This is a genomic window from Planctomycetota bacterium (assembly GCA_021414025.1).
Classification (GTDB): domain Bacteria; phylum Planctomycetota; class Phycisphaerae; order Phycisphaerales; family SM1A02; genus SYAC01.
The window spans coordinates 687,755-744,526 of sequence record JAIOPG010000002.1 but is presented as its reverse complement, the minus strand read 5'-3'; the positions used below and the strand labels follow the sequence as shown (position 1 = coordinate 744,526).

Below are 56,772 nucleotides of genomic sequence, written 5' to 3'. Positions count from 1 at the left end.
AGCGCGCCTCCCGCAGCTCCCACGACTCCGCCGCCGACTCCGCCCGATGCGCCGGCGATTCCAAGCGACATGCCTCCGCCCGCGGGCGCCCCGATGGACATTCCGCCGGAGTTCAAGTCGCCTGCGCCTTCGACCACCTGGACCGCGGAGGAGAAATCCCCAGAGTCCATGAAGAAGGCCGTTGAAACGGTGCACGGGCTGACGGCGAAGTACGGCGCGCTGCCGGCGGTCGAAGAGACCATGACCATCCGCTCGCCGCAGTTCCAGGGGCAGGATCAAAAGGTGCAGCTCATGGCCAGCAAGGGCGGCGACGCCAAAGTGGTCATGCCCGGCATCACCATCACCCGCCTGAAGGACCAGGTCTATGTGGAAATGGATGGACGGCCGAAGTACGCGCAGATCAAGGCGGAGGGCACCGCGGTCAAGGCGATCGGCGATGTGATGGGTGGCAAGCTGCCGCTGCCGTCGCTGATTTTGATCGGCGGCGATCAATCCGAATCCGCTTCGGCGCTGACGCTGGGCCAGTGCCCGGACATCGTGCCGACGGGTTTCCGCGCGGGCAAGGATGGCAAGCCTGACCAAGTGCTGCTGGTCGATCCGGCGGGCACCGAAGTGGTGGCCAACCTCGATCCCAAGAGCGGACTGATCGACTCGCTGGACTTGTCGCTGACCAATCCGCAGTTCCCGGCGGGAATGCGCCTGCCGATGACGGTGTCGTTCGAGCGCAAGGTCTACGACAACGGCTTCACCACGCCGATTGCCTTCGATCCCGCGGGCCGCAAGATGAAGGATTCGCTCGAGGCGATCGACCAGGCGTTTGACACAGGCGACGACGCTCCGAACTTCACGCTGGCCACCACCGATGGCAAGACCGTTTCGCTGGCGGATCTCAAGGGCAAGGTCGTGGTGCTTGATTTCTGGGCGACCTGGTGCAAGCCCTGCATGCAGGGTCTGCCGCTGCTGGACACCTTCGCGAAGTGGGCGGCCGAGAGCGGCAAGCCGATCGTGGTCTATGCCGTGGACGTGATGGAGCGCTCCGACCCGAGCAAGCCGGAGGAGCGCATCAAGATGGTCGCCGACTTCTGGAAGAACAAGGCCTTCACCGTGCCGACGCTGGTGGATGTCGACGACAAGGCGGGCAAGGATTTCCAGCTGACGGGCATTCCCTTCACCGTGGTCATCGGGCCGGACGGCAAGATCGCGGCGACGCACCTTGGATTTGACGCGAACGCCGTTGAGAACCTGAAGAAGGATGTCGAGAAGGCGCTGTCGACGAAGGGGTGAGTTTGCAACTGAAACTTCGCCTGCCGCACGTCGATGAAGAGGCGGAGTTTCTGCGCGCCCACCACGCCACGTCGCCGGACTTTCCGCACTTCCTTCACTATTACACGGAAGGAATGCCCTTTCGCAGCTATCTCAAGCTGGTCGCGGACCAGGCTGTGGGCGTTAACTTGCAGCGGAATTTTGTGCCGTCGACTTTTCTTTTCGCGTTCGTGGGCGACCGCATCGTCGGGCGGACTTCGATTCGCCACTCCTTGAATGATTTCCTCGAGCGGGTGGGCGGGCACATCGGCTATGCCGTCGTGCCGGAATTCCGCCGGCGCGGCTATGCCACCGAGATCCTCCGGCAGTCGCTGCAGATCGCGCACAAGCAACTTGGCATCCGCCGCGTCCTGGTGACCTGCGACGATGACAACGTCGGGTCGTACAAGACCATCGAGAAGAACGGCGGCGTGCTCGAGAACATCGTGAGCGTGCCGGATCAAGGAAAGCCGAAGCGCCGCTACTGGATTGAGGAAAGGTAGGCTGGGTTTGCCACGATGAAACCCATGTCACCAAAGCAGATCGCCGCCTCGCTCACCGAGCTCTGGTCGCCGCGGGTCATCGCGGAAGTCGACGACGCCTTCGTCAAGGTCGCCAAGGTCCGCGGCTCGCTGGCCTGGCACAGCCACGAAAACGAGGACGAGCTCTTTCTGATCCTCAAGGGACACCTGCGCATCGAGATGGAAAGCGGCTCGGTCGAGCTCGACGAGGGCGAGATGTTCGTGGTGCCCAAGGGTGTACGCCACAACCCGGTCGCCGAGCAGGAGTGTCACCTCATGCTCATCGAACGCAAGAGCACGCTGCACACAGGTGGCGTGGTCACCGACAAAACCCGCTCCATCGCAGACCAGCTTCGCCCGATGTGAGGGATTCATCCTGTTGAGGTAAGGTAGGCACGAATCATGACCCAATGCACTGCAGAAATTCTTTGGCTCCGCGGCGAGCAGGACTTTCTTGGCAGGCGCTACAGCCGGAAGCACCTGCTTCGTTTCGACGGGGGTTTGGAGGTCGCGGGCTCTTCGTCGCCGGATGTCGTTCCTGTTCCGATGTCCGACGCGGCTGCGATCGATCCCGAGGAAGCGTTCATCGCTTCCCTCTCGAGCTGTCACATGCTGTGGTTCCTGGCCATTGCGGCCAAGCGCAAATTCTGCGTCGACCGCTACCGCGACGCCGCCATCGGCAGCATGGCGAAGAACGCCGACGGGAAGATGTTCGTTGCCTCAGTCACGATGAGGCCGGAGGTACGGTTTTCCGGCGCTCCTGTGCCGACGCGGGAGCAGATCGACCAGATGCACCATGAAGCCCACGCAGAGTGCTTCATTGCCAACTCGGTGAAGACCATCGTTCAATGCGAGCCGATTTATGTCGATCTCTAGGCCGATCGTTCAGGTCGTTTTGGCAAAGCGGGGGATTGGATTCGTTGCCGGTTGCTTGGGGATTGTGCTTGCACAAAGCGCATTCGCGGATGCGGCGGGGGACAACTGGGCCGCGCTCGCCAAGAGCTGGGCCTCTTCCGCGGGCGCGGCTCGCTGCAAAGTCACGGTCGCGGTTCAGGATGGCGACCTTGCCTCCGAAAGAAACGCCGAAGCAAGCGTGATTGCCTGGGACGCAAGCGACCGCAAGTTTGCTTTGGAGCAGGACAATCTGACCGTGCTTGTGGACCCGAAGCGAATGCGGGGCATCCACAAGGAAATGGACGCCGCCGTCGATCGCGACGCAGGCACCGATCCCGCGGTCACATTTCGCCAGGCCATTCCGGAAAGTCCCTGGCCGCAGCTGGGTTTGGCGTTGCGCGGCCCATCCGAAGATTGGTGGAAGGCCATCGACCCGGAACTGGGCGTCGTCGCATTGAAATCCTTCGTCAAGAAGGATGACGGAACGATCATCGTGTTGCTGGCTGGCAGCAACGGCACACTCGAACTCACCTTCGTCGGCGAATCCACCCACGCACTTCGCGCCGCGACGCGCCGCATCGAAAGCGGTCCGCGCGTTCCCAAGAACGCGGCCCTGGAATGGCGGATGACCTTCGATCCGATCGAGATTCCCGCGGGCATGCTTTCGCTGGATGTCGGCGATCGACGCCGCGTCGAGCGACTGGACGATCTGCAGCCTCAGGCGAAGCCGATGGAAACTCCCAACGCCGCCGAGCGTCTCAAGCCGAAACCGCCCGACTCAGCGAAACCAAAGCCGGACGAACCATCTACCATCCCGGTTCCGTGAGCGCCGTTCACCCCGTTTCTCCAACCGACTCGGCCACTTCGATTCGATTGCCGATGCTGGCGCCGCTCGCCGAGCTGCGCCGCAGCGCGGCCAACGACCTGCGGGCGATGCATCTGGGCGAAGTGCGCTTCGGCAAGCATGACCGCATGCTCTACGCCACCGACGCCAGCATCTACCAGGTGGAGCCGATCGGCGTGGTGATCCTGAACCGGCCGGAGGCGGCCATCGACCTTGTTCGCTACTGCTCGCCGCGGCGGATTCCCATGCTGCCTCGTGGCGGCGGCACGAGCCTGGCCGGCCAGTGCGTCAATGAAGCGATTGCGATCGACATGAGCGCCCGTTGCCGGGGCATTCGCGCCATCGATGTCGCGGCTCGCACGGCCACGGTTGAACCCGGCGTCACGCTGGATCAGTTGAACGCGGCCCTCGCGCCGCACGGCATGATTTTCGGCCCCGATGTCGCCACTAGCTCGCACGCCACCCTCGGCGGCATGATCGGCAACAATTCGGCGGGGGCCCGCAGCATCGTGCATGGGCGCACCGTGGAAAATCTGCTCGCCTTGACCGTGGTTCTGGCGGATGGCTCCGTGCAGAAGTTCTCGCGCGGCTCTTGTGACAGGGATCCGGTGCAAAACGCGATCGCCAAACAACTCGCGGCGATCGCGATGCCGCACGCCGACGAGATTCGCAAACGCATTCCCAAAATCCTCCGCCACGTCGATGGCTACAACATCGATCTGCTGCTGGAGCAGCTCCAGTCGAGCACGCCGGGCACCTTCGACCAGGTCAACCTCGCCCATCTCATGTGCGGCTCCGAGGGAACGCTTGGCGTGACGGTTGAGGCCACGCTGAAGATTGTTCCCAAGCCGCCGCGCACGGGGCTGGCCATTCTCGGTTTCGCCAGCATCGCCGAGGCGCTCACGCCGCTCATGGCGATGATCGACACCAGGCCCAGCGCGGTGGAGCTGATCGACGATGTGGTGCTCAACGCCGCCCGCAACAACACCGAGTACCGCCGCTATGTGGATCTGATGCCCGTGCCCCGGGGCGGCCATCTTGGTGCCGTGATCTACGTCGAATACCAGGGCGCCAGCGACGCGGAACTGAACGCCCGGTTCGACGCGCTGGCCAAGGCCGTCCCCGGCGCCGCGATGTATCGGTTTCTCTCGCTGGATTCCGTCGCGACCGCCTGGAAATTGCGCAAGGCCGGCGAGCCGCTGCTGCACAACATTCCCGGCGACCGCAAACCCATGACCTTCGTGGAGGACACGGCGGTCGATCCCGCGAAGTTGCTCCGATTCGTCGAGGAATTCAAAGCGATCGTCACCCGCCATGGCACCACCGCGGCCTACTACGCCCATGCCAGCGTGGGCTGTCTGCACATCCGGCCGCTGGTGAAGATCACCGACGAGGCCAGCCGCGCACAGGTCGCTTCGATCGCCTCGGACGTCGCGGATCTGGTGGCCAAGTATGGCGGCGCGCTTTCGGGAGAGCATGGCGACGGCCGCCTGCGCACGCCGCTTCTGGACCGCGTGCTGGGCAAGGAGCTCTGCCAGGTCTTCCGCGAGATCAAGGCGATCTTCGATCCCCACGGCCTGATGAACCCGGGCAATCTGATCGACACCAGCGATCCGTCGCGCATGATGAGGTCGCTGCGCGTGAAGCCGCATGATCGCGAGGTCACGCTGCCCAAGACCAACACCTTCTTCCGCTTCGAGAAAGAGCAGGGCTTCGAACATGCGGTCGAGGCTTGCAACGGCGCCGGGCTCTGCCGCCGGACCCAACCAACGGGGGTGATGTGTCCTTCGTATCGGGCAACGCTCGACGAGCGACACTCGACGCGCGGTCGCGGCAACGCGCTGCGGCTGGCGCTCTCGGGGCAGATGAATGAATCGAGCTTGTCAAAAGCGGGGGAGCAACAGATTTCAGAAACGGGGCTCAGCACGCCGGGACAATCCTGGAGCGATCCTGAAACCAAGGCGACGCTGGATCTCTGCCTCTCCTGCAAAGCCTGCCAAAGCGAGTGCCCGAGCAACGTCGACATCTCCAAACTGAAGGCTGAATACCAGGCCCAGGAATTCGCCGTGAAAGGCAGCGTTCCCTTCCGGACGAAACTGGTCGGACGAATCCGCAAGTCCAACCGCTTGGGCTCGCGCTTGTGGCCGCTGGCCAACGCGATGCTCGCTTTCAACCCTTTTGAAGCGTTGCTGCACTCCATGATTGGATTTCACCGCGATCGGACGCTGCCCAAATTCGGCCCTGCCGTCCATCGTTGGGTCCAGCGGCGCAAGCGCGGCGGAGATTCCTCGCGGCCCACCGTGCTTCTCTTCGCGGATTGCTTCACCAACTATGGCGAAACGCAGATCGCACGCCACGCCGTGGAATTACTCGAAGCCTTTGGCTACCGCGTGGTGATGCCCGACGCCGGCTGCTGCGGACGCACCCTGATCAGCGTGGGAATGCTGGCGGAAGCCTCGGGAACCTGCGCGGCAACCGCCCGCGCATTGCTGGCTTGCCTGAAGCAGGAGAATGCGGTCGCGCTGCTCGCCCTTGAACCATCCTGCCTCAGCGCGATCAAGGATGACTGGCTCGACCTCAAGATGGAGGTCGATGCAAGGCAACTCGCGGATCTCGCCGCCCGCAGCATGCTGGTCGAGGAGTTCCTTGACGCCCGTTGGGAGGATCATCCCTGCCGGCCGAAGATCGAGTCGGTCAAGGAGCAAGTGATCTACCACGGCCATTGCCACCAGAAGTCCCTGTGGGGCTCCGAGTCCGGCACGCGCCTGCTGCGCCGCATCTTCGGCGCTCGACTGACGGCCCTCGACTCCGGCTGCTGCGGCATGGCCGGTTCGTTCGGCTACGCGCAGCACCGCTACGACCTTTCCATGAAGATCGGCGAGCAATCCCTCTTTCCGGCGATCCGCGCCGCGCCCGGCGCGGTGATCGTCGCTGCCGGCACCAGCTGCCGTCATCAGATCCGCGACGGCACTGCCGCCGAGGCGCTGCACCCGGTCGAACTCCTCTCGAAATTGCTCCTGCCCGTTTCCCATCCCATCCAAAATGGGTCGCACGCAGGCTAGGATGCCCCCATGGCCACACCGCAAGACGAGCTGGAGCAAGAGATCGAACGCGAGCCTTCCGACGAGGAGCTCAAGGGGGCGGTTCTGCTGCTGGTGGACGACAATCTTCAGAACGTCGAGTTGATGCAGGCCTGGCTGGAATCGCTGGGATGCAAGCTGGAGACGGCCCACGACGGCGTGGAGGCCATCGAGGCCGTTCATCGCTGCCGCCCTGACTTGATCCTGCTGGATGTGATGATGCCCCGGATGAGCGGCTTCGAGGTCTGCCGCAAGCTGAAGCAGGACCCTTCGATGCGCGACACGGTGATCATCATGGTGACGGCGCTGAATGAAGTGGGGGACTTCGAGCGGGCGGTGGAGTGCGGCTGCGACGACTTCCTGACCAAGCCGGTCAACAAGCTGGAGCTGATCACCCGCGTGCGCAGCCTGCTGCGCGTGCGTCTGCTCAAGCGGCGCGTGGAAGCGCTGCTCAAGAGCCCGAGGCTCTAGAGGGACTTCGAACCGAATCGAAAAAGAAAACCCGCGGCCGTGAAAGCCGCGGGTCGTGTTGTCACGCGATCATAGGTAGGTGCGACGGCGGTCGACGGGAGTCAAGCCGCAGACCGCCGCCACACCACCGCTGGGGTGTCGCCCGGCCGCGTCCAGTGGCTGTCCACTCCGCGGGGCTCGAGCGTCATGCTCAGATGGTCCAGGTATCGGCGCAGCGCGTGCCAGTCGAAGTTCGACAGGAATTCGCGCATCGCCGAGGGGTTGATTCGTTGGATGGCTTCGATCAGCTGCTCTTTGGTCTGCATGGTTCGCTCCGCGCCGCTTGGCGTGGAGACTTCATCGAACCGAGCGCGCCGTGCGCGCCACAAATTCTGCGCGTCGAAGAAAAAAATTTGCCCGCGCCGCCCTCGCGCCCACCGCATCTTGTGGCCACGCGCGGACTTGGGCACAAGCGGCCCGAAACCCCTAGGAAACCGGGCGAAACGAGAGTTTCGCGGCGTTCACGTCGGTGTAGACCGAGAAGACCTTGTCCAAGCGCGACAGCAGGATGGCCTGCGCCAGCAGGCTGCGCAATCCGCAGAGGCGCACCTCGGCGCCGAGTTTCTTCATCTTGTTGTGGATCTGCAGCAGCGAGCCCAGCCCCATGCTGGAGAGCACCTCCAGCTTGGCGCAGTCCACGATGATCTGGGTGGCGCCGGTCTTGACATGCTCGGCGATCTCGTCGATCAGCTGCTGCGCCGTGCCCGCGTTCAGGCCGCCATCCGCGGCCACCACCAGGATCAATCCGTCGCGCTCGGAGACGTGGGTCTGCATGGACTAGTCCCGCACCACTTTGAGGGCCACCAGGTCCTGCACGTCGATCAGACCGATGGGGCGCCCGTCGGTGTCCACCACCGGCAGCTCGTCGACGCGCAGCTCGCGGATCATCCGCACCGCGTCGCGCACCAGCGACTGGGCCGGCAGGCAGCGCGGGTGCTTGGTCATGCAGTCGGCGATGGGCTTGTCCAGCGCGGCGGCACCGAACTTGTTGATCAGGCGCCGCACGTCGCCGTCGGTCAGGATGCCCGCCAGGCGCCCGTGGGAGTCCACCACCATCAGGGCGCCGGCGCGGCGGCCCTCGCCCGCAGATTGCAGGGCGCCCTTCATGGTCGACTCCAGCGGAACGCAGGTCAGGTTCTTGCCCACCTGGAAGCGCAGCGCCTCGCTGACGGGCCGCAGGCCGATACCCAGCATTCCCCCGGGGTGGATCTTGTGGAAATCGTCGGCCTTGAAGTTGCGCCGCCGGGCCACGGCCAGGGCCAGAGCGTCGCCGGCGGCCAGCATGGTGGCGGTGGTGGCGGTGGGGGCCAGGTTCAGGGGGCAGGCCTCCTCGATGTCACCCAGCGAAATGTGCACCGAGGAGATCTTGGCCAGGCTGGTCTGGGCATGTTTGGAAATGCCGATCCGGGGCACGCCGTCGGCGTTGAGGATGGCCGCGAAGTTGAGCAGCTCCTCGGTCTCGCCGCTGTAGGAAAGCAGCATCACCACGTCATCGGTGCGGATGCGACCGAGGTCGCCATGCACCGCCTCGGCCGGGTGCACGAAATGACTGGGCTGCCCGAGGCTGGCGAAGGTGGCGGAGAGCTTGGTGCCGATCAGGCCGGACTTGCCCATGCCGCTGACCACCACGTGCCCCTTGCACTCGCAGATCAGGTCGATGGCCTTGACGAAGTGTTGCGACTCCGGACTGTCCTGGGAGATCCGCAGGGCGAGCCGCGTGATTGCCTCCGCCTCCGAGCGAAGCACATCCGAGAGAAAGGTCGCCTCGTCGCTCGCCGTCTTTCCGGTCATGCGAAAATGATAGCGAAAACGCGGGGCGGCTTTGGTACAGTGGCCCCGTGGCCAGCGTCGATGAATACCAGGTCAAGCTCTCGGCGTTTCAGGGGCCGCTCGATCTGCTGCTCTTCCTGATCCGCCGCGCCGAAGTCGACATCCACGACATTCCGATCGCTGCGATCACCAATCAATATCTCGAGGTGCTCAAGGGCACCACCGAGATGGACGTGGAGCAGGCGGGCGAATTCCTGGTGCTTGCGGCCACGCTGGTGGAGATCAAGAGCCGGCTTCTGTCGCCAAAGCCCGAGCAGGATGATTCGCAGGTGCTGCCCGATTCCACCCTGCACGAGGATCCGCGGCGCGAATTGGTGCAGCAATTGCTGGCCTATCAGCGCTTCCGCACCGCGGCGGAAACCTTGGATTCACTGCGGAGCGAGTTCTCGCGGCGCTGGTCGGCCTCCGGCGCCGCGGGCGAGCCCCAAAAGGATGAGGAAGCGACCACCGTGGAGGAGGTGCAGGACCTCGACATCGGCGACGTGCACCTTCTGGACCTGCTGGAAGCCTTCGAGCGCATCACGCTGGCCGTGGACTTCACGCGCCTGGGCGAGCACCAGGTGGCTTTCGATGACACGCCGATCGGACTTCACCAGGACGACTTGGTTGACCGGCTCTCACGGGCGCCGGAGCGGCGCATGAATCTTGAATCGATCTTCGAGGGCCGCAGCCGCATGGACCGGATCGGATTGTTCCTGGCCCTGCTGGAGTTGGCGCGCGAACAGCGCATCAAGGTTCGCCAGACGAATCCCTCCGAGCCCATTGAACTTGAGTTGACCGACAGCGTCCCCGCGGTGCTCTGACATCAGCCGCCGCCGAGAGCTTCCCGAATTTTGGGTGAAGCCACGGCGCCGACCGGTTGCAACGTGTCAAGGTATTCCGCGGTCGCCTTCACGATGCTCTCCTGCAGCTGCTTGGCCTTGCTCACGCCTCCCGACTCGAAACCATTGCAAATCACACTGAAGGTGGCGTGATGCCCGTTGACGCATTGCACCACGCCGGAAAGGGCGCAGACGCCGTCGATGTAGCCGGTCTTGCAGTGCACGGTGAATTTCCTGGCGTCCAAATCACGGAATCGCTTCTTCACGGTGCCGCTCTTGCCGCCGACGGCCAGCGTGCCGGTGAAGATCTCCCCCAGCTTGGGGTCGCCGACCAGATCATTGACCCAGGCACTGAGAATGCTGGTGGTCACGCGATTTTCCTTCGAGAGGCCGGAGCCATCCACGGAGTCCAGAGCGTCCAGATTCACCTGCTCGCCGATGCGTGCGCGGACCAGCTTCTCGATGGCGTCGGAGCCGTTGAGCCAGGTGCCGGAGGCGCCGGTCGATGCGAAGCCGATGCGCTTGAGCAGGCACTCGGCGTACAAGTTTTGGCTGTCGACATTGCAGCGGGTCAGCACCGTCGCGATGGGAGTGCGGATGACCGGCCCGACCACATCACCCTTGGCCGCGGGATCCGTTGTCGCCGCGAGCCGCACCGCCTTCACCGGAATGCCGCCCTTGGTCAAGCGCTCCGCCAGCAGCTTCGCGAAGTAGCTCGATGGCTCGGCGATCGCCACGCTCACAGGCTCTTCAAGTGGCTTCAAGCAATAGCCGTGGATGGTGAAGGTGTTGGCCGCCTCCTCGCGCTGGATCCAGAGGCCATCATCCTTGCCCTTGATCTTCTTGGTGCGGTTGTCGATGGTGAGAAAGTCGGCGCTGGGGCGGGTTCTGGAAACTTCCGCGCCGCGATCGGCGGGCTTGGCCCAGAAATCCTGGCGGTTCAGATGGAAGGTGAGTCCGCTCACCGCGGCGCAGTACTGCTCGTTGAGCTGGTCGGCAGGCCAGCCGGGATGCACACCCTTGCGATCGAAAACCCGATCGTCGATGACGAGCTCGGCGCACTCCTTCATTCCCGATTTCTTGGCGCCCTCCACCCAGAGATCCAGCAGCGCCTCCGGCGTCATGCCGCGTTGCTGCTGGCCCTCGGCGTCGGTGTAGACCATCTGCGAGAGCAATTCGGGATCCGCGAAGGCGGGGTCGCCGTCGCCCACCGCGATCAGGCGGTCGCCATCGCGCAGCAGTCGCGTCTGAAAGACGAAGTCGCTTCCCAGGATCCGCAGCGCCGAGCCGGTGGTGATCAGTTTCTCGTTGCTGGCGGGCATGACCGCGGTGTCGGCGTTGATGCGGACGAGTTCGGCGCCGCTTTCGCCGCGGATGCTGACCGCGGTGGTGCCCTTCTTGGGCGATGAGGAATTCACCAGGGAGCGCACGTTGAAGGCCAGGTCGGCGGCTTCGAGCGAGGAGGCGCACCACACGCTGAGGGTTGCTGCGGCGACACAGGCCAGACGCCTCATCGAGGGGTGTGGACGACGGCGGGATTGAACGGGATTCACGGCCATCTATCGGCTGCTTTCTTCGCCATGCTTCAGAAAGTGTAGAGGCGAATTCAGCGAGGCCGACATGGAAATCCCGGCGACGAAACCGCTCGCCCATGCCCATTGAAAATTGAACCCGCCGATCCGCCCGTCGACATCCAGAATCTCGCCGGCGAGGTAGAGGCCGGGGCACTTGCGGCTCTCCATGGTGGCCAGGTTCAGCTCGTTCAGGGGCACGCCGCCCGCGGTCACTTCGGCGTGACTGAAGCCGCGATCGCCCGTAATGGTCACCGCGGCGCCGCTCAGAAGTTGTGCCAGAGATCGCCGCTTCTCCCGCTCGATCTGCTTTGGGGTCTTGTCCGAGGGAATCCCGGCGATTTCGAGCAGCGTCCGGGCCAGGCGCTCGGGCAGCCGCTCGCGCAGGCGCGAAAGCACGGACTGGGCCTTGGGTTCCAGCAGCCATGCGTCGGCCTCATCGAGGGTCGCGCCGGGCATGAAGCTCAACTGCAGCGAGGCGGCCGGGTCGCGGACGCGCTCCATCAGGAGGTAACGGCTGATGTCCAGGATCGCCGGGCCGGAAAGGCCGAAGTGCGTGAAGAGCATCGAATTGGCGAAGGAAACCAGCCGCTTGCCGGTTCCAGAGAGCACGCGGACCTCGGCCACGATGGTCAGGCCGCTAAGCGTGCGGACCCAGTGCTCGGCTTGTGCCACCAGCGGGACCAGCGCGGGCAGGACCTGGCCGGTCACGGTGTGGCCCTGCGCCTTGGCCAGCTCAAACCCCAGGCCGTCCGAACCGGACTTTGGAAGGCTCTTGCCGCCGCAGCAGAGGGCGACCCGCCGCGCCCGCAGCTTGCCCCACGGGCCCGCAACCTCAAACCCCTCTTGCACCGGGGTGATGGATTCCACTCGCGTCGGCCAGCGAATCTGGGCGCCGGCGTCCTTGGCTGCCTGGAGCAGCGCATCGAGCACGGTGTTCGCGTCGTCGGTCACGGGAAACAACTTGCCCGTCTCTTCCTGCTTGAGTTCCACACCAAGGTCCTTGAAGAAGGCGACGCAATCTGCCACGGAGAATCGCGACAGGACGCGGCGGATCGCGGCGGGGGTGCTGCCCGCATAGTCCTGCTCGCGCACGACGTGGTGAGTCACGTTGCAGCGGCCGCCGCCGGCCACGAGAATCTTGATTCCGATGCGCGGCGCGCCGTCGAGCGCCACCACGCGGGCCCCATGGCGTCCGGCGTAAATGGCCGTCATCAATCCGGCCGCTCCCGCGCCGATGACCGCGACATCGGCTTCCCAGAGGGTTGGCGCGGCGGCTGCGGCGGTGTCGCTCGTCAATGCGCCTCGCCGCCGACTTTCTTCGCGTCCTTGGAGATGGTCAGCGGAGTGAGCTTGGTTTTTCTCTTGCCGGGCTTCGCCGTGCAGCTCGGGCACGACGGCGAGGCGTTCTTGTTGGGAAGCAGCGGGCGCAGCACCGCAAAGAGGCCGAAGATGGCGATCAGCGAGACGACCCAGAATTCCCATTCATTCACCGGCATCTCAGAATCCTCCTGCAAGAAGTGCGCTGCGGACCGCCCACGCCATGCCCCAGGCCAGGCCGCTCATCCAGACGAATTGTAGAAGAGGCCACCTCCACGACGAAGTCTCGCGGCGCACCAGCGCCAGGGTGGGCAGGCACTGCATGGCCAGCGTGAAGAACACCAGCAGCGACGCCGCGGTGGGAATCGTAAAGAGCAGTGCTCCGTCGGCGCGGCGGTTGTGCGAAAGACGGTCGATCACCGAAGCTTCATCCGGGTCGTCCGTGGAGGAGATGATCATCAGCGTGCTCACGAAGACCTCGCGGGCAAGGAAGCTGGTGAGCACGGCCACGGTGAGCTGGTGGTCGAAGCCCAGCGGCCGGAACATCGGCTCGGCGACATGGCCCAGCTTGCCGGCGAGCGATCCCAGTTGCTGGTCTCGCGCCTCGAGCAGGTCGGCCTCGTGGTCCAGCGCGGCCGCCTTCTCCGGCGGTGCGTCGGCCTGCTTGGCCACCATGGCGGACTCCTCGCGCAGCTTCAGCACCTCGGCCGAAGGCGCGATCCTGGGATAGGCGCTCAGCCACCACATCACCACGCAGATCGAGAGGATCATGGTGCCCGCGTTCTTGATGAACATGACCGCCCGGTCGTACATGACCCACAGGGCGATGCGCAAGGAGGGCTTGCGGTAGGGTGGCATCTCAAGCAGCATCGGCCGGGCGGGGCCCTTCAGCAGCGTGCGCCGCACCAGCAGTGCGCTGAGCAATCCCGCGACGGCGCCGGTGGCGTAGCAGCCGACGAAGGCAAGGCCGGCGAGCCAGGGCCGGCCCGCGAACAAGAGCGAAATCAAAAGCACATATACCGGCAGGCGCGCCGTGCAGCTCATGAAGGGCGCCACCAGAATGGTGGCCAGGCGGTCCTTGGGATCGGGAATGAGCCGCGTGGACATGATGCCGGGCAGGGCGCAGGCGTGGCTTGAGAGCAGGGGCACGAAGGCCTGGCCGGGCAGGCCGAAGCGGCGCATGAATCGGTCCGCCGCGAAGGCGGCGCGGGCCAGGTAGCCGGAGTCCTCCAGCAGCGAGAGCAGGAAGAAGAGCAGGCAGATTTGCGGCAGAAACACCACGGTTCCGGCGATGCCGCCGATGATGCCGTTCACCAAGAGGTCGCGCAGGGCCCCGTCGGGCATCACGCCGCGAAGCCAGTCGCTGGCGAATCCGAAAATGGCGTCGAGTCCATCCATGGGGAACTTCGCCAGCCAGAAGATGCTGGCGAAGAGCACGCTCATGACGGCGATGAAGGCGAAGAGCCCTGACACCGGATGGGTCAGCGCGCGATCGACACGGTCGACGGCCTTGCTCGCCGAGGAGATGCGGCCGCTGGCCACTTCGACCAGCACATCATTGGCCCACTTCGCCAGATCCGAGTCGCTCACCGTGGAAGCGGGCAGATGATTCAGCCGCTTCTCGAAGGACTCGTCGGAAATTCCGTGCAGCGACATGCGCAGCACTTCGTCGGCCAGCTCATCCACACCCTCGCCGGTCCGTCCGCTGGTGACCACGACCGGGCAGCCCAGGCATTCGGTGAGCGACTTGGCATTCACGCTGAAACCTTTTCGTCGCGCGTCATCGGCCAGCGTGACCGCGATCACGCAGGGCATCTTGCGCCGCAGCGCGTGGGCGGCGAAGCGCAGCGAGCGCGAGAAATTGGTGGCGTCGGCAACGATCACCGCGACGTCGGGGGCGACGTCGCCGATGCGCCCCTCCAGGCAGTCGCGGCACAATTTGCTCTCCGGCACTTCCAGGCTCAGTCCATAGATGCCGGGCAGATCCATGATTTCAAGCGGCCCGTGCGTGGTGGAGGCGACTCCGACGCGGCTCTCCACGGTGGTGCCGGGGATGTTGGCGGTGCGGGCACGTGATCCGCAGAGTCGGTTGAAAAGGGTGGTCTTGCCGGTGTTGGGCTGGCCAAGCAGAGCCGCCCGCGGTGGGCGCTCGACTGAGTAGACCCGTTCCGGCTCGGGTTCGTCAGGCTGCTGGGCAGCCATCGCAGGGTCTCACGAAAACTTGGCTGGCGACCGAGCCGCTCAAGCCGACGCGCGTCCGCTCCACCTCGATGATGCAGGGAGCCCCGGCCTTGCAGACCTTCAATTCGCAGGCTTCGTGGATTCCCATGGCGCGAAGCAGACAGCGGTCGGCTTCGGCCAGCGTGGTCATGGAGTCGGCGTCGATCATGGCGCGCTGGCCGCGCAGCAGTTGCGTCAGCGGAACGCGCCGCGGATCCTTCGCTCCACCCTTGGGGCCTGTTGTGGCAATGACAACCATGATCCCCGAGTGTATGAGGCCCGCGGGCAGCGGGCAAGAACGGATCCCATTCACTCCGCGTCGCGGCGGAAACCCTTCAATTCTCCTTCGGCGTCGGCGCGGGGGCGCCCTTCTCCGGATAAAGCCGCAGCACCTTGAGCTGGAACTTGAACGCGACGCACGGGCCCGCGAGCTGTGGATTGTCGAAAGTGTTGGGCTGGACCATCTCCGGATCCACATAGGTGGCCGGCACCAGCGTGGCGGTCATGATCCAGATCGCCTCGCGGTCAGCCATCGCCGTGGCCAGCTGCGGGGCGTTGGTCTTGATGATGGAGGCCGGCACCAAGCGGCCGAAGTTGCTCTTGTTGTCGGCGGAGACGCACTGGAACTCGAAGTCCTGGTTGCCGCCCTTGACTTCACCGACGCTGACGATGCGGCCGCGCCACTCGATGGAGTAGGTGGTGCGGTTGATGCCCTCGCACCACTCCTTGGCCTTGCCCAGATAGACCTGCCGTGCGGCCTTGGAGTCCTTCTCCTGGGGCAGCGGAACGCGGCGCTTGGTCATGTCCTCGGCGAATTTCTTCTGGAAGAAGTCCAGGACCGCGATCGGATTGCCCATCAGGTCGGCCTTGGCGTCCGATGGCGGGGCTGCCGGCGCTCCGGCGGGCACCGTCTTCGAGCCGTTGGCGGATTCAAGCTGCTTGATGCGCTTCTGGGCGGCGGCGAGATCGTCGCGGAGCTTCTGGTTTTCCGCCTGAACCTCCTGCAGCGTCTGCGCGTCGGTCGGGGCGGGCTGGGAGGGCGCGGTCTGAGCCGCCAGGCAGAGGAGCGTCGAGGTGAGAAGGAGCAGCTTCATGTTGCGGACAATCCTACCCAATCAAAATCAGGGATGGTTGAAGGGGCTATCCTTGGGGCATGACCGCAGTCCAACGGCTGGTCGATCGCGCGCGTCGAAGGCTTCGAGTGATCGAATCCCTGGAGGTCGCCGCGATCGCGCTGCCCTCCGCCGGCTGGGGCATGCTGGCCTGGATCGTGGTCTCGCGATTGTTCTTCTCGCCGAAGCTGCCCGAGGCCTTCTCGTCGATGTCGATGGCCCTGGCGATTGGCTTCGCATTGTTCATGGCGCACGCGGCGCTGTTGTTCACCCGGCGCGGCTGGCCCACCGCGGCTTCAGCGGCGGCGCAGTTGGATGAGCGACTGCGACTTGAGAGCCGCATGAGCACGGCCTACGCCATGCAGGGCAAGCGCGACGATTTTTCCATGGCGGCTGTGGCCGATGCCGAGCGGGTGGCGCGGGACCCCCGGCTGGACGAGCGCCTCCGGCAATCCTTCGCCTGCCGATTCGGCCCCGAGTGGCGGTTGAGCGGCATCACGCTGGTGGTGGTGCTCGCCGCGTGGTTCCTGGTACCGAATTGGTCCGCCGACGCCGCGAAAAAGAATTCGCAGGGCCGTTCGGAGACAACGTCTGCGGCGCAGGCGGCCGAGGCTGAGCAGAAACTGAGCAACACCATCGAGATCGCCAAGGAGGTCGCCTCGCTGGACGAGTCGATCCAGAAGGCCATCGAGGCGTCGCAACAATTGCTCGAGCGCGCCAAGCAGCAGCCGGAGTCGGCGGCCGAGCGCGAGGCGCAGGCCTTCCAGCAGAGGGCGCTGCTTGAGGCGGCGCTGGAGAAGGCGAGCCAGTCGGACAAATTCGAGGAGGCCGAGGCGATGAAGAACGCCCTGGCGCAGATGTCCATTCCTGATGGCGATGAGCGCGAGCTGATGGAGGCCCTGAAGCGCGGCGACTACGAGGCGGCGAAGATCGCCGCGGAGAAGCTGGCGGCCAAGACGCAGAGTTCCAACGCCGCGGAAGCCGCCGCGGCGAAGGCGGCGCTGGAGCGGGTCGCCGCCGCCATGAACAAGGAGGGGTCGCCTTCGAGTTCATCGATGAAGCAGCTGGAGAAGGCGCTGGCCAACGCGGGGCTGGATCCCAAGCTGGCGTCGAATCCCCAGGCCCTGCAGCAGGCGCTGATGGCGAGCAAGAATCTCTCGCCCGAGGACAAGTTGAAGCTCTCCAAGATGATGAAGAACGCCAGCCAGGCCTGCAAGCAATGCAACTCGCTGGGCAATGCCGCCAAGGAGGCCGCCAACGGACGGCCCGGGAATTTGATGGACATGTTCAAGAAGTCCTCCAATGCGTCCGGCCAGTGCCAGAGCCTGACCAACGCGCTTGCGAATTGTCGCTCGCCGGGCGGGCGCAAGGCGGGTTCGAGCAAGGCGGAGCCCACGCTTGCCGATGCCCGCATGACCGATCCCAAGGAGTTCAAGACCGACGAGGTCCTCAGCGCTTCGCAGAATCTGGACGCGGAGCCGATCGCGCGCGACTTCGTCCAGGGTTCCTCCAACTCAACCGAGGAGTCCACCCGCAAGCTCACGGCAATTCAGCAGCAGGTCGAAGCGGGTCTCGAAGAGGGTTCCGACGAGGATCCGGTTCCCGCGCCGCTGCGCGAGGCGCATCAAAAATATTTCACGCAGTGGAAGAAAAAGATCGACGCCGCCAAGACCGCTCCGGCCGTGCCGCCCACTCCGACGGCTCCGGCCGCGCCGCCCGCGTCCCGCCCCGGCACTCCATAGCGCCATGACGATGCCGTCGCAACCCAGGGGGTTCCGTGTGGATCTCATGTGAGCATCCGGGCTGGCTCGCGCTGTTGCTTCTGCTGGCGCCAATCTGGTGGATGGCCTGGCGCGGCATCGCCGGCTTCGGCCTGACCCGGTGCGTGGTCTCCGCGAGTGTGCGCAGCCTTGTGGTTCTGCTGCTGGTCGCGGCCCTTTCGCAGCCGAGCCTGGTCGAATCCAATGACGGCGTCACCGTGGTGGTGGTGGCCGACGCCAGCCGATCGGTTCCCGCCGCCACGCGCGGCGCGGCGCAGCAGTGGCTGCAGGAGCGGGCCGCGGACCGCCCATCGCCGCGCGACCGGTTGGGCGTGGTGACCTTCGCCAAGAGCGCCGAGATTCAGAGCAAGCCTGAGACGATTCCCAAGGTGAGCCTTTCCGGCCACGCCTCGGACGCCGCCGGCAGCGACTTGGCGGCGGGGGTGCGCATGGCAATGGCCCTGATGCCGCGCGACACTCGCAAGCGCGTCGTGCTGCTGAGCGATGGCAACGAGACTTCGGGCAGCGTTCTGGAGGCGGCGCAGGTGGCCCGCTCCGCCGGCGTCGCGATCGACGTGGTCCCGCTTGAAGTCGGCAAGGCCAATGACACGATGGTCGAGGCGCTGCGCGTGCCCACCCGGGCGCGGCGCGGCCAGAACATCGACGCCAAACTGGTCGTCCGCGCACGTCAGCCGACCGACGGACGCATCCGCTTCGAGATCGACGGCGAGGCGGTCGACCTGGATTCTCGCAGCGACAGCAACGCGATGGCGGTCCATCTGGACACGGGCCCCAACATCATCTCGATTCCGGTGGCGTTGCCGCGCTCGGGGGTGATCCGGATGAAGGCCATTTTCGAGCCGCGCATTCCCGGCGACGACGCCGTCGCCGAGAACAACGTCGCCTCGGCCATCACCTTTGTCTCGGGCGAGGGGCGCCTCCTGATCGTGGACGACTCGGGCAACGAGACCCGCGCCTTCGCCGACGCGCTGCGGGCGAGCAAGCTCGATGTGCTGGTCGCCGGCGCCGCGATCCTCTCCGATCCCACCGTCGCCGGCAGCTTCGACGCCATCGTGCTGGCCAACGTCTCGCGCTGGAGCATCGACCAGGCCGCCGACCAGTCCATCGAGACCGCGGTGCGCGACTTCGGCGTCGGACTGCTGATGCTCGGCGGCGACCATTCCTTCGGCGCCGGCGGATGGGCCGAGAGCCAGACTGCCAAGGCGCTGCCGGTGGAGATGAACCCGCCCAAGGAGCGGCAGATTCCCAAGGGCGCGCTGGCCCTGATCATCGACTGCTCGGGCTCCATGGCGATGCCGGTCGCGGGCAGCAACATGGACCAGCAGCAATGCGCCAACGAGGCGGCCATCCAGGGCATCCGCTCGCTCTCGCCCGGTGACGAAGTGACCGTCATCGCCTTCAGCGGTCAGTCGCGGGTGGTGGTGCCGCTGACCAGCGCCGAGCAGCCCGAGGCGATCGCCCACCTGATCCGCACCATCGTGCCGACCGGCGGAACCAATCTCTTTCCCGCGCTTGATCTGGCCGCGAAGGAGCTGGAGGGATCGAATCGCGCCGTGAAGCACATCGTGGTCCTGACCGACGGACAGACCGAGGGCGATCCCAACGAGGGGATTCGACGAGTGACGCAGCTGGCCCGACGGGGCATCACGCTCTCCACCGTCTCGATCGGCGACTCGACCAACGATCCGCTGCTGGTGCAGATGGCCAAGGTGGGCGGCGGCAACTGCTACCCGGTGAAGGCGCAGAACGCGCAGGTGACGCTGCCGCAGATCTTCATCAAGGAGGCGATGGTGCTCAACCGGAGCCTGCTGGCGGAGGGCTCCTTCGCGCCGTCGATGACCGGACCCAGCCCGCCCGGCGTTCCCCTCACCAGTCCAGTGCCGCAGGTCGCGGGCTATGTCATCACGGCGCCGCGCGGCGGTCTCTCACAGAACGCGCTCTCGGTCTCCTCCAACGAGAAGGGCTCCGATCCCTTGTTCGCCTGGTGGAACTACGGCGTCGGCCGTTCCGCCGCATTCACCAGCGACCTCTCATCGCGGTGGGGCGGAGCCTGGGTTCGATGGAGCGGCTACCAACCCTGGTGCGCCGGACTGGCGCGATGGCTGCTGCGGCAGAGCGCCCCGCTGGACACCTCGCTGACCACGCAGCTCGACGGCGACGATGCCATGGTCGAGCTCTCGGTGCGCGACGACGACGACGCCGCCGCCACCACCAGCGTGGCGACGGCAAAGGTGCTGCGGCCCGACGGCACGGTCGCTCCGCTCTCGCTGCGGCAGAAGACGCCGGGCCGATGGTCGGCGAAGTTTCCCACCGACGAGGCGGGGGCCTATCTGGTGAACGCGGCGCTCAAGCAGGGTTCCAGCGAGCGGCCGGTCTTCGTGCAGGCGGCGGTGAATGTCTCCTACCCGCGGGAATTTCGCTTCCAGCGCGAAGATCAGGCCAAGCTCGCCCAGGTGGCCGCCGTTTCCGGCGGGCGCGTGCTGAAGTTGGGCGATCCCGCCGTGCAACTGTTCGACGCCGGCGGAACGCTGCCTGCGGAATCGCTCCGCCAGTTGTGGGACATCCTTCTTTATGCGGCCACCGGGCTCTTCGTGCTCGATGTGGCCGCCCGCCGACTGGTCTTCGAGAAGCGAAGCGCGTCGGCGGATGCGAAAGTCGTGGTCGGCCAGGTCGCGCAGGCGTGGAAGACCGCGCGGCAGCGCGCCGCCGGCGAAACCGCCCGCGCTTCCGCGCCGGTCGCGGCACCCCGGGTTGCACCGCAGCGGGCGGCAGCTCCGGCTTCCGTGGTGGAACTGGACGAGCCCATCCCCGAAGCGCCGGTGGCGACACGCGAACCCGAGATTCCGCTGGACCAGCTCTCGCCGCTGGAGCGACTCCGCGAGGCGAAGCGCCGCGCCCAGGATCAGGGAGGCTCCTCATGAGCGAAGTCGCAACACCCCGGCGCGACATCGCTGCTGAATGCGACGCCTTCCGCGCCGTGGCTACGCAGTGGAAGGATTCCATCTGCACGCGCATCGTCGGGCTGGGCGACTCGCTCGAACAGACCCTCTGGTGCCTGCTGGCCAACGGTCACATCCTGCTCGAGGGCGTGCCCGGCCTCGGCAAGACCCTGCTCGTGCAGACCATCTCCGAGTCGGCGGGTCTGCGCGCTTCGCGCATCCAGTGCACGCCCGACCTGATGCCCGCCGACGTGCTGGGCACGACCGTGCTGGTGGAGGATCCGGTCCACGGCGGGCGCGAGCACAAATTCCGGCCCGGCCCCATCTTCACGCAGGTTCTTCTGGCCGACGAATTGAACCGCGCCACGCCGCGCAGCCAGTCGGCGCTGCTGGAGGCCATGCAGGAGCGCTCGGTGAGCGTGGGCGGAAAGACCTATCAGCTGGACAAGCCCTTCCTGGTTCTGGCGACGCAGAATCCGATCGAGCAGGAGGGAACGCACCCGCTGCCCGAGGCGCAGTTGGACCGTTTCATGGCCAAGATCGAGGTGCCCAGTCCATCTCGCGAAGCGCTGCGCACCATTCTTGAACGAACGACCAGCCAGCCGCTGCCGGCGCTCAAGGCCGTGATCACTCCCGAACAGCTGCTGGCGGCGCAGCAGCTGGCGCGAGAGGTCGTCGCGGCGCCGCAGGTGCTGGACTGGGCGATCCGCCTGGTGCTGGCGACGCAACCCGGCTCGCCCTTCTTCGGCGAATTTGCCCGGCGCTACATTCGCTGCGGGGCGAGTCCTCGCGGGGCGCAATCCATGGTTGCCATGGGCAAGGTGCGGGCGCTGCTGGCCGGGCGCTACGCGCTGGCGATCGACGACCTTCGCGCCGTGGCGCTGCCGGCGCTGCGCCATCGGCTGGGCCTGACCTTTGAAGCCGATGGCGACCGCGTGGACGCCAACCAGATCCTGCAGCGGATCATGAAGTCGCTGCCCGTGGAGGCTCCATGAGCGCGCTGACCCGGCTTGACGATCTTCTGGACGCACCGCTGGTGGCGGCGCTGGACCGCCTGGACCTGATGAGCCGCAAGATGCTGCAGGGGCGCATGCAGGGTGAGCGCCGCAGCCGGCGCCGCGGCCAGGGCATGGACTTCGCCGACTTCCGACCCTATGCGGCGGGCGACGACCTGCGCTTCGTCGACTGGAACATCTACGGTCGCCTCGACCGCCTCTTCCTCAAGATGTTCCTGGAGGAGGAGGACCTGGGCCTGGTGATCGCCGTCGACGGCAGCGCCAGCATGGACTCCGGCGAGCCCAACAAGTTCGATGTGGCGCGGCGCATCGCCATGGCGCTGGCCTATGTCGGACTGGTCAACCAGCACCGCGTCACCCTGGCGCTGCTGCAGGAGGGACGCGCCGACAAGCTCTCGGGATTGCGCGGCCGCCGCCGCGCCGCCGAGGCCGCGAGCTGGCTGATCTCGCGCAAGGCCGAGGGCGCGACGGGCTTTGAAAGCGCCTGCCGCACGCTGGCCTCGGCGCGTCTTGGCCGCGGCGTGGTGGTGGTTCTGAGCGACTATCTGCTGCGCGAGGGCTACGCCACCGGCCTGCGCGCGCTGGCGGCGCGGGGCTGGGATGTCTTCGCGCTGCAGGTGCTTTCGCCCGAGGAAATGGATCCGCGCAAGGGCGGTCAAAGCGATGACGTGCGCCTGGTGGATCGCGAGAACAAGAACGAAGTTGAGATCACCCTCACCGCCGCGGTCGTGCGCGACCAGAAGCGCCGCGTGGAGACCTTCAACGCCGAGCTGCGCGAGGCCTGCCTGCGGCTGGGGGTGCGCCAGATGACCATCGACTCGGCGGTCGACTATCAGAAGCTGCTGCTGGAGACCTTCCGCAAGCAGGGGCTGCTCAAATGACGCTGCTCACCCCAATGATCGGCGCGATCGCCGCGCTCATCGTGGTGCCGGCGCTGCTGGCGCTCTACATGCTCAAGCTGCGCCGCACGCGCCGCGAAATCTCCAGCACGCTGCTCTGGAAGTCGCAGACCGAGGACCTCCGGGCCAACACGCTCTTCCAGCGCCTGCGCCTCTCGCCGCTCTTCCTGCTGCAATGCCTGATCCTGCTGCTGCTTGCGGCGGCGCTGATGCAACCCATGCTCAAGGGATGGGCCAAACCCTCCGGCCGCGTGGTCATGCTGATCGACCAGTCGGCAAGCATGCAGACCCGCGACGCCTCGGACGGACGCACCCGCCTGGAGCAAGCCAAGCAGCTCGCTGCCGCCCAAGTCGATTCCTGGCAGGGGGGCGGACTCTTCGCCTCGAGTCCGCCCGAGGTGATGGTGATCTCATTCGCCGAGGACGCCTCGGTCCGCATTCCATTTTCCACCAGCGCCGCCCGGATCCGCGAGGCGATCGAGGCGATCGAACCGACGGATCAAGTCACGCGGATCGCGCCGGCCATCGCGCTGGCGCGGGCCTTTGCCTCCGAGCAAGCCTCGGAGCAGGACCAGGCCCTCTCCGCCGTGCCCGCCGTCGAGATCGTGAGCGACGGCAACATTCCGGATCTGGCTCAACTCGCGCTGCGCAAGGGCGAGGAGTTCACCTGGATCCGATGCGGCAGCAGCGACACCGTCAACCAGGGGCTCTCCGCCGTGGGTGCCGAGCGGCGCGGCGAGGACGCGGCCCAGGTCTATGCCTTCGCGGCGCTGCGCAATGACTCCGATGCACCGGCCCAGCGCTCCGTGCAGGTGCGCAGCAACGGCACGCTGATCGCCAGCAGCCCCGAGCCCGTCGCGATTCCGGCGGCAACGGGCAAGGGGGCCTCGCGCATGCCCGGCGAGCAGAAAATGGCCTTCTCGCCCTTCACCCTGCCCAGCGCGGGTGTGCTGGGCGTCTCGCTCCAGCCCGGCGACGCCTTTGAAACGGACGACCACGCTTCGATCGCGATCCAGGAGCAGCAGACGCTGAAGCTCCTGCTGGCGGGCAGCGATCCGGCTCTGGAGTCGCTGCTGGACAGCCTGCCCTCCGTCGCGCTGCAGCAGATGTCCGGCGAGGCGCTGGCGAAGCGCATGGTTGCCGAGCCGGAGTGGACGGAATCCTTCGATGTGATTGTCACGGTGGGCTGCGACCTCCCCGCGCTGACCGCGGGCCGCTGGCTGATCTTTGGAAAGCCTCCGCCGATCGCGGGGCTCAACGCCTATGGCGAGCAGCCGCGCCAGGCCGCGCGGGCCTGGAAGAGCGACCACAAGGCGATGGCCCAGAGTCAGTTCGCCGATCTGGTGGTCGACAAAGCGGCGGCGATTGCGCCGAGCTCGGAATGGACGGCGCTGCTCGAAGGATCGAAGGGCCCGCTGATCGTTTCGGGCCGGAGCGCCAACGCGACGGTGATCTACGCCGCCTTTGCGCCGATGGATTCCAACTGGCCCTTCCAGCGCAGCTTCGTCAACTTCACGGCGCAGGCGGTCGAGTTCCTCGGCGCGCTGGGCAGCGCCGTGGCCAGCGAGTCGCTTGAGCCCGGGGCCATGCTGCGAACCCGGATTCCCAAGGGGTCGACCAAGGTGGTCGTCATGCTGCCCTCGGGAGCGCGGGTCGCGCAAAACCCGCTTGAGGGCGAGGTCGCCTACGGGCCGCTGCGCCTGGCCGGTGTCTACCGCGTCGAGTACATCGATCCGGCGGGCAAGCAGAAATCCCGCGCCGTCGCGGTGAACCTGACCGACGCGGCGGAGTGCGACGTGGCCGCCGCAAGGCAGTTGGCCCTGCCCGGCGGCGAACTTCAGCCAAAGTCGGCGGGATGGTCTACATTAGCCGTCTGGCCGCTGGTAGTGGCGGCCGTGCTGGCCTTGATGATGATCGAGTGGTGGCTCTACCATCGCTCCGGAGCAACACGATGAGTTCACTTGAATGGCATTTTCAGAGCGACGGGCAGCGCGAGTTCCTCCGCGTCGTCGGCAACGTCGACGTGCACACCTTCCAGATGTTCGAGGCCGCGCTGCAGAGCCTGGCCCTCAACGGAGTGGGCACCATCGAGCTCGACCTGCGCAAGGTCGAATCCTTCAACTCGCCCGCGGTCGGCGTGCTGGTGCTGCTGGCGACCCACCGCCGCGCCCGCGGCGGCAACATGCAGCTGCTCTGCCGTGAGGATGGCGCCGTCGCCCCGATGCTCAAGCGCGCGCGGCTGGACGGCCTGCTCAGCCTCAAGTACGACCCGACCGCCTAGCGGGCACCGCCCCAGGAAACACCCATGAACGCCGACCGCATCGCCCAGTTCGAGAAGATGGCCGCCGCCGATCCCACCAACGAGATGGCGCACTTCAGCCTGGGCAACGCCTATCTGCAGGCGGGGCGATTCGCCGAGTCCGCCAAAAGTCTGCAGCGCTGCCTTGAGCTGGTGCCGGACATGAGCAAGGCCTGGCAATTATGCGGGCAGGCGGAGATCGGCGCCGGATGGAGCGACCGCGCCGTGGCCACGCTGAACAAGGGCTATGAAATCGCGGCGAGCAAAGGCGATCGCATGCCGCAGCAGGCGATGGCCGAGTTGCTGAAATCGATCGGCCGCGAGCCGCCCAAGGTGGCCGCTCCTTCCGACGAGGAGGCCGCCGAGCGCCTGCGCAATTCGGGCACCTTCGTCTGCACGCGCACCGGCCGGCCCGGCACGCAGCTTGAGTCCGCGCCTTTTCGCGGCCCCGTCGGCGAGTGGATCCGCCAGCATATTTCCGCCGAGACGTGGAAGGCCTGGATCGGCCAGGGCACCAAGGTGATCAACGAGTTGCGCCTGGACTTCTCGCGCGACCGCGACCAGGAGGTCTTCGAGCAGCACATGCACGAGTACCTGGGGATCGACGCGGAAACCCTGAGCCGGATTCGTGGCGGCGGAAGCGCCGCCAACTGAGATGGCCTTCGCGCCGCCGCCCATTTTGAATACAAGCATCAGCTCGCTGTCGCTCGCATCGCCGCTGATCGCGGCCGCGGGCACGGCAGGCGTCGTGGACGAACTCGCCGACATCATGGACCCGGGTGTCCTCGGTGCGATCGTCACCAAGAGCATCACGCCGGAAGCCCGCGAGGGCAACGATCCGTGGCGCCTGGTGGAAACCGAGGCGGGCATTCTCAACGCGATCGGCCTTGCCAATCCCGGGCTGAAAAAATTCCAGAGCGACTACGCGCCCAAGGCCGCAAAACTTCCCTGCGCGGTGGTCGGATCCGCCGCGGGACACACCGTCGCGGACTTCGTTGCCGTGGCGCGGGGCCTGATCGAGTGCGGCATGGCCGCGGTCGAGTTGAACGTGAGCTGCCCCAACACCGCCACGGGCCGCCATCACGGCGGGGATCCGGTTTCGCTTACGGCGCTGATCCGCGAAGTCCGCCCCGCCGTTCCCAAGGGGAGGCTCTGGATCAAACTTCCTCCCGACGGGCCGACTCTGGCGCTGGCGGCGGCCGCGGTCGAGGCGGGCGCCGACGCTCTCACACTGTGCAACACTTTTCCCGCGATGAAGATCGACCCCGTGTCGCGCAAGCCCGTGCTGTCGCGCGGGCAGGGCGGGCTCTCCGGCCCGGCGATCCATCCAATCGTGGTGCGCCTGGTGTATGAGGTCTACCGAAATGTCGCCAAGAGCGCCGGCGTTCCCATCATCGGCCTCGGCGGCGTGCTCAGCTGGAAGGACGCCGCGGAATTGATCGTGGCCGGCGCCAGCGCCGTGGGGCTGGGCACCGCGTTCTTCGTCGATCCGGGTCTTCCTATGAAAATTTCCAAAGGCTTGGCGCTATGGGCCGCGCAACTGGGAGTCTCAAGTTTCGGCGAGCTCGTCGGCAGCGCCCAGCAGGCGTGATCAGGAGCTTTTGGCGGCGGGCCGCTTCTTGGCGGCGGCCGCGTCGATCTCCGGCTGCTCCAGATAGAGGATGCGCTTGCAGGAGAGGCACTGCACCAGCGAGGTGCCGGCGCCCAGCAGCCGCGAGTAGACCTGGTAGGGGATCTCCACGTTGCATTCGCTGCAGGCGTATTCGCGGGCCCGCACGTCGACGGCCAGCACCGGGGCCACCGCCTCGCCGTCGTGCATGTCCGCGACCACGTCGAAAATCTTCATTGCCTCGGGGGGCACGTGGGCCGCCGCGCTGGCGCGCTCGCCCTTCAATTCCGCCAGCCGCGCGGAAGTCTCCTGCGTCCGCTCCTTCACCTCGGCCGCGGCCTTGTCGCGCAGGGTGGTGCGCTCGGCCAGTTGCGCCTTGAACTGGGCCAGCCGCGCCGCCAGCTGCTCGACCTTCTCCATCTGCCCCAGCGCCTGCTGCTCGAAATTGTCCTTCTGCAGCTCCAGCGACTTCAGGGCGGTGAGGATGGTGCTGTACTGCTTGGTGTTGCCGCTGTTGTTGAGCTCGTCGCGCATCTTCTGGATCTGCACGGCGACCGAGTTCGCCTCCATCTCCAGGTTGGCCACCTGGGCCTGGGTGTGCTTGCGCTGCAACTCGACCTCGTCGTGCTGGGCCTGCACGTCCTTGAGCAGGCGCTCCTGCGTCTTCAGATAGTGGTTGGCCGAGTCCAGCCGACCCTCAAGAGCGCGAACCTGGACGTCGACACCGTGGAGAGCGAGAATTTGTTCCATCAATGGCATGCGGAAGTTCCTTTGGAGAGCCAAAGAATAGCACGGATGACGGTTCGCCCGCACGCCCTGTGCCGACAATCTTTAGCGGGGTTTGGAGAGCAGCCACACCACCAGCGGAGCCGTGGGCAGCAGGCTGTCCATCACGTCGAAGATGCCGCCCATGCCGGGAATCGATCGCCCGGAATCCTTGAAGTTGGCCTCCCGCTTGAGCAGGCTCTCGGCGAGGTCGCCCAGCATGCCCACGAACGCCCCGAGTGCGCCGAAGAGGATGCCGCAGGGCAGCGGAAGTTCCAGCGCATGGGCCAGCCATGCGCCGACCGCCGCGCCCAGCGCGATGCCGCCGATCAGTCCCTCGATGCTCTTCTTGGGCGAGACCCAGGTGGCCAGGCGATGGCGGCCCACAAGGATTCCCGTGAAGTAGGCGCCGATGTCGCCGGATTTGATCGCCAGCACGGCCCACGCCAGCGCCCACGCCGGAAGCGTGGCGCGGGCGGCGATCCAGCACGCGGGAAGCCAGCCGATCCAGACCGAGATCAGGACCCAGTAGCCGATCCGGGTCAGGCTCTCGAAATATCGCCGACGCAGCAGCGGCTCCAGCGCCGGCAGCAGCGTGAGCAGCAGCAGTCCGCCCGCGACCGCGTAGAGCAGGTCCCAGTGGAAGGCCTGCGCGCTGGCGGTGGCGAAGGCCAGCAGAGCAATGCCGCAGGTCATCGCATCGCTCGGCGCCTCCGGGTTGACGGCGCGGAGCAGGCGCGAAAGTTCGCGCGAGAGCAACGGGAGAATGAGCACCAGGCACGCCGCGAAGAGCAGCGCGCCGGGCGGAACGCGCCCCTCCGGAAGCCAGGCCGCCGCGCTTCCGGCGAGGCGCTCGTCGGCGTAGAGCAACCCGAGAAGCGCTGCAATCAGCAGGGAACCAATGAAAAGTCGGGGAATCAGCACGGGGGTCAATAAATGGGAACGGCGGGATCGATGTCCACGCTCCAGAGATGGATGCCGCCGGCCATGCTGTAGACGTTGGAAACACCGGCGTGGCGCAGCACGGCCGCAGCGCGGAGACTGGTGACGCCGTGGTGACACAAGGTCACAACGCAGGCACCGTCGATCTCCTGCAACTCGTCGATCCGCGCCTCAAGTTCCGGCAGCGGAATATGCAGCGAGTCCGGCAGCAGGGCGATCTCGCGGGCTTGCTGCGGCCGCACATCCACCAGCACGAAGCGCTCGCCGGCGGCCTTGCGCCGGACATAGTCGCGCGGCGTGATCTCCCAATCCGGGCGCAAGGGATATCCGCTGGGAAGTCCCCGCGCGTCCATCTGAAAGCTGTCGCGAGGTTCGACCGGTGCGCTCATGGCTTCTTCGGCTCTGGAGACTTCGCCGGCGCGGCGCCGCCGATCGCGTTCATCGTCGTTGAGGGCTTGGTCGGCGCCGTGGTGTCCGGCTGCACCGTCACCCATTTCCACAGCGCCGGATCCTCGCGGGTCTGGCTCGGAGGAAGCACGCCGACTGCCATCAGGGGCTGCTCGACGGTGAGCCAGGGCGGCTCCCCGACGGCCATGCGAACCGGCGAGATCACGATCAGGATTCCGGGCCACACCACCTGGGCCGCTCCTTCCATCGCAGCGGCGCCGACACTGCTGGAGAGGTAGAGGGAATCGTGTGCGTTGGGAAAGAGGTAGCCGTCGCGCGAAGCGGTTCCGTTGAGCACCAGCGGCTCCGAGTAATTGGGCTGCACCTGGACTTGTCCGCGCGGCGCGTCGACCTGCTGCGTCTCCCAATTCCTTCGGTCCAGCCCCCGCAGACTCGCCGGACTCGGCTTGGCCGCGGCGGTCGAGGGCATCGGGCTCTTCAGATCAGGTGTCGGATCGTCGCCCGCGTGGGTGAGCGTGTTGGTTTGGTTCTGGCAGCCGCCCAGCATGGAGAGCAGCGGCGCAAGGGTCGCGGCGCACGTGATGGCAACAGAGTTCATGAATCGGGGTCCCATGCGATGCGGGCTTTCGAGAAAGCCGACTGAATCGTATCCACATCGAAACCGGCGCGGGCGAATTTCCGGGCGATCACCGCAGGCGACTTCCCGGATCGCGCGAGTCGCTTCGCCTCGGCGCCGAGCTGCGTTTCCGAGGTCGCCGCGCCGTGCGCTGCGCGCTCCGCCATCGTCTCGGGCACGCCCTCGCTGGCCAAATGCGCCCCGAGCAGCTCGCGCGAGACGATCCTGCGCTCCGACAACTTGGCCGCCCGGCGCACGGCATAGGTCTTGTCGTTCACCCAGCCCGCGGCGCGCATCTGCTCCACGGTGGCTTCGGCGATCGCGTCGGGCCAGCGGCGCCCCAGCCGTTCCAGCAGAAGCGCCTGCGTGTAATCGCGCCGCGCCAGCAGGGACAGCGCCGCCGTGTGACACGCTTGCAGTTGTGCCAGATGCTCCACCTTCTGCGCGCGGGCCTTGTTCCATGAGGCGCCGGCGCGGATGCCCAGCTTGTCGGCGTAGTCGCGCCGCAGCGGGCCGAACCTTCGGCCGTCGACGAACCAGTAGACCAGTCCGGGATCGTTCGCATGCAAGGTGACGAGTTCGATGGTGTGGGCCATGTCCAAGCTCCGCTGCGACTACGGGGTCAGCTCGTCCAGGTAGGAAGCGAGTTCCGACGCGGCCTTGGCATCGCCGGATTTCCGCGCCTCCTGCAGTCCGCGCTGCAGCGCCGCCAGCGCGTCCTTGGCGCGGTCGCAGCGCTCCAGCGCCTTGGCGTAGTGGTAGTAGCCGTAGGCGTGGGCGGGATGCTCCGCCAAAAGTTTTTCAAACCATGTGATGGCTTCCGGCAGCTGATTGGATCCCGCGTATTCCTGGGCGAGGCTGTAGATGCAGAAGTCGTCCTTGGGGTCCGCGGCGTGCAGCTTCTTCAAATGATCGATTCGGGTCTTGGTGTCCACGGACACAGCGTATCGCCTCCGGCACGCACGACCTGGCCGCGTGTTCCCCAAGGGCTTGCCAGCGGATACCTTTCCCCGATGCGCCGGCCGCTGCTCATCCTGGCACTCTGCATGCTCCCCCTCTGGGGCTGCCTGGAGAACTACGTCAAGGAGGACCGGGTCGACCGGCGGACCAAGACGCTGAAGCTGACCCATCAGGTCGGGGGCACGCAGGATTGCCTGCTGGTCAACGACGGCCTCTGGTACGTCGGCTTCGGATCGCAGCTGATGGTGCTCGAAGGCCGGGGGACCAAGCCCCTGCGCAGCGAGCGCATCGAGCCCAACGGCGAGGGCGGCGCCATCACCGACATCGCCCTCTGGCATGGCGACCTGGTGGCGGTCGTCGACGGCGACGCCGTGGTCCGCTGGGACATTTCCTCGCCGCGTTTGCCGGTGCTGATCGACCTCGTCACCGCGAAGGAGCTGGGCATCCGCCCGCGCTCCATCCGCGTGGTGAACAACATGCTCTACATCTCGGGCGACGGCGGCGTGGTGCGGGCCGCCGATGGCGAGAAGCTGCTCGCGGGCGAGGCGACGGTGGGCCGCGTGGTCGACACGAAGCACGGACCCGCGGCGCCGGTGGCGCGGCGGGTGCAGCTGCTGCAGGACAACCGCTTCCTCGGCGCCGCCAGCATGCTGGAGCCGCTGCCGGCCAGCGCCGGTCTGCCGGGTGGATTCGCCTTCGCGCTGCAGGGCAAGGAAGGCGCGACGGTGGGGCTCATGAATGCCGACCTGCGCGAAGTCGCCGGCGAGCCGATCCGCGGAATCCTTCGCCGCCTGGTCGTGGCCAACGGGCGGGTCTGGGCGATCTTCGACACCGAAATCGCGTCATGGGACGTGAAGGGGGGCAAGCTCGAGTCGCCGATGTACACCTCGGTCAAGGGCGCGAGGGATCTGGCGCCGCTTTCGGACAATCTCTACGCCGTCACCGGCTCCTTTGGCCGCGGCGTCTTTCATCTGCACGACGACAAGGACGGTCCGGGCGACACGTTCACCGACGCGGTGCGCGAGCCGGGCCGCCTGGAGCAATCCCTTTTCGACGGACGGCGCGTCCTCGCCGGAAGCAGCGAGGGATTCTGGCTCTATCCCATCCGCGGCAAGCCCACGCTCTCCGACAAGACCGTGTCGCTGACCACCATCGCCGACACCAAGGTCACGCTGGCCTGGGCCGAAGCGGAAATCGACAAGGGCGACGGCGTGAATCCCGTCACGGCGGGGCGCAAGATTCATTTCAAGTCATCGACGGCGGAGACGGAGTGGGAGCTGCCGCCCAACATCTACGCCTGCGTGCTCACCTCCGTGGATGGCGATCTCTGGGTGGGACACACCGATGGGATCACCGTGCTGAAGCCCGCTTCGCAGGGCGACGGGGCCGCCGTGACCACGGGGGCGCTGATCATCGTCAAGCGCGGTGAGCTTCGCCTGCCCGGACCGATCCTGTGGATTCATCCGCTGCGCACCGGACTGGGGGCCGTCTGGGTCAGCCACTTCGGCGGGATGGGCGTGGCCGAATTCACCCCCGACGAGGGCGAGCCGAAGCCCGCTTCGAAGACCTAGGTTTCCTCGGGCGTGACGGGCCCTTTTTGTCTTGCGCCATCGAAGGTAATGGTGTGGCCCTCTTGGCCTCCGAGCAGAACTCCTTGCAGATGGAATCCTCGGAGCAGCTTCCGCCGCGCTTTTTGCAGACGTTGCGTCCGTGGTCGATGAGCAGATGGCTCAATTGGCACCAGTGCTCCCGGGGAAAGAGGCCCATCAAGTCCGCTTCCACGTCGACCGGATCCTCATGTCGGGAAAGTTTCATCCGCCGCGCCAGCCGTCCCACATGCGTGTCGACCACGACCCCCTCGTTCATGCCGAAGGCATTGCCCAGCACCACATTGGCGGTCTTGCGGGCCACGCCGCGAAGTTCAAGCAGGGCTTCCATGGTGCGCGGCACTTCGCCGCGGTGGCGCTCGCACACCATCTTCATGCTCTCATGAATTGCTCTTGCCTTGTTGCGGAAAAAGTTCAGCGTCTTCACGAAGGGCTCGATGTCCGCCGGCGTCGCGTCGGCGAAAGCCCGCGGCGATGGGAAGCGCGCGAAGAGAGCGGGAGTGGCCTTGTTCACGCCGACGTCGGTGCTCTGGGCGCTCAGGATCGTGGCGATCAGCAGCTCATGCGGCTTGTTCCAGTGCAGCGCGCAGCGGGCGTCGGGATAGCGTCGCCGCAGCGCCGCGAGCAACTTCTGCGCCCGGGCAACCTCGGTGGCCGGCTTCTTTTTCACCTTCGCGTCCATCGTCCTCGGCATGGTAGTTCCACCGATAGACTCGCACGCGTGCGGACGCCTCCCGTTCAACTCGCGGTCACCCTGGCGGCGCTGGGTCCTTCGCCCGGCGGCTTCGCCCAGGCGGTGCGCCTGAACGTCGCCGGCGTTCAGTTCGACGCCTCGCAGCCCGGGCTGCGGCCGCGCGAGCTTGACATCGGCGCCCGCCGCGATGTCGCGGCCACGCTGCGCCGACATGAGTTGGCCGCCTCCGGCATCGACTGCTTCATTCCGCTGGAGCGCTTCGCGCAGCTGGAGACGGTGGAGCGATCCATGACCGCGCTCTTCGAGTCCATCGCCTTCGCGGAGGGTTTGAACCGGATGCCGGTGAGCTTTTTCATGCCGGGCGATCCGGACCTCGCCAAGACCATCGCCCAGGAGGCCGCGCGGCGCGGCGTGCCCATGGCGGATTTCACCCGCCCGAAGGCCAGCGACTTGAGCGGCATCGGCATCGACCCCGCCGCGATCCTGCTCGAGCAAAAAAACCCGGCCCAGGAAGTCTCGCAGGCGGGTTCGCGCCTGGTGGCGGCCCGGGTGAACGACATCGACGCGACCGGACAGCGCGGGGCGATCGGGCAGGGGCGCCTCGACGCACTGGCCTACCGGATCGCGCTGGACACCTGCGGCTTCCGCGGATTGCCCGTGATCGACTGCCGTGCGTGGCGACAGCCCGCCGAGGAATGCGCCCGCTGCGTCAAGCGATGGAACGATCTTCTGCCCGCGGTGAATCCATGACGAGCCTTCCGATTCCCTCCATGCAGGTTGTCGGCGTCGGCATCGACCTGGTCGAGGTCGCCCGCATCGCGCGGATGATCGAGGAGCATGGCGAGCGCTTCCTCGACCGCGTCTTCACCGCCGCCGAGCAGCAGTACGCCGCCTCGGGTCCCAAGCGCCGCGTGGAGCGCCTCGCCGCGCGCTTCGCCGCCAAGGAGGCGGCGCTCAAGGCGCTCTCCATCGGGCTGCGCGAGGGGATCACCTGGACCGACATCGAGTGCACGCACCGCGCCGACGGCTCGCCGATGCTCACGGTGCGCGGCCGCGCCGCGGAGCTCGCCGCCCAGCGCGGCATCGACGCGTGGCAGGTCTCGCTCACCCACATCGAGCAAATGGCGGCGGCTACGGTGGTGGCGGGACGAACGGTTCGGGAAGGGTAGACTCACGGCCATGAGGCGACGCGGCACTCCCACCCTGTACGAACTGACCCAGAGCGGCGGACGCGGATCCATTTCCGCGGGCGGCGGACTCTCGGGCGGAAGCACGCCGAGCTCCTCGCCCTTCGGCGCCGACGCGACGCGCTCGATCCGTGTGCCGGTGGGATTCCTCTGGCTGCTGCTGATCGCCATCATCGGACTCGCCGTGCTGGCCTACATCTTCGGCGTCGGACGCGGCCGCTCCTCCGGATTCGCCGAGGGCTTCTCCGCCAAGATCAACGACGACAAGACGCTGGCCATGAACAAGATGGTGAAGGATCCTCTGAAGGAGAATGGATCCGCGGGCTCCAACGCCGCACCAGCGACCACAAGCGCGCCGCCGAAATCCTCCGCGAACAACGCGCCCGGCACGAAATCCAATCCGAAAACCGAGGCCAAGACGGATTCGAAGTCGGACACCAGGAACGCGCCCCCCGCGGCACCGTCGGTGGATCCCCGCGAAAAGGGCGTGAATTACCTCACTTTGGCCCGCCCCTCCGGCGACCAGGCGGACAATATGCTCGCATTTTGCAGGGCCGAGGGGCTTGCCGCGTACTTGGTTTCCGACAATAATGCCAAATCGCGCAAAGTGATCGTCCTGCCCGGCTTGAGAACCAAAGCGGCTCTCGACACCAAGGAAGGGCAGGAGCTTCTCGCGAAAGTCAAGTCGGTCGGCCAGCGTTGGAAAGCCCAGTCCAAGGGCAACCGGGATTTCTCCGACGCCTATCTCGAACTCTTCCGCTGAGCTCCTCGTTCGGCGCAGCGGAAGCCTCCACCTCGAACGACATCGGAAGTTTCTGCCATGAGCATTCATCCAAGTCTGAAGACCAAGTCCGGCGCCTTGAACCAGCATCGCAACGTGCTCACCCGCGCCGAGCGCATCGCGCGGCTGACCCTGGAGGGTCGCTTCGACGTGGAGCAGAAGTCCGTGCTGGGCACCGTGAAGGTCCGCTCGATCAAGGCCACCGTGAGCAAGAAGCCGAAGAAGGAAGCGGTTGCCGGAGCCGAGGGTGATGCCGCCGCTGCCGCCCCAGGAGCCAAGCCCGCCGCCGGCGCCAAGCCTGCTGCCGGAGCCAAGGCCGCCGCCCCCGCCGCCGGAGCCAAGCCCGCCGCGGGCGCCAAGGCCGCGGCCCCCGCCGGCAAGAAGTGATCCTGCCCCGACGCGCCGCACGAGTGATCCGCGATGATTGACCGACTTCTCTCAGCTCGAAGTCGCTCGGTCGATTCCTCGGGCATCCGCAAGGTGTTCGACCTGGGCATGAAGATGCCCAACCCGATCAACCTCTCCATCGGTCAGCCGGATTTTCCCGTGCCCGACGAGATGAAGGAAGCGGCCATCGCCGCCATCCGCGAGAACAAGAACGGCTACACCGTCACCCAGGGGATCCCGCAGCTGCTTTCGACCATCCGGGCACGACTCGCCGAGGATTTCGGCTGGGCGGAGGGGGATCCCGACACTTCCGTCGTGGTCACCAACGGCACCAGCGGCGGCATTCTGCTGGCGCTGATGGCGCTGCTGGATCCCGGCGACGAGTTCATCTCACCCGATCCCTATTTCGTGATGTATCCGCAGGTCGGCAAGATGCTCAGCGCCAACTGCGTCCTCTGCGACACCTACCCCGACTTCCGCATGACCGCGCAGCGCGTGGAGCCGCTGATCACGCCGCGCACCAAGGCGGTGCTGCTCAACAGCCCGAGCAATCCCTGCGGCGCGGTGCTCACCGGCAAGGAGGTCGCCGATCTGGTGGACCTCTGCAAGCGCCGCGGCGTGCTGCTGATCTCGGACGAGATCTACGACGAGATCTGCTATCCCGAGGCGCGCGAGAATGGCGTCTGCCCCTCGCCGGGGCGCCTGACCCGCGACTGCCTGGTGATTCGCGGCTTCGGAAAATCCTACGGCTGCACCGGCTGGCGTCTGGGCTACGCGGCGGGACCCACGCGGCTGATCCAGGAAATCTCCAAGCTGCAGCAGAGCACCTTCGTCTGCGCGCCCTCGCCCTTTCAATGGGGCGTGCTGCCGGCATTCGACCAGGATCTCTCGCCCGTGCTCGCCGAGTATGAGGCGCGCCGCCAGATGGTGCTCGACGCCTTCGAAGGCGTGGCCAAGGTGGTGCGCCCGGGCGGAGCGTTCTACGCCTTTGTGGAGGTGCCGCCGCGATTGAAGATGACGGCGTCGCAATTCGTCGAGCAGTCGATTGCGCAGCGGGTGCTGGTGATCCCCGGCGGCGTCTTCAGCAAGCGCGACACGCACTTCCGATTGAGCTACGCGGTGTCGCGCACCAAGCTGGCCGAGGGGTTGGGCATTCTGCGCGGGCTCATGACCGATGCGGCCAAGCCCGTGGCTCAGACCAAGTGATCGCCGCGACCGCGCGGCGCGGTTGCATCAACGCAAAGATTGTGACGCCGATGCATTCGGCCGCGCTCACTCTCCGGGAATGTGCGTGATCGTTCCCGACCAGGGACTGCTGGCGGTGCCCAGCAATTTCCGCGGTATGCGGCCGGAACGGAAGCCGAAATAGCCCGCCTCCAGCGCCAGCCGCATGGCTCGCGCCATCTGAACCGGATCCGCCGCGTGGGCGATGCCGGTGTTCAGCAGCACGCCGTCGGCACCAAGCTCCATCGCCAGGGTGACGTCGCTTGGCGTGCCCACGCCCGCGTCGACGATCACCGGATAGCTGGCGCTGCCGCCATGCGCCGGGTTCTTCAGCAGGTCGATCAGGATCAGGATCGCCTCGCGGTTGGCGATGCCGCGGCCCGAGCCGATCGGGCTTCCCGCCGGCATCACGCTGGTGGCCCCGGCGTCGCGCAGCCGTACAGCGGCGATTGGATCGTCGCTCGAGTAGCAGAGCACCTCGAAGCCATCCTTGACCAGCTCGGCGCAGGCTTCGAGTGTGCCCACCGGATCCGGCAGCAGCGTCGACTTGTCACCCAACACCTCGAGCTTGACCCAGCGCTGCCCGGGATTGCCCAGTTGCTCCAGCAGATCGCGGCCCAGTCGCGCCACCCGCACTGCGTCCGCGGCGGTGAAGCACCCCGCGGTGTTGGGCAGAATCGAGAGGCGGTTCAGCGGCAATGCATCAAGAAGCGAGCGCCCCTCCTTGTCGTAGAGGCGCTCGCGGCGCACCGCGACCGTGACCGCGTCGGCGCCGCCGGCCTCGATGGCCAGGCGCATCTGCTCGAAATCCTTGTACTTGCCGGTGCCCACCACCAGACGCGAGCGCAGCGTGAAACTTCCCACCTGCAGCGGCGAAGGAGCGACGTCGGTGAGTTGATCCAGGGTTCCGCTCATGTCAACCTCCGCCGACCAGCGTCACCAGCTCCACGCGGTCGCCATCCTTCAGCGGGTGCGCGGGATGCTGTGACTTGGGAACCAGCTTCTGGTTCACCTCCACGGCGCACGGCGCACCGCCGCGCCCCAGGTGGTGCAGCAGCTCCGCGACCGTGCGCACGGATTCGCAGGTTCGGGCTTCGCCGTTGACGTGGATCTCGATGACGGACATCGGGAGTGGATAATAGGCCATGTTCCGCGGCTAGACTTGCCGCGTGACGCGCTGCCGAATCTCCATCCTGCTCTGCCTGATCGCCTGCATCGCCGGATGCAAGAAGCCCAAGTACGACACCAGCACTCCCGAGGCGATGCTTGACGCCGCCGCGGAAATGGCCACCAAGAATCGCGCCGAGGACCTGCCCATGCTGCTGGAGATTCCCGCCCGCGACATCACCTTCGACGACGGCGTGACCGAGGCCAGCGCCATCGCCGAAGTGAAGGCCAAGGCCGGGGACATGCTGGCTCGCCTGCTGAAGGTCGCGGCGGATCTGCGCGATCGCTTCCCGTCGCAGGTGGAAAAGGAAGTCGGCGCCATCCTGGGCAAAAAAGGCCAGGCCTCGACGCGTGACCTGACGGTGGTCGCCATCGCCGATCCCGCCGCGTGGCTGGTGGCGCAGCGGGCAAGGCTGACGGCCACGGATTTGGGTGACGGCACCGCCTCCCTGAGCTACGACGGGCAGCCGATTTTTTCCGGCGCGCTCACGCTGGCCGAGACGCCGGAGGGCTGGCGCATCCGATTCCCGGTCGATCTGGTGCGCTCAAGCAAGTATTGGCCGGACACCCGCGAAGAGTGGGCGGTGCTGGCCAGCATGATGCTGGCGGTGGAGAACGCGCTGAAGGATTTCGAGAGTGACCTCGACCGCGGCGAGATCCGCAATCTCGACGCCGCCAGCTCGCGCGTCGGTCGGCTGGTCGGGGAGAGCGTGGTCGCCCAGTCCATCATCTATGCCATGATGAAGCGCGAAGGCGACGACGAAGAAAAACCCGAGGCCGTCCCTCCGGCCGAATCACCGAAGAAGGATCAACCGAGCTCCTGAGGCGGGTGTGATTCAGCGCAGGAACAAGTAACCCGCGGCCGCAAAGATCGGCAGCAGCACGCCGCAGGACCAAAGCATGTAGCGGAAGAACGATGGCATGACCACGCCCTCCTTCGCCGCGATCGCCCTCACCATGAGGTTGGGACCATTGCCGATGTAGGTCATGGCCCCCATGAAAACCGCGCCGCAGGAGATGGCCGCCAGCAGATTGCTCCGCACGAATTCGCCGCCGACCAGGGCCAGCGTTCCCTCCGCGAGGTGCTGCGGGGTCTGGCTCCGCGCCACCTCCAGGAAGACGACGTAGGTGGGGGCGTTGTCCAGCGCGCTGGAGAGCGCGCCGGTGATCCAGAAGAATGAGAGCGGCGTTTCGATGCCGAGTTCCCCGCCCTTGGCGCCCAGCACCATCATCGGAATCTGCATCGCGATGAAGAGGCCGGAGAAGATCGCGGCGACCTCGAGAATGGGGCCAAAGGAAAATCCCTGCAGCTTGCGCACTCTCATCGGCGTGATCACGCAGCTCAATCCCGTCAGCAGCAGCAGCACGCCTTCGCGCAGGAATTCCGGCGCGGTTGCCTCAAGGAAGGGCAGGGGCTTGCCCGGCGCGATCGTGGCCACCGCGAGAACCGCAAGAATCAACAGGATGGCGTTGGATTCGCCGTGAACGGTGAGGCGGCGTCCCGGCGCCGCGCTTTCGCGGTGCCCGTGGAATCCCTCCTGCTTCCAGCGGCGCAGATCCACCGCGTAGAACACGGCCAGGATCAGGCCGTTGACGAAGAGCCAGGGTTTCCACAGGGTCAGGGTCCATTCGAAGGGGACGCCGCGCAGGTAGCCCAGGAAAAGCGGGGGATCGCCGATCGGCAAAAGCAGTCCGCCGCAATTGCTGACCAGGAAGATGAAGAAGACCACCGTGTGCGTGCGGCATGTTCGGTGGGAATTCGCCGAAAGCAGCGGCCGGATCAGCAGCATGCTGGCGCCGGTGGTGCCCAGCAGGTTGGCCAGCACCGCGCCGACCGCCAGGATCGCCGTGTTCATGTAGGGCGTGGCGACGAATTTCCCGCCGAGGGAGATGCCGCCGGCGATCACGAACAAACTCAGCAGCAGAATGATGAAGGGAACATATTCGTGCAATCCATGCATCAGCGCGGTGAGCATGAAGGCCGTGTCCCCCACCGCGCGTTCAAGCCACACCATCGCCACCAAACCCATGAGGCTGCTCACCAGCAGCTTGCTGGTGTTGCGCTCCCACCAGTGCTCCAGGAAAGGGATCGCGGGGAAGACCGCAATGGCCAGCAGGAGCGCCGCGAAGGGCAGGCACCCCACGAGCCAGTTCGAACAGACCTGGGTGATGGCGTGCTGCGAGTTCTCGGCGGTCAGAGTGTGCATGCGCGCGTCCAGGCTGCCAGCCGCGCCATACAAGAGGAGTCCAACGACCAGGATGGCGGCGACGGTCGTCCAGACGGTCGTCCATGAGACTCGTCGGCGACGCATGGGTTTCGATTCGATCGACATCCGAGTGAATTTCTACCAACAAACCACTTCGCACGCGGCTGGAATCATTCCTAGACTCATCGACATGCGGATTCCCTTGCTCGCCTTCCTGCTCACGCTGATGCTTTCGAGTGCACTCCGCGCCGGCGAGGCCTACGTCCACGAGGGAACGGTCGAAAAAATCGCCGAAGCCAAAGGCGTCCGCTTTGACGGCGATGGGACGCTGCTCATCGCCGCAGGTCGTCGCGGTGTCATCCGCGTCGATTTGACTTCGCCCGGGGCCATGTCGACAACGAGCGTGTCCGACCAGCCCTGCGAATTGCTTTCAAGCGGGCCGATTGCCCTGGCATCGGATGGCATCGCGCTTCGAAGCCTGGACAAAAGTGCGCCGATTCCGCAAAGCGTGCCCGCCAATGCCACTTCCATCGCTTCGAACGACAAGGAAATCGCCTGGTGTCTGCGCGACCAGGACGCGGTCTTCCGCATGCCGCTGGGCAATGGCGAACCGACGCCGGTGGTCATCAAGCAGGGTGGATGGCTCGCTCCCGAAGCTCTGGCCTTCGCGCCGGATGGTTCGTTGTGGGTCGCAGACACGGGCCACAGCCGCGTGGTCTGCCTCGCCGCTGATGGATCTTCCTTCGCTACCGGCGAGCGCGGATTCTTCCCCGGCCAGTTCATCGAGCCCTACAGCATTGCCTTCGACGCGGGCGGACCGCTGGTGAGCGACCGTCTCGGCCACCGGATCACGCGACTGGACTGGAAGGGGGCGCTGCGCGATGTCTTCGGCTTGCACGCTCTGCGGCCGCGTGAAGGCAAGGGCAAGATCCACTACCCGACCGCGATCGCCATCGACGCCAAGACAGGGCGCGTCGCGGTGTGCGAGGGCTTCGAGCGGCGCGTGCAGGTCTTTCGTCCGCTGCGCGCCGGAGAGCAGCCGCCGGTGCGGCCGCCAATGCCCAGCCGCGAGGGCGTGAGCAGTCATTTCGGCGTCGATGTCTCCTCCTGCTCCAGCCTGGTGGCGGCGTGGGAGCCCGAGAGCGGAACGGTGGTGCTCTGGGACACGCGAAGCGATCCCCCGATCTATGTTTCGACGCTCGGAGGCAACGGCGACAAGCCCGGCCGCTTCATTCGTCCGGTGTCGGTGCAGACGGACGCCGACGGCATGGGCGTCTGGGTGCTGGACGCGCTGGTCGACCGCGTGGAGCACTGGCGTCTGAAGCGCGACCTCTCCCGGGAGCTGGCCTTCGACGCCTTCATGGCCGTGCTCGACGAATCCATCGATCTCGTCCAAGTGCGAAAGGAGTGCTCACTTTCAAAGAGCCGTCCCGTGGATCTCATTTTCAAGGCGGGTTCGCCCCAAACTTCGCAGACGAGGGGAGCGGGTGTCGTCTTCGCCAGCGGCGACATCGCGTGGGTCACGACCAACGGCGAGACATCCCTTTGCGATGCGCGGCCGCGCGCGGCTGACCTTCGCGGCAAGGTCATCGCGTCGGCCTTTGATGCGGACGCCAACGAAATTCTTCTGCTCTGGCCCGGCGCCATCGAGCGGCGGAGCCCGAAGGGCGCGTCGGTCATGACGCTGCCCGAGAGCATTCGCTCGCCGCAGGGGATCGCCGCGGGCCTCGATGGCCATGTCTATGTCAGCGACTCGGCCGACGACGCGCTGATTGAACTGGATCCGCAGGGAAAGGTGATCCGCACCTTCGGCCTGCCGCCGCGCGCTCCGGAGAAATTCTTCGACGGCATCGAGGCCGCCAAGAATGGCTCGCTCTGGCTTCCCGCCGGCGTCGACACCGGCGACGGCAAATCGGTTTATGTGGTCGACTATGGAAACCATCGACTGCAGCGATTCGGTCGCGATGGCTCCTGGCAGGCTTCCTTCACGCTCAGCAAGAGCCGCGCCGCGAATCCATCCCCGCAACCCGGCATGCCTGATGCTGCGGTGGAAGCCAAGGCTCAGGCGGATCGAGCTTCATGGATCGCGCTGCTCAAGGCGGGCCATGGATCATTCAACCTGCAATCCGGCGGCACCATGACCTGGAAGGCGGTGGAGCCCATCGCGCGGGCGGAGCCTTTCGCGCTGGAAGTCACCGCGGTCGACGCCGATGGCAAGCCGCTTGAAGGCTACGAGCTTCGCTGCGACGCCGAGATGCCCCAGCACAACCATGGCATGAATGTCGTTCCCAAAGTGACCCAGGTTTCTCCAGGGCATTGGCGCGCCGAACCGTTGTTGTTCCACATGCCGGGCCGTTGGGAATTGATCTTCGACCTCAAGAAGGACGGGCGGGTGCGCCGCAACCAGGCCACGCTCGAACTGGAATGAGATCTCGTTCCATCTTTCTGGCGCTTGTGCTCTTCACTCAAGTCCGATGCGCCGCGCCCGTGGTGCTGAGTTCTCGCGAGAAGCAGCAGCTCCTCACGCTCTCGCCGCTTCCGCCGCCGCCACCCGATCCGACCAATCGCTGGTCCGACGATCCGAAAGCCGCGGCTCTTGGACATGACCTGTTCTTCTCCGCCAACCTCAGTCGCGACGGCACCGTCTCCTGTTCCACTTGTCACAAGCCGGGCATGAACTTCACCGATGGGCTCGATGTCGCCGTGGGTCTCGGCAAGGGCACGCGGCACACGCCGGGATTGCTCAACGTCGCCCATCAGAAGTGGCTGACCTGGGACGGACGCGCGGATTCCCTGTGGAGCCAGGCGCTGCATCCCTTCGAGACGCCCAGCGAAATGGGTCTGACCCGCGCCGAGGTGATGGAGCGGATTGCCGCGGATCCGCTGCTCCACGGCAAATATCGCAGTGTCTTCGGTCCCTTTCCCGCGTCGGACCAACCTCACGAGATCGACAAGGCCTTCGCCCAGGTCGGCAAGGCGATTGCCGCCTACGAGCGGATGCTGCGCAGCGACCCGGCGCCGTTCGACCGTTGGATCGAGAGGGTCCGCGCCGGCAACGACGGACCCACGCAGGATTTCGGCGTGGATGCGATCCGCGGCGCCAAGCTCTTCGTCGGCCGGGCCCGGTGCTTCGACTGCCACAACGGTCCCACCTTCAGCGACGGGCAGTTTCACTTCATCGGCGCGCCGCTGGCGGACGACGCGCTGCCCACCGATCGCGGCCGCATCGACGGCGTGGCCCGCCTGCGCCAGGATCCCTTCAACGCCGCCGGCACATGGAGCGACGACCCTTCCGGCGCGCGGGCCCGCGTGACGCTGGCCACCGAGGCGAACCCGGAGCAGTGGGGGCAATTCCGCACGCCGAGCCTGCGGCAGATCGATCGAACCGCGCCCTACATGCACCAGGGTCAGATGAAGTCGCTCGAGGAAGTCATCCGCTTCTACAGCACGCTCGAAGGGGCGGCTCTGCTGGACCACCACTCGGAGTCGGTGCTGCGGCGGCTGGACTTATCGCCCCAGGAAACCGCGGACTTGATTGCCTTTTTGCATGGATTGACCGGGGATTACAATTCAAATCCGCCGATCACCGTTCCGACGACGCGAAGTCCCTGAACGGAAAATCTTTCAAAAAGACCAAAAAAGTGCTGACATGCCCCGGTTTTCAGGTCAAACTAACTGCGGCTGACAGGATGTCATCCCAGGTTTCCCCGAGGAGACCGGTTGTCGTTTCTTTTGACTGAAGATCCCTACCGAAGACCACCCCATGAAGACTCGCTCGCCATTCACAATGTCCCTGATCGCCCTCGCCACCGCCGCTGTGATCGCTCCCATCATGATGGCGCTCGCCCACGAGGGCGACCTCAAGGCGCGCGACTGGGAGCCGCCGATCTTCGGGCCGGCCTGGCGCCTCGACGACGAGCCGACCAAGACCACCAGCGCCGCCATGGCATTCAATGCCAACGGCATCCGACTGATGTCCTGGTTTCCCTGCAATACCTTTGATCCCTCCAACACCAGCGGCAACGACGTGTGGGGATACGTCAGCCCCTCGGGCCGCGAGTACGCGCTCATGGGTCTCTCCAACGGCACGGGCTTCGTCGAGGTCACCAATCCCGGATCGGCGAGCATCGTGTCGTTCAAGACCGGCCCCACCAGCATGTGGAGGAATCTCAAGACCTACAAGACCTATGCCTATGCGGTGAGCGAGGGCGGCGGCGGCATCCAGGTCTTCGACCTTTCGCAGATCGACAACGGCATCGTGACCGAGCTGCCCAGCGTGACCACCGGCGGCGCCACCGCCACGCACACCATGATCATCAACACGCAGACCGGCTACCTCTATCGCATGGGCGGCAGCACCAACGGCATTCGCGTCTACAACCTCGAGCCGAATCCCGCGTCGCCGGCCTACGTCTCCGCCTGGAATCCGAAGTACACCCACGACGGCGTGGTCTACCACTGGACCACCGGTCCCTACGCCGGCAAGGAAATTTTCTTCGCCTGCGGCGGCACCAACGGCGGCAACACCAACACCGGCCTGGACATCCTCGACATCACCAACAAGGCCAGCATCACCGTCATCGGCCGCTTCACCTATTCTCAGGCGGCCTTCTGCCACCAGGTCTGGCTGAGCGAGGACCGCCAGTACGCCTACATCAACGACGAGCTCGACGAGGACAACTTCGGCGTGAACAGCCGTGGCATCATCGTCAACATCAGCAACCTCGCGGCGCCGGTCAGCGCCGGCACCTACACGACCGGCGTGACGTCGATCGACCACAACGAGTACGTGAAGGGCAACCTGCTGCACTGCTCCAACTACACCAGCGGCATCCGCCTCTTCGACATCAGCACGCCCAGCACTCCTGTGCAGGTCGCCTGGTTCGACACCTACCCCAACGACGATGCCTCGCCCGCGTCGACCTTCAACGGTTTGTGGAGCAACTATCCCTACCTGCCTTCCGGCATCATCCTCGGCTCGGACATCGAGCGTGGATTGTTTGTGTGGAAGATTGGTCAGGAGCCCGCCACGGTCTCCTATCCGGAAGGCCAGCCAGCCTACTTCAATCCCACGGGCCAGCGCGTCGCCGTGCAAGTCGCCACCACCGCCGGATACACGGTGACCCCGGGCGGCGTGGTGCTCACCACCACCGTCGGCGCCAACTCCACTGCAACCACGATGCTGCCCGAGGGCGGCGGCCTCTACGCGGTGAATTCGCCGCCGACACCCTGCGGCGAGCCCGTCTCCTGGAGCATCTCGGTCACCACCAACGATCCCGTGGATCTTCACGATCCGCTCGCGGGCAGTTACAGCGCCACCTCGGCGCTTGGAACGCAAGTGACGGTCGATCAAACGTTCGAAGCCAATGCGACCGGTTGGGTCATCGGCGGAACCGCCGATGGAACCGTGGCCACCAGCGGCATCTGGGTCTGGGCCGATCCGGTCGGCACCAGCGCGCAGCCCGAGAATGACCACACCACTTCCGGCGTCAAGTGCTTTGTCACCGGCAACGCCACCGCGGGCGCCGGCGATGGAACCAACGACATCGACGGCGGACAGACCACGCTCACCAGTCCGCTTCTCTCCGTGTCGGGCTTGACCGACCCCTATGTCTCCTACTGGCGCTGGTACTCCAACGACAAGGGCGCCGGGCCCAATGAGGACAACATGCCGATCTACATCTCCGGCAACAACGGGGCCAACTGGGTGCTGCTCGAATCGGTCACCGAGAATGCCAACGACTGGGTGCAGAAGCAGTTCCGCGTGGCCGACTTTGTCACCGTCACCGCGGCGGGCATCAAGCTGAAGTTCGTGGCCCGCGACATCATCAACGGCTCGCTGGTCGAGGCCGCGATCGACGACGTTTCGGTCTTCGCCCTGCAATGTCCGGAGCTCGATCCCGCCGACCTCAACGGCGACGGCGTCGTGGATGGAAGCGACATGGGCCTGCTGCTGCTGGACTTCGGTCCCTGCCCAGGCTGCGTCTCCGATCTGGATGGCTCGGGCGAGGTCGACGGTGGCGATGTCGGGCTCATGCTGCTGAGTTATCAATGATTGGACCGCGAGCTCTTCGAGCTCGATCGCTTGGTCTTTCATTCCTGGTCTTGGCCGCTCTGTCCGCGTCAAGCGCTTCGGACCGCGTCCCGGTGAAGGTTCACATCTCCGGCACGGCGCTGGAGATCGAGCTGCTGCCGATCCAGGATCCCGCCGGCGGCGATGGCAAGCCCTTGGTGCTGCTGGGGAAAACCGAAGTTCCCTGGGAACTGCTTGACGCCTTCGTCTTTTCTCGCGATGCGGGCAGCGGCCCCGCCGAGGCCGACGCGATCGCGCGGCCGACCAAGCCTTACATCTCCATGGACCGCGGCTTCGGCCACGCGGGATTTCCCGCGATCTCGGTCAGCGAGGAGAACGCCCGGCAATTCTGCGTCTGGCTCTCGGCCAAGACGGGACGCAAATTTCGCCTGCCCACGGTGCGCGAGTTTCAGGGGGCCTGCGCGGCGGGCTCAAGCGACGCGGTTCCATTGGAGGAGATCGCCTGGTTCGCGAGGAACTCCGGCGGTCGCACCCATCGCGTCGGCACCCGCAAGGCGATGAGCAACGGCTTCCACGATCTCAAGGGCAACGCCGCGGAATGGGCGGTTGGCGACGACGGCAAGGCGGTCCTGGTGGGCGGGGCTTACAACGACAAAATCGAGCGAGTCGACTGCTCGACGATCCGCGCCTCCAGCCCCGATTGGAACGCCACGGATCCGCAGATCCCGCCCAGCCGATGGTGGCTCGCCGATGGATCCTTCGCGGGATTCCGGGTCGCCTGCGAGCTCCCGGCCGCCGCGCTGGCTGCGCCCGGCGCCGCCAAACCCGCGGATTCCAAACCCGCTTCGACGAAATAGTTTCACTTGGAGTCCGCGCACGCCTTATCCTCGGCGGGCACGACCGCGCTCGCACCCCATCCCCAGGAGCCCGCATGGAACCCAACTATCCCCGCCGACACTTCATCCAGACCGCGGCGCTCGCCGGAGCGGCCGCGATGGCCGCGCCCGTCCTTGGCCGTGCCTTCGCGCAGGCCGCGGGCAGCGACAAGATCAAGGTGGCGCTCATCGGCTGCGGCGGGCGCGGCACCGGCGCCGCCTCGCAGGCCCTCAAGGCGGACCCCGGCGTCGTGCTCTGGGCCATGGCCGACACCTTTCCCGACCGCATCGAAACCGCGCTGGAGGAATTGAAAAAGCGGCCCGAGGGCTCGCGCGTCGATGTGCCGCCGGATCGGCGCTTCACCGGCTTCGACGCGGGGCAGAAGGCCTGCGCCACCGACGCCGACGTGGTGATCCTGGCCACGGCCCCATACTTCCGCCCGATGCACCTTCGCGCCGCGGTCGACGCGGGCAAGAACATCTTCTGCGAGAAGCCCATGTTCACCGACGCCGCCGGCGCCCGCGCCGTCGTGCAATGCATCGAGGACGCCCGCGCCAAGAAGCTGCAGTTCATGAGCGGATTCTGCTGGCGCTACTCACTGCCGGAGCGCGAGACCTTCACCCGCATCCTGGGCGGCGACATCGGCGAAGTCCTGGCCATGCACAGCGACTATCTCACCAGTCCGCTGGGCATCCAGCCGCGCAAGAGCGGATGGAGCGACATGGAGTTCCAGCTGCGCAACTGGCAGCACCACGTCTGGCTCTCGGGGGACATCCTGGTGGAGCAGGCGGTCCACAGCGTCGACAAGATCAACTGGGCCTTCGGCAACCAGCCGCCCACGCGCTGCACCGCCATCGGCAGCCGCGGGGTGCGCGAAAATATTCCCGAGCGCGGCGACGTCTACGACAACTTCGCGGTGGTCTACGAGTGGCCGCGCAACCGCCGCGCCACCCTGGTCTGCCGCCAGCAGCCCGACTGCTACAACGAGAACGTCGACACCGTGCTGGGCAGCAAGGGCAGCGCGTTCATTAATGGGTGGGGGCCGACGCATGAAATCATCGGCGAGCATCCCTGGTCCTATCCGCCGGACGGGCCCAATCCCAACATGTATCAGACTGAGCACGACGAGTTCTACAAGGCGCTGCGCAGCGGCAAGCGCATCGACGATGGCGGCTTCGTGGTCAACTCCTGCCGCATGGCGCTCATGGGACGTATGGCGGCCTACTCGGGACAGGAAGTGACCTGGGATCAGGTGGTCAACAGCCAGGAAAAACTTGGGCCGGAGAAGCTGGACATGAACAGCGCGCCGCCGCCGCCGATGATCCGGGTTCCCGGGAAAACCAAACTGACCTAGCGCTTGCCGCGCTGGATCCACTGCGTTCCGCCGTCGCGCGGCTTGCGCTCGATGGCGATTTCCGCGTCGGGGTATTGCTTCGCGAAGGTCCGCAGTTTCTCGGTCGGCATGACGCAGGCGATGGTGGCAAGGGCGTCCGCGACCGCGGCACTGGGCGCCAGTGCGACGGATTGTCGCGGCGTGTCAATCGGTGCGCCCGTCGCGGGATCGAGGATGTGCGAAAAGGTCTTGCCATCGATGTGCCCCGGCTGGCCGCGGTCACCGCTGACGCACAGGGCGCGGTTGGCCAGCACAAAAGATCGCACGACGCCGCCGGGAAACTCCGGCTCGACCCGGACGCGCCACCCCTCGGCGCCGGGCGGGGGATCGCCCGCGAGGATGTCGCCGCTGATGTCGATGAGCGCAGAGGAGACGCCCTGCGCCCGCAGCGCCGCCATGGCCCCGTCGGCGGCCAGTCCCTGGCCGATGCCGCCGAAATCCAGCTGCACTCCCTCCAACTTCAAAGCCACGGTGCCCGCCGCCGCGTCCCACGCGATGTGCCGGGCCCCCGAATGCTCGCGGGCGTCGGCCAGCTCGGCCGCACTGGGCATGGCGGAGGTTCGAAAGGCCGTTCGCCACAACGTGGTCAGCCGCCCCAGTGCGGGATCGAACGCTCCGCCGGATGCGAGGTGGAATTCCATCGACAAAGAAAGCGCCTTGGCCAGGCGCGGTCCAACATGCACCGGCGCACCGACGGACTTGGGCAGCCGCGCGACCTCCGACTCCTGCGAGTAGTCGCTCAGCGCGCTCTCCCATTGCGCGATCTCGTCGAAGGCCGCCCTGGCCGCTACCCGCGCGGCGGGCTCCGTCTGTGCGTAGAGCGTGATCTCCACCGGGGCGCCAAGATGAACCTCCTGAAAATGGAATCGCTGCGGCCCCGCGGCCGGCTGCTGCGGCGCTGTTGTTTGCAGCAGCGGAACCAGGCAGAGCAGGGCGGTCAGGGGAGCCATGCCGCTCACGGATTGAAGCGGATCTCGAGCAGGCTCACGTCGTCCACGAACTGCGCTGTGCCCTGCGCGGCCTGACCCCAGGCCACCATGCTCGCCAGCGGGTCGGGCTTGGCGTGGAGTTTGCCAACCTCGGCGATGTAGTCCTCCAGCGAGGTCATGGTGTTGTCAGGCTTGGTGATCTCAAAGATGCCGTCGCTGTAGACGAAGATCTTGGAGTTGGGCTGCAGCTTGACCTCGCTCGAGTCATAGGGAATGCCGGTGGCGGCGCCGATCATCAGCCCCTGCGAGGGGAGCCGCGTGAGCGCTCCATCCGGCCCCACCACCAGCGCCGGCGGATGGCCGCCGCCGCACCACTTCAATGTCGCCGCGTCGACATCCAGAATGCCATACCAGAGCGTGAAGAACATGTCGTTGTGCTGGGCCATCGGGTAGAGGTCGTTGAGTCCCTCCAGCACGGCCGCAGGGTCGCGCATGTCGCGGCCGGGAATCGCGCCGCCGCGGATCGTGTTCATGGCGCTCACCCCCAGCAGCGCCGGACCGACGCCGTGGCCGCAGACGTCCAGCAGATAGATCGCCATGCGCGACTCGTCCAGCCAGTGATAGCCGAAGGCGTCGCCGCCCAGGCTTTCGCTGGGAACGAATTTCCACTGCGCCGTCGCGGCGCCCTTGGCGATGGGATCGGGCAGCAATGAGCGCACGTATTCCGCGGCGCGCTTGGCCTCTTCCTGCAGGTGCTTCTCGCTGGCGGCCAGCGCCGCGTAGGCCGCGTTGCGCTCCAGCGCCGCCTTGTAGCCGTCCGAGTGGTGCTTGATCCGCGCGATCACCTCGACCGGGTCGGGCAGCTTCACCAGGTAGTCGTTGGCGCCCAGTGCAAAGGCCTTGGCCTTGGTCTCGGCCACTTCGAGCGAGGAGAGCACCACCAGCGGCGTCTCCGCCAGCTCGGGATGCTTGCGGTACTCCGGCACCAGCGAGAGTCCGTCGGTCTCGGGCATCACCAGATCCTGCAGGATCACGGTGGGCCGCAGGGCCAGCGCCATCTCGACGGCCTTGGTGCCGTCGTTGCAGTAGTGGAACTCCCAGTCGGGCTGCGACTGCAGCATCTTGTGCACCGCCGCGGCAATGATCATCTGGTCGTCCACCAGCAGCACGATGGTCTTCATGGGATGGACGGGGCGGACGGCTTCGGGGTTACTCATGGCGGAGATTCTGCTTTCGGGTCAAGGCGTTTTGCAGGGCGGGTCCGATCTTGTCGATGGGCAGGACCTGCTCGGCGGCCTGGCATTGTGCGGCGGCTCCGGGCATGCCCCAGACCACGCTGGTCGCGGCGTCCTGGGCGATGGTCGACCATCCCGATTGGCGCAGGGCGAGCAGTCCCGCCGCGCCGTCGCGGCCCATGCCGGTCAGCAGCGCCGCGGCGCCCTGCAGCGAGGTGCCCGCGGCGGAGAGCATCAGCGCGTCAACGCTCGGCTTGTGCAGCGCGTCGGCGGGTTGATCCGATTCGATGAAGACGCCGCCGGCGGTGAGCATCAGGTGACGGTTGGATGAGGCCACATAGACATAGCCCGGCGCCACGCGGTCTCCGGGTGCTGCGGCCTTGATGCCCAGCCCCGTCTCCTGTCCCAGCCAGTTGCGGAACCCCGCGATGAAGGCCGCGTCCAGATGCTGGACCAGCACCACGCCGAAATTCATCGGCGACTTGAAGGAGCGCAGCACGGTCGCCAGCGCCTGCGGCCCGCCGGTGCTGGCCCCCAGCAAAACCATCGGCGCGGCGGACGCGCGATCGCCCGCAGTGTGGGCGGGCACCGCGACTTCCCTCGGCGGCTGCCGCTCGATCTTCTGATTGCGCCGGATCTGGGCAATCTTGGTCCGCAGGGGGTCGCCGCCCGGGCCATCCAGCGCCTGCTCGAAGCGCGGCGTCTCGACGGCGTCCAGCGCCCCGGCGCCCAGGGCCTCGAAGACGCGGCCGGAATTCCCCTCGATGGTCGCCGTGACCACCAGAATCGCGCAGGGGCTTTCCTTCATGATCCGGCGGGTGGCTTCCACGCCGTCCATCTTCGGCATGATCAGGTCCATCAGCACCAGGTCGGGCCGGTCGGCGGCGCACTTGGACACCGCCTCCTCGCCGTCCAGCGCGGTCCAAGCCAGCGTCACACCGGGAATGCCCTGCACGATGTGGGTCAGCGCGTGCAGCGCGATCTTCAAGTCATTGACCACGGCGATCTTCATGATTGCGCCTCGCCGATCAGGTCCACGATCGTCTGGATGAAGGACTGATCCTGGAAGGATCCCTTGGTGAGGTAGGCGTTGGCCCCGGCCTCCATGCCGGCGGCGCGATCCTCGGCGCGGTCCTTGTAACTGACGATCGCCACCGGCAGGTTGGCAAAGCGGCTCTCGCGGCGCAGCGCCTTGACGAACTCGATCCCATTCATGCGCGGCATGTCCACGTCGGTCACCAGCAGGTCGAAGCTTCCGGCCTTGAGTTGGGCGAAGCCGTCGACGCCATCAACCGCGGTCTGCACCTCGTAGCCCAGCCGCGCCAGCATCTGCCGCTCCACCTCGCGCACAGTGATGGAGTCATCCACCACCAGGATGCGCTTGCGCCCCGCCGAGCCGCGCCGCAGCGAGGCGATGTCCAGCCCGCGCACGCCGCCCTCGGAAAGCCCGCGCCGGATCCCCAGCAGCAGGTCCTCGACATCCATGATCAGGATCGCGCCGCCCTCGTCGTCGATCGCGGCCGAGCTGATGAAGGGGGTCTTGCCCAGACGCGGATCGAGCTTGCGCACCACCAGGTCCTGCTCGCCCAGGAACTGGTCCACCACCAGGCCGCAGGGATGGTCGAACTCGCCCAGCACCAGCACGTGCACGATCGTCGAGGTGGCGGGCTCCGCCGCCGCGGGAAGGCCGAAGAGGTCGTCGGCGCGAAGCAGCCCGATCGAGCGATCCTCCAGTTGGAAGGTCAAACGCCCCTCGACACTGACCAGCTGCGCCGCGTCCACCTTCACGATGCGCTCGATGCGGGCCAGCGGAAAGGCGTAGCTCTCGCCGCACACCCGCACGGTCAGGGCGCGGATCACGCTCAAGGTGATCGGCAGCGAAAGGATGAACTCCGAGCCCTGGCCCGGCTGCGATTCCAGGCGGACCGAGCCGCCGATCTCGCGCACCGACTGGCTGACGACGTCCAGGCCGACGCCTCGGCCGGAGACTTCGGTCACCTGCGATGCAGTGGAGAAGCCGGGAAGGAAGAGGAACTCCAGCAGCTCCGCCTTGTTTAACCCCGCGGCGATCTGGGCGGATTGCAGCCGCTTCTCGACGACCTTGGCGCGGATCCGGTCCGGGTCGATGCCGCGGCCGTCGTCGCGGATGCGCACCTCGAGCATGCCTGCGTGGTGCCGCGCCTGCAGGCGCAGATGCGCGCTCTCGGACTTGCCCGCCGCCAGGCGCTCGGGGGGAAGCTCCACGCCGTGGTCGACGGCGTTGCGCAACATGTGGTTCAGCGGCGCCTCCAGGCGCGCCAGCACGTCGCGGTCGACGGCAACATCGGCGCCCTCGATGTCGAACTGGACCTTCTTGCCCAGCTTCTTGGCGAGGTCGCGGATCATCCGGGGGTGGCCCGCGGTGACGTCGCCGAAGGGGCGCATCCGGCTGCCGATTACCTCGTGGTAGAGGCGGGTGCCGACTTCCTCGGTCCGCCGGAAAACATTTTCGAGGAACTCGGCGTGCTTGGTCAGGCTGCCCTCGATGCCCGCCAGGCGCGAGAGGGAGTTGGCGATCTCGGTGGCGTCGCGGCGCTTGACCGCCGACTCGAAGGAGTCCCGCGCGAAGCGAAGCTGCGACTTCATCTCGCGCAGGCCGCGGCGAATCTGCGGGAAGCGCTTGCCTTCGACCATGCTCTCGCCGGCCAGGCGCATCATGCGATCCAGATTCTCCGCGTTCACCCGAACGGTGCGCACCTCGGTGGCCGCGCCGGCGGAGGGGCTGACGGCGGCGGAGGATTTCTCCACGGTCTGCAGCGGTTGTTGCGATGATTTCGGCGACGGCCGCGGCGGGGCCAGCGGCGTGGGGGCCGGCACCGGCGTCGACTCCACGAATTCCCGGGCGGGCTCGGAGTTTTTGGCATCCTTGGTTGCGGTGTTGTCCGCGTCCTTTGGTGCCGCATCCATCGGCGCCGCAGGCTTCTCGGCGACGGGCGCCGCATGCGCCGCCCCCGAAAGCGCCGTCACCAGGGAGTTGATCTCCGCGGCGTTGCGCGACTTCCACTCGGGCAACTCCGCCTCCTTGAGCGCGGAAAGCTGGGTCAGGATGTCCGTGCCGCCCAGCAGCTGCTCCACGCGCTCCGGGGTGCAGGCCTCCTTCTTCTTCTGGATGCTGACCAGGCAATCCTCCATGTGATGGGCGAGGTCGACCGCCAGGTCCAGGCCGATCACCCGCGCCGCCCCCTTGATGGAGTGTGCCGCGCGCATCAGCGCGTCAACCGGCTGGACGTCGGCCGGATTCTTCTCCAGGCGCAGCAGCCCCTCGTTGAGCGCCGCCCCGTGCGTCTCGATCTCGGCGCGGAACAATTCGAAAAGGTCGAAGCCGCCGAAGGAGCTCATTGGATGGAGCGCTCCATGGTGGAGCGGATCGCGTCGGGATCCAGCAGTGCGGCGTCCCCATCCTCCATTGGAATCAGGGCGGTGGTGCAGGAGGTGGCGTTCCTCGGAATCGTCGCCGGCGCGTGGCGGAACTGAGCGGGATCGACCCGGCGGATGCACTCCACCGCGTCCACCTCGAAGGCCCAGGCGGACTCCTCGCTGCCGATCACGATCATCCGGCGCAGCTTGGCGTCGCCGGTTTCGTCGGCGGGCATGTCCAGAACCACGTGCAGCATGCCGGTCAGCAAAATCGCCCCCTCATGGCAGCAGAGGCCGCGAAAGGGGGGTCTAGTTCGATGTGGCACCTTGCGCACGGCGGCGACGGGAAAGACATTGAGAACGCTGGCGGCCGGCAGCGCGAAGCGCTCGCCGCCGATTCGAAAAAGCAGGATCGTGCCTTCCTCGCGGAGCGAGTGCTGCCGCTTCAGCGAAAGCGCCGCGGTGTTCTCGGCGAGCCCCTCGATGCCGATCGGCCGCGCCAGCAGGCGGGTCAGTCCGTCCGCGGCGCTCACGGGTTGATCGGTTGGGTCATGGCTCACGGTGAGGCTCCACAGCGTTGCGCGCAGCTCGGTCGCGGAAGCGTTCCGCGCTCTTCGCGTCGCCGCGCAGATCGGCGATCGCGGCGAGCGAGAGCAGTCCCAGCGAGTTCGCCGGGTCAAGGTACACGACCTTGGTGAAGCAGCGCTCGGCCTCGGCGTGCCGGTTCCGCGCCATGAGCACGCATCCATGCAGCAGGTGCGCCTGGGTCTCGCCGGGATGGTGCTTCAGATGGGCCAGCAGCGCCTTCTCCGCTTCGGGCAGATCGCCGGCGTCGGCGGCGGCCTGAGCCTGCGCCAGCAGATCCGCGACAGGCGCGGGCGGCTCGATCGGCTTTGCCGCAACGGACTTGACACTTCGGCTCGAGGGACGCGCCGGGGCCATCGGTGAGGCGATGACGGGCGGAGTCCGGGACTCCTTGGGCGCCTGCGACTTGGCGAAGATGAATGCATTGTCAATCTCCACCCGCCTTGCCGCGGTTCCGTTGAGGATCGCCGAGTCGGCGTGCCCCAGGAAAATCAGTCCCTGCGGACGCACCATGGAGCAGAGCAAGGCGCCCAGGCTTTTCTTCGTCGAGCTGTTCAGATAGATCGCCACGTTGCGGCAGAAGACGAAGTCGAAAGCGCGGTCCGGCTTCCAGATGGAGAGATCCGCCTGCCGGAACTCGATCATCTCCAGCCCGCGCGGATCAAGTTGGAGCTGACCCTGGCTTGTCGGATGAAACCATGGAGTCGCCCAGCTTGGAAGCGGCGTGCGCTGGGCGACGGCGCTGGCACGACCGGCCCGTGCCATCTCCAGGTGCTCCGCGCTGTAGTCCAGGGCCAGGATCCGGATGAGCTCGCAGGTCAATCCGCATGAAAGCGCCGTCGCCGCGATCGAGTAGGGCTCGGAGCCCGTGGCGCATCCCAGGCTCGCCACCTCGATCACGCGTGATCGATCGCACTTCATCAGTTCGCCGCGCAGCGCCTCGAAGGCGGCGGCGTAGCGAAAGAGCCAGGTCTCCGGCGGCGCGAGATGATGGAAGAGACTCTTCGCCTCCTGCGGATCGCGCTCCAGCCGCGCGACGTACTCCGCGGCGGTGGAGCATTTCAGCAGGCGCATCCGTTCGACGGCGAAGAGCTCCACGAAGCTGTTGAGCTGCGAATCCAGCGGAGTGTGCGCCGCCAGCCACGCGGTCAGCTCCTTCACGGGGCCAGCCGTCGTTCGGGGGTTGCGGCCAGGGCGCCGGCGCCTTGCAGCAGATGGCGGTGCTCTCGGGCCACGCTCGGGCAATCGAAAACCTGCACGCGCCCATCGGGGGCGTTGAGCACCTCGCGCAGGTGACCGAAGCCGGGCAGGCCGCCCTCCGGATTCCACGCGCCGCCCGCGTCCAGGTCGCGCAGCCCCAGCGTCTGCTCCACGCGCAGGCCGAAGATCGAAACGCCCGCGCTCTCGGGGTCATTGTCCAGCAGCGCCTCGATCAGCAGCGTGCGCGATCCCAATTGCGGTTTGACCGCTTCCAGCCCGGTGAGAATGCCGGCGTCCAGCAGCGGGATCAGGGCGCCGTGGTAGTCGAAGAGGCCCAGCAGACAGGGCGGGCCCGCGGGCAGCGGATGCGCCGAGACCACCGGGCAGACCTCGCGCACATGCCGCAGATCGACCGCGAAGAGCCTGTTCTGAACCGACCACAGCAGGGAGCGCATGGAGGGAGCATATCGAAAGGCGCTTCGCGCCCGCAGCGCCGTCGATGGTCGCGTGCGGCACCGGCCCGCCTGGCTCAGGCGTCCGGATGCAGCTGGCGGATGTCGCGGATCACCGAGAGCTTGGCGAAGAAGATCTCCACCAGCTCCGGGTCGAACTGCTTGCCCGACTCGCCGCGGATCGTGTCCAGCACGCGGCGCTCCGCCCACGCCTCCTTGTAGCAGCGCTTGTTCGAGAGGGCGTCGAAGACGTCAGCCAGCGAGACCACCCGCGCGAAGAGGGGAATGTCCTCGCCCTTCTTGCCGCCAAGGCGCGGCTGCTTGGTGACCGGATCCAGCAGCAGCTTGCCGTCCAGGTCCACATAGCCGGGGTAGCCGCCGCCATCCCAGCGCTCGTGGTGGTTCAGGGCCACGTCGCGCGAGGACTCGTCGAACTCCGTCGGCTGGTCCAGGAAGAAGCGCGCCCCGATCAGCACGTGGCGCTTCACCATCTCGTACTCGCTCGGGTCCAGCTTCTCCGTCTTCTTCAGGATGGTGTCTGAGATGCCGATCTTGCCCACGTCGTGCAGCCGCGCCGCGATCCGCAGCCGGTCGCGCTGCCGCTCGAAGGCGGGGCCGGAGAGCCCGCGCCGGTGCGCCCACTCCTCGAAGAGCGCTGCGGAGATGCCGGCGACGCGGTCGATGTGCTGCCCGGTCTCGATGGGATCGCGGGTCTCGGTCATCCGCAGCATGCGGGTGATGATGCTCTCGGTCAGCTGGGTGCGCTCGATCGCCACCGTCGCGATGCTGGCGAAGTGCGAGAGCAGGGCCTGGTCGGCGTCGGTGAAGCGCGGTCGAGCGCGGCCCTCGCTGTCCATGGCGTTGAGCAGCTGCAGCACGCCCACGGCGCGGCCCAGGCTGGTGCGCAGCGGCAGGGCCAGCACGCTCTGGGTGCGGTAGCCGGTGAGCCGGTCGAAGGAGGCGTCGAACTGGAAGGGGCTGCCCGGATCCAATGCATACGCGTCGGGGATGTTGATGCTCTCGCCGCTCACGCCCACCCATCCGGCGATCGATCCGGCGCCGGCGGGCAGCAGGTAACTGGAGAGGCGCGGCGAATCGACCTTGGGGGAGCGCCGCGAGAGCGTGTCGTTCTGCGTGTAGGCGAAGCGCAGCACATTCT

54 protein-coding genes (2 of these 54 only partly in view) are annotated in these 56,772 nt (G+C 66.5%); 28 read left to right on the top strand and 26 right to left on the bottom strand.

Annotation, left to right across the window (positions count from 1 at the left end):
- From K8R92_03930 to K8R92_03900, 7 genes are all read left to right on the top strand, one after another.
- Positions 1–1,284, top strand: the 3' portion of a protein-coding gene (locus tag K8R92_03930) for a TlpA family protein disulfide reductase (GenBank protein MCE9619041.1). It extends 111 nt beyond the left edge of the window; the window shows 1,284 of its 1,395 coding nt (coding positions 112–1,395); its start codon lies beyond the left edge, outside the window; the stop codon is at positions 1,282–1,284.
- A 113-nt stretch (positions 1,285–1,397) separates the two neighbouring features.
- Positions 1,398–1,805, top strand: coding sequence for a GNAT family N-acetyltransferase (locus tag K8R92_03925; GenBank protein MCE9619040.1), 408 nt, complete (start codon positions 1,398–1,400; stop codon positions 1,803–1,805).
- Between the two features lie 15 nt (positions 1,806–1,820).
- The gene (locus tag K8R92_03920) at positions 1,821–2,189 is read left to right on the top strand and encodes a cupin domain-containing protein (GenBank protein MCE9619039.1); all 369 of its coding nucleotides are present in this window, start codon (positions 1,821–1,823) and stop codon (positions 2,187–2,189) included.
- 36 nt (positions 2,190–2,225) lie between these two features.
- A complete protein-coding gene (locus K8R92_03915; protein MCE9619038.1) occupies positions 2,226–2,699 on the top strand; it encodes an OsmC family protein in 474 nt (157 codons plus the stop codon).
- 64 nt (positions 2,700–2,763) lie between these two features.
- The gene (locus tag K8R92_03910; GenBank protein MCE9619037.1) at positions 2,764–3,543 is read left to right on the top strand and encodes a hypothetical protein; all 780 of its coding nucleotides are present in this window, start codon (positions 2,764–2,766) and stop codon (positions 3,541–3,543) included.
- Positions 3,540–6,623, top strand: coding sequence for an FAD-binding protein (locus K8R92_03905; protein ID MCE9619036.1), 3,084 nt, complete (start codon positions 3,540–3,542; stop codon positions 6,621–6,623). The genes K8R92_03910 and K8R92_03905 overlap by 4 nt, the downstream gene beginning before the upstream one ends.
- A 9-nt stretch (positions 6,624–6,632) precedes the next feature.
- Positions 6,633–7,112 carry a response regulator gene (locus K8R92_03900; GenBank protein ID MCE9619035.1) on the top strand — a complete coding sequence of 160 codons (480 nt, stop codon included), beginning with the start codon at positions 6,633–6,635 and terminating at the stop codon, positions 7,110–7,112.
- Between the two features lie 101 nt (positions 7,113–7,213).
- On the opposite strand, the gene K8R92_03895 is transcribed toward K8R92_03900, so the two are convergent.
- The 3 genes from K8R92_03895 to K8R92_03885 all read right to left on the bottom strand — a co-directional run bounded on the left by K8R92_03895 (position 7,214) and on the right by K8R92_03885 (position 8,942).
- On the bottom strand, positions 7,214–7,417 hold the full coding sequence (locus K8R92_03895; GenBank protein ID MCE9619034.1) for a hypothetical protein: 204 nt from the start codon (positions 7,415–7,417) through the stop codon (positions 7,214–7,216).
- A 160-nt stretch (positions 7,418–7,577) separates the two neighbouring features.
- Complete coding sequence (locus K8R92_03890; GenBank protein ID MCE9619033.1) at positions 7,578–7,925, bottom strand: STAS domain-containing protein; 348 nt, start codon at positions 7,923–7,925, stop codon at positions 7,578–7,580.
- A 3-nt stretch (positions 7,926–7,928) separates the two neighbouring features.
- On the bottom strand, positions 7,929–8,942 hold the full coding sequence (locus tag K8R92_03885) for a KpsF/GutQ family sugar-phosphate isomerase (GenBank protein MCE9619032.1): 1,014 nt from the start codon (positions 8,940–8,942) through the stop codon (positions 7,929–7,931).
- Between the two features lie 47 nt (positions 8,943–8,989).
- On the opposite strand from K8R92_03885, the gene K8R92_03880 reads away from it, so the two are divergent.
- Positions 8,990–9,784 (top strand): segregation/condensation protein A, encoded by a 795-nt coding sequence (locus K8R92_03880; GenBank protein ID MCE9619031.1) that lies wholly within the window; start codon positions 8,990–8,992, stop codon positions 9,782–9,784.
- A 2-nt stretch (positions 9,785–9,786) separates the two neighbouring features.
- On the opposite strand, the gene dacB is transcribed toward K8R92_03880, so the two are convergent.
- The 5 genes from dacB to K8R92_03855 form a co-directional block, all read right to left on the bottom strand.
- Positions 9,787–11,316: a D-alanyl-D-alanine carboxypeptidase/D-alanyl-D-alanine-endopeptidase gene (dacB, locus tag K8R92_03875; GenBank protein ID MCE9619030.1), complete on the bottom strand. Its 1,530-nt coding sequence runs from the start codon at positions 11,314–11,316 to the stop codon at positions 9,787–9,789.
- A gap of 45 nt (positions 11,317–11,361) precedes the next feature.
- Positions 11,362–12,858, bottom strand: coding sequence for an NAD(P)/FAD-dependent oxidoreductase (locus K8R92_03870; GenBank protein ID MCE9619029.1), 1,497 nt, complete (start codon positions 12,856–12,858; stop codon positions 11,362–11,364).
- A 15-nt stretch (positions 12,859–12,873) separates the two neighbouring features.
- Positions 12,874–14,895 (bottom strand): ferrous iron transporter B, encoded by a 2,022-nt coding sequence (locus tag K8R92_03865; GenBank protein MCE9619028.1) that lies wholly within the window; start codon positions 14,893–14,895, stop codon positions 12,874–12,876.
- Entirely contained in the window at positions 14,876–15,172 is a 297-nt protein-coding gene (locus K8R92_03860) for a ferrous iron transport protein A (GenBank protein MCE9619027.1), read from the bottom strand. Before K8R92_03860 ends, K8R92_03865 begins: the two co-directional genes overlap by 20 nt.
- Positions 15,173–15,248: 76 nt before the next feature.
- Positions 15,249–16,007 (bottom strand): hypothetical protein, encoded by a 759-nt coding sequence (locus K8R92_03855; GenBank protein MCE9619026.1) that lies wholly within the window; start codon positions 16,005–16,007, stop codon positions 15,249–15,251.
- A 59-nt stretch (positions 16,008–16,066) separates the two neighbouring features.
- Between K8R92_03855 and K8R92_03850 the strand changes: the two genes are divergently transcribed.
- From K8R92_03850 to K8R92_03815, 8 genes are read left to right on the top strand one after another with little or no spacing between them, the layout of a single operon-like run.
- Positions 16,067–17,767, top strand: coding sequence for a hypothetical protein (locus tag K8R92_03850; protein MCE9619025.1), 1,701 nt, complete (start codon positions 16,067–16,069; stop codon positions 17,765–17,767).
- A 35-nt stretch (positions 17,768–17,802) separates the two neighbouring features.
- Complete coding sequence (locus K8R92_03845; GenBank protein ID MCE9619024.1) at positions 17,803–20,727, top strand: VWA domain-containing protein; 2,925 nt, start codon at positions 17,803–17,805, stop codon at positions 20,725–20,727.
- Positions 20,724–21,740 carry an AAA family ATPase gene (locus K8R92_03840; GenBank protein ID MCE9619023.1) on the top strand — a complete coding sequence of 339 codons (1,017 nt, stop codon included), beginning with the start codon at positions 20,724–20,726 and terminating at the stop codon, positions 21,738–21,740. Before K8R92_03845 ends, K8R92_03840 begins: the two co-directional genes overlap by 4 nt.
- Positions 21,737–22,642 carry a DUF58 domain-containing protein gene (locus K8R92_03835; GenBank protein MCE9619022.1) on the top strand — a complete coding sequence of 302 codons (906 nt, stop codon included), beginning with the start codon at positions 21,737–21,739 and terminating at the stop codon, positions 22,640–22,642. Before K8R92_03840 ends, K8R92_03835 begins: the two co-directional genes overlap by 4 nt.
- Positions 22,639–24,615, top strand: coding sequence for a VWA domain-containing protein (locus K8R92_03830; GenBank protein ID MCE9619021.1), 1,977 nt, complete (start codon positions 22,639–22,641; stop codon positions 24,613–24,615). Before K8R92_03835 ends, K8R92_03830 begins: the two co-directional genes overlap by 4 nt.
- A complete protein-coding gene (locus K8R92_03825; protein ID MCE9619020.1) occupies positions 24,612–24,941 on the top strand; it encodes an STAS domain-containing protein in 330 nt (109 codons plus the stop codon). The genes K8R92_03830 and K8R92_03825 overlap by 4 nt, the downstream gene beginning before the upstream one ends.
- Before the next feature lie 24 nt (positions 24,942–24,965).
- Complete coding sequence (locus K8R92_03820; protein MCE9619019.1) at positions 24,966–25,613, top strand: Fe(2+)-trafficking protein; 648 nt, start codon at positions 24,966–24,968, stop codon at positions 25,611–25,613.
- Positions 25,588–26,550, top strand: a complete 963-nt coding sequence (locus K8R92_03815) for a dihydroorotate dehydrogenase (protein MCE9619018.1) — start codon at positions 25,588–25,590, stop codon at positions 26,548–26,550. Before K8R92_03820 ends, K8R92_03815 begins: the two co-directional genes overlap by 26 nt.
- On the opposite strand, the gene K8R92_03810 is transcribed toward K8R92_03815, so the two are convergent.
- From K8R92_03810 to K8R92_03785, 6 genes are all read right to left on the bottom strand, one after another.
- The gene (locus K8R92_03810) at positions 26,551–27,327 is read right to left on the bottom strand and encodes a hypothetical protein (protein ID MCE9619017.1); all 777 of its coding nucleotides are present in this window, start codon (positions 27,325–27,327) and stop codon (positions 26,551–26,553) included. It abuts the gene before it with no gap.
- Between the two features lie 72 nt (positions 27,328–27,399).
- Positions 27,400–28,257: a phosphatidate cytidylyltransferase gene (locus K8R92_03805; GenBank protein ID MCE9619016.1), complete on the bottom strand. Its 858-nt coding sequence runs from the start codon at positions 28,255–28,257 to the stop codon at positions 27,400–27,402.
- Between the two features lie 5 nt (positions 28,258–28,262).
- Positions 28,263–28,664, bottom strand: coding sequence for a hypothetical protein (locus K8R92_03800; protein ID MCE9619015.1), 402 nt, complete (start codon positions 28,662–28,664; stop codon positions 28,263–28,265).
- Positions 28,661–29,281, bottom strand: a complete 621-nt coding sequence (locus tag K8R92_03795; protein ID MCE9619014.1) for a hypothetical protein — start codon at positions 29,279–29,281, stop codon at positions 28,661–28,663. Before K8R92_03795 ends, K8R92_03800 begins: the two co-directional genes overlap by 4 nt.
- Positions 29,278–29,895 (bottom strand): RecX family transcriptional regulator, encoded by a 618-nt coding sequence (locus K8R92_03790; protein MCE9619013.1) that lies wholly within the window; start codon positions 29,893–29,895, stop codon positions 29,278–29,280. Before K8R92_03790 ends, K8R92_03795 begins: the two co-directional genes overlap by 4 nt.
- 18 nt (positions 29,896–29,913) lie before the next feature.
- Complete coding sequence (locus K8R92_03785) at positions 29,914–30,234, bottom strand: tetratricopeptide repeat protein (protein ID MCE9619012.1); 321 nt, start codon at positions 30,232–30,234, stop codon at positions 29,914–29,916.
- Between the two features lie 78 nt (positions 30,235–30,312).
- Between K8R92_03785 and K8R92_03780 the strand changes: the two genes are divergently transcribed.
- On the top strand, positions 30,313–31,830 hold the full coding sequence (locus K8R92_03780) for a hypothetical protein (protein MCE9619011.1): 1,518 nt from the start codon (positions 30,313–30,315) through the stop codon (positions 31,828–31,830).
- Here K8R92_03780 and nth read toward each other — a convergent pair.
- Positions 31,787–32,548: an endonuclease III gene (gene nth, locus K8R92_03775; GenBank protein ID MCE9619010.1), complete on the bottom strand. Its 762-nt coding sequence runs from the start codon at positions 32,546–32,548 to the stop codon at positions 31,787–31,789. The genes K8R92_03780 and nth overlap by 44 nt on opposite strands.
- Before the next feature lie 39 nt (positions 32,549–32,587).
- Between nth and K8R92_03770 the strand changes: the two genes are divergently transcribed.
- Genes K8R92_03770 through K8R92_03750 form a run of 5 tightly spaced genes read left to right on the top strand, consistent with a single transcriptional unit; the run spans position 32,588 to position 36,121 of the window.
- Entirely contained in the window at positions 32,588–33,310 is a 723-nt protein-coding gene (locus tag K8R92_03770) for a hypothetical protein (GenBank protein ID MCE9619009.1), read from the top strand.
- A gap of 20 nt (positions 33,311–33,330) precedes the next feature.
- Complete coding sequence (gene acpS / locus K8R92_03765) at positions 33,331–33,729, top strand: holo-ACP synthase (protein MCE9619008.1); 399 nt, start codon at positions 33,331–33,333, stop codon at positions 33,727–33,729.
- A gap of 10 nt (positions 33,730–33,739) precedes the next feature.
- The gene (locus tag K8R92_03760; GenBank protein ID MCE9619007.1) at positions 33,740–34,510 is read left to right on the top strand and encodes a hypothetical protein; all 771 of its coding nucleotides are present in this window, start codon (positions 33,740–33,742) and stop codon (positions 34,508–34,510) included.
- Positions 34,511–34,567: 57 nt separating this feature from the next.
- Positions 34,568–34,915, top strand: coding sequence for a small basic protein (locus K8R92_03755; protein ID MCE9619006.1), 348 nt, complete (start codon positions 34,568–34,570; stop codon positions 34,913–34,915).
- Between the two features lie 33 nt (positions 34,916–34,948).
- Positions 34,949–36,121 (top strand): aminotransferase class I/II-fold pyridoxal phosphate-dependent enzyme, encoded by a 1,173-nt coding sequence (locus tag K8R92_03750; GenBank protein MCE9619005.1) that lies wholly within the window; start codon positions 34,949–34,951, stop codon positions 36,119–36,121.
- A gap of 66 nt (positions 36,122–36,187) precedes the next feature.
- Here K8R92_03750 and K8R92_03745 read toward each other — a convergent pair whose 3' ends face one another.
- Complete coding sequence (locus tag K8R92_03745; protein ID MCE9619004.1) at positions 36,188–37,054, bottom strand: thiazole synthase; 867 nt, start codon at positions 37,052–37,054, stop codon at positions 36,188–36,190.
- Position 37,055: 1 nt separating this feature from the next.
- Positions 37,056–37,256, bottom strand: coding sequence for a sulfur carrier protein ThiS (thiS, locus tag K8R92_03740; GenBank protein ID MCE9619003.1), 201 nt, complete (start codon positions 37,254–37,256; stop codon positions 37,056–37,058).
- Between the two features lie 52 nt (positions 37,257–37,308).
- Between thiS and K8R92_03735 the strand changes: the two genes are divergently transcribed.
- Entirely contained in the window at positions 37,309–38,130 is an 822-nt protein-coding gene (locus tag K8R92_03735) for a hypothetical protein (GenBank protein MCE9619002.1), read from the top strand.
- A gap of 12 nt (positions 38,131–38,142) precedes the next feature.
- Here the strand turns inward: K8R92_03735 and K8R92_03730 are convergent, their stop codons facing one another.
- Positions 38,143–39,618 carry a sodium:proton antiporter gene (locus tag K8R92_03730; protein ID MCE9619001.1) on the bottom strand — a complete coding sequence of 492 codons (1,476 nt, stop codon included), beginning with the start codon at positions 39,616–39,618 and terminating at the stop codon, positions 38,143–38,145.
- Between the two features lie 85 nt (positions 39,619–39,703).
- Between K8R92_03730 and K8R92_03725 the strand changes: the two genes are divergently transcribed.
- The 5 genes from K8R92_03725 (at position 39,704) to K8R92_03705 (ending at position 47,777) form a co-directional block, all read left to right on the top strand.
- Positions 39,704–41,941, top strand: a complete 2,238-nt coding sequence (locus tag K8R92_03725; GenBank protein ID MCE9619000.1) for a FixH family protein — start codon at positions 39,704–39,706, stop codon at positions 41,939–41,941.
- Positions 41,938–43,125, top strand: coding sequence for a methylamine utilization protein (locus tag K8R92_03720; GenBank protein MCE9618999.1), 1,188 nt, complete (start codon positions 41,938–41,940; stop codon positions 43,123–43,125). Before K8R92_03725 ends, K8R92_03720 begins: the two co-directional genes overlap by 4 nt.
- A 175-nt stretch (positions 43,126–43,300) precedes the next feature.
- Entirely contained in the window at positions 43,301–45,568 is a 2,268-nt protein-coding gene (locus K8R92_03715) for a choice-of-anchor B family protein (protein MCE9618998.1), read from the top strand.
- A 50-nt stretch (positions 45,569–45,618) separates the two neighbouring features.
- Positions 45,619–46,404, top strand: a complete 786-nt coding sequence (locus K8R92_03710; GenBank protein MCE9618997.1) for an SUMF1/EgtB/PvdO family nonheme iron enzyme — start codon at positions 45,619–45,621, stop codon at positions 46,402–46,404.
- Between the two features lie 74 nt (positions 46,405–46,478).
- Positions 46,479–47,777 (top strand): Gfo/Idh/MocA family oxidoreductase, encoded by a 1,299-nt coding sequence (locus K8R92_03705; protein MCE9618996.1) that lies wholly within the window; start codon positions 46,479–46,481, stop codon positions 47,775–47,777.
- Here the strand turns inward: K8R92_03705 and K8R92_03700 are convergent.
- From K8R92_03700 to K8R92_03665, 8 genes are all read right to left on the bottom strand, one after another.
- Positions 47,774–48,766 carry an FAD:protein FMN transferase gene (locus K8R92_03700; GenBank protein MCE9618995.1) on the bottom strand — a complete coding sequence of 331 codons (993 nt, stop codon included), beginning with the start codon at positions 48,764–48,766 and terminating at the stop codon, positions 47,774–47,776. The two genes, K8R92_03705 and K8R92_03700, sit on opposite strands and share 4 nt — an antisense overlap.
- A gap of 5 nt (positions 48,767–48,771) precedes the next feature.
- Entirely contained in the window at positions 48,772–49,962 is a 1,191-nt protein-coding gene (locus K8R92_03695) for a SpoIIE family protein phosphatase (GenBank protein MCE9618994.1), read from the bottom strand.
- Entirely contained in the window at positions 49,955–50,992 is a 1,038-nt protein-coding gene (gene cheB / locus K8R92_03690) for a chemotaxis-specific protein-glutamate methyltransferase CheB (protein MCE9618993.1), read from the bottom strand. Before cheB ends, K8R92_03695 begins: the two co-directional genes overlap by 8 nt.
- A complete protein-coding gene (locus tag K8R92_03685) occupies positions 50,989–53,358 on the bottom strand; it encodes a hybrid sensor histidine kinase/response regulator (protein MCE9618992.1) in 2,370 nt (789 codons plus the stop codon). The genes cheB and K8R92_03685 overlap by 4 nt, the downstream gene beginning before the upstream one ends.
- On the bottom strand, positions 53,355–53,936 hold the full coding sequence (locus K8R92_03680; protein ID MCE9618991.1) for a chemotaxis protein CheW: 582 nt from the start codon (positions 53,934–53,936) through the stop codon (positions 53,355–53,357). Before K8R92_03680 ends, K8R92_03685 begins: the two co-directional genes overlap by 4 nt.
- On the bottom strand, positions 53,926–55,122 hold the full coding sequence (locus K8R92_03675; GenBank protein ID MCE9618990.1) for a hypothetical protein: 1,197 nt from the start codon (positions 55,120–55,122) through the stop codon (positions 53,926–53,928). Before K8R92_03675 ends, K8R92_03680 begins: the two co-directional genes overlap by 11 nt.
- Complete coding sequence (locus K8R92_03670) at positions 55,119–55,616, bottom strand: chemotaxis protein CheW (GenBank protein ID MCE9618989.1); 498 nt, start codon at positions 55,614–55,616, stop codon at positions 55,119–55,121. Before K8R92_03670 ends, K8R92_03675 begins: the two co-directional genes overlap by 4 nt.
- 74 nt (positions 55,617–55,690) lie before the next feature.
- Positions 55,691–56,772, bottom strand: the 3' portion of a protein-coding gene (locus K8R92_03665) for an HD domain-containing protein (protein ID MCE9618988.1). The gene runs 283 nt beyond the window's last position; only the last 1,082 of its 1,365 coding nucleotides appear in the window; its start codon lies off the right edge, out of view; the stop codon is at positions 55,691–55,693.

Coding starts and splice junctions, on each gene's coding strand:
- K8R92_03720 (MCE9618999.1), top strand. CDS start 41,938: ATGAGATCTCGTTCCATCTTTCTGGCGCTTGTGCTCTTCACTCAAGTC.
- K8R92_03725 (MCE9619000.1), top strand. CDS start 39,704: ATGCGGATTCCCTTGCTCGCCTTCCTGCTCACGCTGATGCTTTCGAGT.
- K8R92_03750 (MCE9619005.1), top strand. CDS start 34,949: ATGATTGACCGACTTCTCTCAGCTCGAAGTCGCTCGGTCGATTCCTCG.
- K8R92_03780 (MCE9619011.1), top strand. CDS start 30,313: ATGCGCCGGCCGCTGCTCATCCTGGCACTCTGCATGCTCCCCCTCTGG.
- K8R92_03755 (MCE9619006.1), top strand. CDS start 34,568: ATGAGCATTCATCCAAGTCTGAAGACCAAGTCCGGCGCCTTGAACCAG.
- K8R92_03830 (MCE9619021.1), top strand. CDS start 22,639: ATGACGCTGCTCACCCCAATGATCGGCGCGATCGCCGCGCTCATCGTG.
- K8R92_03745 (MCE9619004.1), bottom strand. CDS start 37,054: ATGAGCGGAACCCTGGATCAACTCACCGACGTCGCTCCTTCGCCGCTG.
- dacB (MCE9619030.1), bottom strand. CDS start 11,316: ATGAGGCGTCTGGCCTGTGTCGCCGCAGCAACCCTCAGCGTGTGGTGC.
- K8R92_03685 (MCE9618992.1), bottom strand. CDS start 53,358: ATGAGCTCCTTCGGCGGCTTCGACCTTTTCGAATTGTTCCGCGCCGAG.
- K8R92_03855 (MCE9619026.1), bottom strand. CDS start 16,007: ATGAAGCTGCTCCTTCTCACCTCGACGCTCCTCTGCCTGGCGGCTCAG.
- K8R92_03810 (MCE9619017.1), bottom strand. CDS start 27,327: ATGCCATTGATGGAACAAATTCTCGCTCTCCACGGTGTCGACGTCCAG.
- K8R92_03865 (MCE9619028.1), bottom strand. CDS start 14,895: ATGGCTGCCCAGCAGCCTGACGAACCCGAGCCGGAACGGGTCTACTCA.
- K8R92_03705 (MCE9618996.1), top strand. CDS start 46,479: ATGGAACCCAACTATCCCCGCCGACACTTCATCCAGACCGCGGCGCTC.
- K8R92_03895 (MCE9619034.1), bottom strand. CDS start 7,417: ATGCAGACCAAAGAGCAGCTGATCGAAGCCATCCAACGAATCAACCCC.
- cheB (MCE9618993.1), bottom strand. CDS start 50,992: ATGAAGATCGCCGTGGTCAATGACTTGAAGATCGCGCTGCACGCGCTG.
- K8R92_03870 (MCE9619029.1), bottom strand. CDS start 12,858: ATGGGAATTCTGGGTCGTCTCGCTGATCGCCATCTTCGGCCTCTTTGC.
- K8R92_03820 (MCE9619019.1), top strand. CDS start 24,966: ATGAACGCCGACCGCATCGCCCAGTTCGAGAAGATGGCCGCCGCCGAT.
- K8R92_03835 (MCE9619022.1), top strand. CDS start 21,737: ATGAGCGCGCTGACCCGGCTTGACGATCTTCTGGACGCACCGCTGGTG.
- K8R92_03890 (MCE9619033.1), bottom strand. CDS start 7,925: ATGCAGACCCACGTCTCCGAGCGCGACGGATTGATCCTGGTGGTGGCC.
- K8R92_03795 (MCE9619014.1), bottom strand. CDS start 29,281: ATGAACTCTGTTGCCATCACGTGCGCCGCGACCCTTGCGCCGCTGCTC.
- K8R92_03730 (MCE9619001.1), bottom strand. CDS start 39,618: ATGCGTCGCCGACGAGTCTCATGGACGACCGTCTGGACGACCGTCGCC.
- K8R92_03670 (MCE9618989.1), bottom strand. CDS start 55,616: ATGCGCTCCCTGCTGTGGTCGGTTCAGAACAGGCTCTTCGCGGTCGAT.
- K8R92_03900 (MCE9619035.1), top strand. CDS start 6,633: ATGGCCACACCGCAAGACGAGCTGGAGCAAGAGATCGAACGCGAGCCT.
- K8R92_03800 (MCE9619015.1), bottom strand. CDS start 28,664: ATGAGCGCACCGGTCGAACCTCGCGACAGCTTTCAGATGGACGCGCGG.
- K8R92_03925 (MCE9619040.1), top strand. CDS start 1,398: ATGCCCTTTCGCAGCTATCTCAAGCTGGTCGCGGACCAGGCTGTGGGC.
- K8R92_03700 (MCE9618995.1), bottom strand. CDS start 48,766: ATGGCTCCCCTGACCGCCCTGCTCTGCCTGGTTCCGCTGCTGCAAACA.
- K8R92_03790 (MCE9619013.1), bottom strand. CDS start 29,895: ATGGCCCACACCATCGAACTCGTCACCTTGCATGCGAACGATCCCGGA.
- K8R92_03695 (MCE9618994.1), bottom strand. CDS start 49,962: ATGAGTAACCCCGAAGCCGTCCGCCCCGTCCATCCCATGAAGACCATC.
- K8R92_03885 (MCE9619032.1), bottom strand. CDS start 8,942: ATGACCGGAAAGACGGCGAGCGACGAGGCGACCTTTCTCTCGGATGTG.
- K8R92_03860 (MCE9619027.1), bottom strand. CDS start 15,172: ATGGTTGTCATTGCCACAACAGGCCCCAAGGGTGGAGCGAAGGATCCG.
- acpS (MCE9619008.1), top strand. CDS start 33,331: ATGCAGGTTGTCGGCGTCGGCATCGACCTGGTCGAGGTCGCCCGCATC.
- K8R92_03915 (MCE9619038.1), top strand. CDS start 2,226: ATGACCCAATGCACTGCAGAAATTCTTTGGCTCCGCGGCGAGCAGGAC.
- K8R92_03920 (MCE9619039.1), top strand. CDS start 1,821: ATGAAACCCATGTCACCAAAGCAGATCGCCGCCTCGCTCACCGAGCTC.
- K8R92_03850 (MCE9619025.1), top strand. CDS start 16,067: ATGACCGCAGTCCAACGGCTGGTCGATCGCGCGCGTCGAAGGCTTCGA.
- K8R92_03840 (MCE9619023.1), top strand. CDS start 20,724: ATGAGCGAAGTCGCAACACCCCGGCGCGACATCGCTGCTGAATGCGAC.
- nth (MCE9619010.1), bottom strand. CDS start 32,548: ATGGACGCGAAGGTGAAAAAGAAGCCGGCCACCGAGGTTGCCCGGGCG.
- K8R92_03825 (MCE9619020.1), top strand. CDS start 24,612: ATGAGTTCACTTGAATGGCATTTTCAGAGCGACGGGCAGCGCGAGTTC.
- K8R92_03715 (MCE9618998.1), top strand. CDS start 43,301: ATGTCCCTGATCGCCCTCGCCACCGCCGCTGTGATCGCTCCCATCATG.
- K8R92_03760 (MCE9619007.1), top strand. CDS start 33,740: ATGAGGCGACGCGGCACTCCCACCCTGTACGAACTGACCCAGAGCGGC.